This window comes from Streptomyces sp. DvalAA-14 (assembly GCF_900091855.1).
In the GTDB taxonomy this organism is placed as follows: Bacteria; Actinomycetota; Actinomycetes; order Streptomycetales; family Streptomycetaceae; genus Actinacidiphila.
Genome location: NZ_FMCH01000133.1, coordinates 1 through 42,050, shown reverse-complemented (window position 1 = coordinate 42,050; position 42,050 = coordinate 1). Strand labels below are relative to the sequence as shown.

The 42,050-nt window shown below is 72.4% G+C and carries 34 protein-coding genes and 3 pseudogenes; 15 read left to right on the top strand and 22 right to left on the bottom strand.

Going from position 1 to position 42,050, the window contains the following annotated elements; all coding sequences use genetic code 11:
- The 5 genes and pseudogenes from GA0115240_RS06210 to GA0115240_RS06190 form a co-directional block, all read left to right on the top strand.
- Nucleotides 1-2,007 (top strand): annotated as a pseudogene (locus GA0115240_RS06210) (SpoIIE family protein phosphatase); the annotation flags it as partial.
- Nucleotides 2,008-2,180: 173 nt separating this feature from the next.
- Entirely contained in the window at nt 2,181-3,638 is a 1,458-nt protein-coding gene (locus GA0115240_RS06205; RefSeq protein ID WP_093735638.1) for a catalase, read from the top strand.
- A 176-nt stretch (nt 3,639-3,814) separates the two neighbouring features.
- On the top strand, nt 3,815-4,339 hold the full coding sequence (locus GA0115240_RS06200) for a PadR family transcriptional regulator (RefSeq protein WP_093735637.1): 525 nt from the start codon (nt 3,815-3,817) through the stop codon (nt 4,337-4,339).
- Nucleotides 4,336-5,025 carry an ABC transporter ATP-binding protein gene (locus GA0115240_RS06195; protein WP_093735636.1) on the top strand — a complete coding sequence of 230 codons (690 nt, stop codon included), beginning with the start codon at nt 4,336-4,338 and terminating at the stop codon, nt 5,023-5,025. Before GA0115240_RS06200 ends, GA0115240_RS06195 begins: the two co-directional genes overlap by 4 nt.
- Nucleotides 5,022-7,466, top strand: a complete 2,445-nt coding sequence (locus GA0115240_RS06190; protein WP_093735635.1) for an FtsX-like permease family protein — start codon at nt 5,022-5,024, stop codon at nt 7,464-7,466. The genes GA0115240_RS06195 and GA0115240_RS06190 overlap by 4 nt, the downstream gene beginning before the upstream one ends.
- Nucleotides 7,467-7,707: 241 nt before the next feature.
- On the opposite strand, the pseudogene GA0115240_RS06185 reads toward GA0115240_RS06190, so the two are convergent.
- The 4 genes and pseudogenes from GA0115240_RS06185 to GA0115240_RS06170 form a co-directional block, all read right to left on the bottom strand.
- Nucleotides 7,708-9,265, bottom strand: a pseudogene (locus GA0115240_RS06185) (AI-2E family transporter); the annotation flags it as partial.
- A 196-nt stretch (nt 9,266-9,461) separates the two neighbouring features.
- Nucleotides 9,462-10,142, bottom strand: coding sequence for an aggregation-promoting factor C-terminal-like domain-containing protein (locus tag GA0115240_RS06180; protein WP_093735634.1), 681 nt, complete (start codon nt 10,140-10,142; stop codon nt 9,462-9,464).
- A 464-nt stretch (nt 10,143-10,606) separates the two neighbouring features.
- Nucleotides 10,607-11,926: a PhoH family protein gene (locus GA0115240_RS06175; protein ID WP_093735633.1), complete on the bottom strand. Its 1,320-nt coding sequence runs from the start codon at nt 11,924-11,926 to the stop codon at nt 10,607-10,609.
- A 242-nt stretch (nt 11,927-12,168) separates the two neighbouring features.
- Nucleotides 12,169-12,930, bottom strand: a complete 762-nt coding sequence (locus GA0115240_RS06170) for an isoprenyl transferase (RefSeq protein WP_093735632.1) — start codon at nt 12,928-12,930, stop codon at nt 12,169-12,171.
- A 264-nt stretch (nt 12,931-13,194) separates the two neighbouring features.
- Between GA0115240_RS06170 and mgrA the strand changes: the two genes are divergently transcribed.
- The gene (gene mgrA / locus GA0115240_RS06165) at nt 13,195-14,238 is read left to right on the top strand and encodes an L-glyceraldehyde 3-phosphate reductase (protein WP_093735631.1); all 1,044 of its coding nucleotides are present in this window, start codon (nt 13,195-13,197) and stop codon (nt 14,236-14,238) included.
- A gap of 38 nt (nt 14,239-14,276) precedes the next feature.
- Here the strand turns inward: mgrA and GA0115240_RS06160 are convergent, their stop codons facing one another.
- On the bottom strand, nt 14,277-14,990 hold the full coding sequence (locus GA0115240_RS06160; protein ID WP_256069571.1) for a prepilin peptidase: 714 nt from the start codon (nt 14,988-14,990) through the stop codon (nt 14,277-14,279).
- An 82-nt stretch (nt 14,991-15,072) separates the two neighbouring features.
- Between GA0115240_RS06160 and GA0115240_RS06155 the strand changes: the two are divergent.
- A pseudogene (locus GA0115240_RS06155) lies at nt 15,073-15,396 on the top strand (DUF192 domain-containing protein); the annotation flags it as partial.
- A 47-nt stretch (nt 15,397-15,443) separates the two neighbouring features.
- Here GA0115240_RS06155 and GA0115240_RS36665 read toward each other — a convergent pair.
- The 12 genes from GA0115240_RS36665 to GA0115240_RS06100 form a co-directional block, all read right to left on the bottom strand.
- Nucleotides 15,444-15,779, bottom strand: coding sequence for a hypothetical protein (locus GA0115240_RS36665; RefSeq protein ID WP_093735629.1), 336 nt, complete (start codon nt 15,777-15,779; stop codon nt 15,444-15,446).
- A 401-nt stretch (nt 15,780-16,180) separates the two neighbouring features.
- On the bottom strand, nt 16,181-16,852 hold the full coding sequence (locus tag GA0115240_RS06145) for an OmpA family protein (RefSeq protein ID WP_370673286.1): 672 nt from the start codon (nt 16,850-16,852) through the stop codon (nt 16,181-16,183).
- Nucleotides 16,853-16,859: 7 nt separating this feature from the next.
- Complete coding sequence (locus GA0115240_RS06140; protein ID WP_093735628.1) at nt 16,860-17,453, bottom strand: hypothetical protein; 594 nt, start codon at nt 17,451-17,453, stop codon at nt 16,860-16,862.
- Nucleotides 17,454-17,483: 30 nt separating this feature from the next.
- Entirely contained in the window at nt 17,484-18,035 is a 552-nt protein-coding gene (locus tag GA0115240_RS06135) for a pilus assembly protein TadG-related protein (protein ID WP_346267920.1), read from the bottom strand.
- Nucleotides 18,036-18,067: 32 nt separating this feature from the next.
- Nucleotides 18,068-18,271: a hypothetical protein gene (locus GA0115240_RS36075; RefSeq protein ID WP_141708743.1), complete on the bottom strand. Its 204-nt coding sequence runs from the start codon at nt 18,269-18,271 to the stop codon at nt 18,068-18,070.
- A 275-nt stretch (nt 18,272-18,546) separates the two neighbouring features.
- Nucleotides 18,547-19,446, bottom strand: coding sequence for a DUF5936 domain-containing protein (locus tag GA0115240_RS06130; RefSeq protein ID WP_093735627.1), 900 nt, complete (start codon nt 19,444-19,446; stop codon nt 18,547-18,549).
- Between the two features lie 10 nt (nt 19,447-19,456).
- Entirely contained in the window at nt 19,457-20,464 is a 1,008-nt protein-coding gene (locus tag GA0115240_RS06125; protein WP_093735626.1) for a type II secretion system F family protein, read from the bottom strand.
- Nucleotides 20,461-21,795: a CpaF family protein gene (locus GA0115240_RS06120; RefSeq protein WP_093735625.1), complete on the bottom strand. Its 1,335-nt coding sequence runs from the start codon at nt 21,793-21,795 to the stop codon at nt 20,461-20,463. The genes GA0115240_RS06125 and GA0115240_RS06120 overlap by 4 nt, the downstream gene beginning before the upstream one ends.
- The gene (locus tag GA0115240_RS06115) at nt 21,792-22,166 is read right to left on the bottom strand and encodes a TadE/TadG family type IV pilus assembly protein (RefSeq protein ID WP_256069570.1); all 375 of its coding nucleotides are present in this window, start codon (nt 22,164-22,166) and stop codon (nt 21,792-21,794) included. The genes GA0115240_RS06120 and GA0115240_RS06115 overlap by 4 nt, the downstream gene beginning before the upstream one ends.
- Nucleotides 22,163-23,731 (bottom strand): AAA family ATPase, encoded by a 1,569-nt coding sequence (locus GA0115240_RS06110; RefSeq protein ID WP_093735624.1) that lies wholly within the window; start codon nt 23,729-23,731, stop codon nt 22,163-22,165. The genes GA0115240_RS06115 and GA0115240_RS06110 overlap by 4 nt, the downstream gene beginning before the upstream one ends.
- Nucleotides 23,728-24,450 carry a Flp pilus assembly protein CpaB gene (gene cpaB / locus GA0115240_RS06105; protein WP_093735623.1) on the bottom strand — a complete coding sequence of 241 codons (723 nt, stop codon included), beginning with the start codon at nt 24,448-24,450 and terminating at the stop codon, nt 23,728-23,730. Before cpaB ends, GA0115240_RS06110 begins: the two co-directional genes overlap by 4 nt.
- A 12-nt stretch (nt 24,451-24,462) precedes the next feature.
- Nucleotides 24,463-25,317: a hypothetical protein gene (locus GA0115240_RS06100; protein ID WP_176724992.1), complete on the bottom strand. Its 855-nt coding sequence runs from the start codon at nt 25,315-25,317 to the stop codon at nt 24,463-24,465.
- 295 nt (nt 25,318-25,612) lie between these two features.
- Between GA0115240_RS06100 and GA0115240_RS06095 the strand changes: the two genes are divergently transcribed.
- Nucleotides 25,613-27,112: a chitinase gene (locus GA0115240_RS06095; RefSeq protein WP_093735644.1), complete on the top strand. Its 1,500-nt coding sequence runs from the start codon at nt 25,613-25,615 to the stop codon at nt 27,110-27,112.
- A gap of 89 nt (nt 27,113-27,201) precedes the next feature.
- Here the strand turns inward: GA0115240_RS06095 and GA0115240_RS06090 are convergent, their stop codons facing one another.
- From GA0115240_RS06090 to GA0115240_RS06080, 3 genes are read right to left on the bottom strand one after another with little or no spacing between them, the layout of a single operon-like run.
- Entirely contained in the window at nt 27,202-27,612 is a 411-nt protein-coding gene (locus tag GA0115240_RS06090) for a RidA family protein (protein ID WP_093735622.1), read from the bottom strand.
- Nucleotides 27,609-28,421, bottom strand: a complete 813-nt coding sequence (locus tag GA0115240_RS06085) for an IclR family transcriptional regulator (RefSeq protein WP_093735643.1) — start codon at nt 28,419-28,421, stop codon at nt 27,609-27,611. The genes GA0115240_RS06090 and GA0115240_RS06085 overlap by 4 nt, the downstream gene beginning before the upstream one ends.
- A complete protein-coding gene (locus GA0115240_RS06080; protein WP_093735642.1) occupies nt 28,418-29,404 on the bottom strand; it encodes a sugar kinase in 987 nt (328 codons plus the stop codon). The genes GA0115240_RS06085 and GA0115240_RS06080 overlap by 4 nt, the downstream gene beginning before the upstream one ends.
- Before the next feature lie 263 nt (nt 29,405-29,667).
- On the opposite strand from GA0115240_RS06080, the gene GA0115240_RS06075 reads away from it, so the two are divergent.
- From GA0115240_RS06075 to GA0115240_RS06065, 3 genes are all read left to right on the top strand, one after another.
- Nucleotides 29,668-30,951, top strand: a complete 1,284-nt coding sequence (locus GA0115240_RS06075; RefSeq protein WP_093735621.1) for an amino acid deaminase — start codon at nt 29,668-29,670, stop codon at nt 30,949-30,951.
- 61 nt (nt 30,952-31,012) lie between these two features.
- Complete coding sequence (locus GA0115240_RS06070; RefSeq protein WP_093735620.1) at nt 31,013-32,578, top strand: N-acyl-D-amino-acid deacylase family protein; 1,566 nt, start codon at nt 31,013-31,015, stop codon at nt 32,576-32,578.
- 118 nt (nt 32,579-32,696) lie between these two features.
- The gene (locus GA0115240_RS06065) at nt 32,697-33,908 is read left to right on the top strand and encodes a pyridoxal phosphate-dependent aminotransferase (RefSeq protein WP_093735641.1); all 1,212 of its coding nucleotides are present in this window, start codon (nt 32,697-32,699) and stop codon (nt 33,906-33,908) included.
- 97 nt (nt 33,909-34,005) lie between these two features.
- On the opposite strand, the gene GA0115240_RS06060 is transcribed toward GA0115240_RS06065, so the two are convergent.
- A complete protein-coding gene (locus GA0115240_RS06060) occupies nt 34,006-35,919 on the bottom strand; it encodes a phosphoenolpyruvate carboxykinase (GTP) (protein ID WP_093735640.1) in 1,914 nt (637 codons plus the stop codon).
- 238 nt (nt 35,920-36,157) lie between these two features.
- Between GA0115240_RS06060 and GA0115240_RS06055 the strand changes: the two genes are divergently transcribed.
- Nucleotides 36,158-36,856 (top strand): PAQR family membrane homeostasis protein TrhA, encoded by a 699-nt coding sequence (locus GA0115240_RS06055; RefSeq protein ID WP_093735619.1) that lies wholly within the window; start codon nt 36,158-36,160, stop codon nt 36,854-36,856.
- A gap of 54 nt (nt 36,857-36,910) precedes the next feature.
- Here GA0115240_RS06055 and GA0115240_RS06050 read toward each other — a convergent pair whose 3' ends face one another.
- Entirely contained in the window at nt 36,911-38,935 is a 2,025-nt protein-coding gene (locus tag GA0115240_RS06050; protein WP_093735618.1) for a thioredoxin domain-containing protein, read from the bottom strand.
- A 173-nt stretch (nt 38,936-39,108) separates the two neighbouring features.
- On the opposite strand from GA0115240_RS06050, the gene GA0115240_RS06045 reads away from it, so the two are divergent.
- The 3 genes from GA0115240_RS06045 to GA0115240_RS06035 all read left to right on the top strand — a co-directional run bounded on the left by GA0115240_RS06045 (nt 39,109) and on the right by GA0115240_RS06035 (nt 41,867).
- Nucleotides 39,109-39,462, top strand: coding sequence for a YciI family protein (locus GA0115240_RS06045; protein WP_093735617.1), 354 nt, complete (start codon nt 39,109-39,111; stop codon nt 39,460-39,462).
- Nucleotides 39,463-39,677: 215 nt separating this feature from the next.
- Nucleotides 39,678-40,925 (top strand): RNA polymerase sigma factor, encoded by a 1,248-nt coding sequence (locus GA0115240_RS06040; RefSeq protein WP_161302037.1) that lies wholly within the window; start codon nt 39,678-39,680, stop codon nt 40,923-40,925.
- Between the two features lie 456 nt (nt 40,926-41,381).
- Complete coding sequence (locus tag GA0115240_RS06035; protein ID WP_176724990.1) at nt 41,382-41,867, top strand: S26 family signal peptidase; 486 nt, start codon at nt 41,382-41,384, stop codon at nt 41,865-41,867.
- The last annotated feature ends 183 nt before the right edge of the window (nt 41,868-42,050 follow it).

Here is a 42,050-nt window from a genome sequence, read left to right as displayed (position 1 = left end):
CCGGCGGAGTCGGCGACGGACCGTATCCCGGCCCGCCCACCGACCCGCCGGCCGGCCGTCCGCGACCCGGAACCGACCCCGAGGGCGCGGCCGGCGGCGGCGACCCCGTACCGTACGACGGGCCACGTGCCGAGTTGCCGCCGCTGCCGCCGATCCCGGCGCACGGCAGCGGCTGGGCGCCGGCGGCGACGGACGGGAGTGACACGTTGGGCGCGTATCTGAGCACGCCACCGCGCGGCGGCCCGCTGGAGGCGGCAGGGCACCCCGGCGACGACGACTCGGTCGGCATGCGCATCCCCATGCCGGTGCAGAGCGGGCCGGAGGCCGACCGGCTGCGGTACGTCGGGGCCGCGACCCGGCGGATCGCCCGCGGTCTGGACCTGGACGAGATCCTGCTGGGCCTGTGCCGCTCGGCGGTGCCGGCCTTCGCCGACGCGATCATGGTGTATCTGCGCGATCCGCTGCCGGTCGGCGACGAGCGCCCGTCGGGCCCGCTGCGGCTGCGACTGCGCCGCGCGGACGGCGGTCTGGACGGGCCGTCGGAGGACGACGCCCCGGTGGGCGCCGCCCCGTTGCTGCCCGCGCTGGAGCCCGCCTACGGCTCGGAGCCGATCAGCGTCCTGCTGGACGGCCCGCTCGCCGAGGTGCTGCGCGGGGTGCGGCCGGTGTTCGCCGAGTCGATGCGCGCCGCCGACGCGCTGTCCGAGCTGCTCGGCCACCCGGAGACGCCCGCTGCCCACCGGCCGCCGCGCCCTGCTGGCCCCGCTGCGCGGCCGGCGCCGGGTGATCGGCGCCGCGGTGCTGCTGCGCCGCCCCGACCGGCCGCCGTTCGAGGCCGACGACCTGCTGGTGGCCGCCCAGTTGGCCACCCACACCGCGCTCGGCGTCGACAAGGCGGTGCTGTACGGGCGCGAGGCGTACATCGCGGACGCCCTGCAGCGCGAGATGCTGCCGGACTCGCTGCCGCAGCCCACCGGGGTGCAGCTGGCCAGCCGCTATCTGCCGGCCGCCGAGTCGGCGCGGGTCGGTGGCGACTGGTACGACGCGATCCCGCTGCCCGGCAGCCGGGTGGCGCTGGTGGTCGGCGATGTGATGGGCCATTCGATGACGTCGGCGGCGATCATGGGCCAGTTGCGGACCACCGTGCAGACGCTGGCCGGCCTCGACCTGGCGCCGCAGGAGGTGCTCTACCACCTCGACGAGCAGGCCCAGCGGCTCGGCCAGGACCGCATGGCGACCTGCGTCTACGCCGTCTACGACCCGATCGCGCACCGGCTGGTGGTGGCCAACGCGGGCCACCCGCCGCCGGTGCTGCTGCACGCCGACGGCCACGCCGAGGTGCTGCGGGTGCCGCCGGGCGCGCCGATCGGTGTCGGCGGGGTGCCGTTCGAGGCGGTGGAGCTGCCCGCGCCGGCCGGGGCGACCCTGCTGCTCTACACCGACGGCCTGGTGGAGTCCCGCAGCCGGGATGTGTGGGGCGGCATCGAGCTGCTGCGGGAGCGGCTGCGCGACGCCGCCAGCGTGGTCTCCCCTCCCCCGCTGGAACCGCTGTGCGACGAGGTGCTGGAGATCCTCGGCCCGGGCGACCGGGACGACGACATCGCCCTGCTGGCCGCCCGCTTCGACGGCATCTCGCCGAGCGATGTCGCCTACTGGTTCCTGGACCCGCAGGCGCAGACCGCGGGCCGGGCCCGCCGACTGGTGCGGCAGGCGCTGCGCCGCTGGGACCTGGACGACCAGTTGGACGCGGCCGAGCTGCTGGTCAGCGAGATCGTCACCAACGCGGTGCGGTACGCGGAGCGGCCCATCACGCTGCGGCTGCTGCGCACCGACGTGCTGCGGTGCGAGGTCGGCGACGACGCGCCGCTGCTGCCCCGGATGCGGCACGCCGCCCCCGAGGAGGAGGGCGGCCGGGGTCTGTACCTGGTCAACCGGATGGCCCAGCGCTGGGGCGCCACCCGGCTGGGCGCCGGCAAGGTGGTCTGGTTCGAGCTGCCGCTCGGCTAGCGACCCGCCCGGCGGTGGTCTCGCCGGCGGGGTCGGGCGACACCTGGACACGAAGGGTGGTCGCCCGGTCGCGTAACGTGCCGGGATGCACGATCGGTGCGAGTGTGGGCAGGAGCCACGCGACGCGATCCGCGGTGTCCGCCGATGGACACCGGACGGGAGGACTTCCCCCCATGACCACATTCAACGTCCAGCGCACCACCAACAACGCCGGTATCCCGGTGGAGAGCGACGAGCACTCGCTGACGATCGGCCCGGACGGCCCGATCCTCCTTCAGGACCACTATCTGATCGAGAAGATGGCCCAGTTCAACCGGGAACGGGTCCCCGAGCGGGTGGTGCACGCCAAGGGCAGCGGGGCCTACGGCCGGTTCGAGGTGACCAACGACGTCAGCCGCTTCACCAAGGCCGACCTGTTCCAGCCGGACCGGTCCACCCGGATGCTGGCCCGCTTCTCCACCGTCGCCGGCGAGCAGGGCAGCCCGGACACCTGGCGCGATCCGCGCGGCTTCGCGCTGAAGTTCTACACCGAGCACGGCAACTACGACCTGGTGGGCAACAACACCCCGGTGTTCTTCGTCCGGGACACCATCAAGTTCCAGGACTTCATCCGCAGCCAGAAGCGCCGCCCGGACAACGGCCTGCGGGACAACGACATGCAGTGGGACTTCTGGACCCTGTCCCCGGAGTCCGCGCACCAGGTCACCTGGCTGATGGGCGACCGGGGCATCCCCAAGACCTACCGCCACATGAACGGCTACGGCTCGCACACCTTCATGTGGATCAACGCGGCCGGCGAGCAGTTCTGGATCAAGTACCACTTCAAGACCGACCAGGGCATCGAGTTCCTCACCCAGGACGAGGCCGACGCGATGGCCGGGCAGAACGCGGACGCCCACCGGCAGGACCTCTGGGAGGCCATCGAGCGCGGCGACCACCCGTCCTGGACGCTGTATGTGCAAGTCATGCCGTTCGCGGAGGCGGCCGGCTACCGGTTCAACCCCTTCGACCTGACGAAGGTGTGGCCGCATGGCGACTATCCGCTGATCGAGGTCGGCCGGATGACGCTGGACACCAATCCGGAGGACTTCTTCGTCCACATCGAGCAGGCGGCGTTCGAGCCGTCCAACATGGTGCCGGGCATCGCCCCGTCGCCGGACAAGATGCTGCTCGGTCGGCTGTTCTCGTACCCCGACACCCACCGCTACCGGATCGGCCCGAACTACGCCCAGCTGCCGCCGAACCGGCCGCACGTGCCGGTGCACTCCTACGCCAAGGACGGCCCGATGCGCTTCGAGCCGAACCGGGTCGGCGCGCCTTACGCCCCCAACTCCTACGGCGGTCCGGCCGCGTCCCCGGAGGCGTACGGCGACCTGGCCGGCTGGCGGGCCACGGGTGACATGGTCCGGCAGCCCTACACGCCGCACGCCGAGGACGACGACTTCGGGCAGCCCGGCACGATGGTCCGCGAGGTGATGGACGACGCGGCCCGCAGCCGCCTGGTGTCCAATGTGGCCGGCCACCTGAGCGACGGTGTCAGCGCGCCGGTGCTGGAGCGGGCGCTGCGGTATTGGCGCGCCATCGACCAGCAGGTCGGCGACCGGATCGCGGACGCCGTCAAGCGCGCCTGACATCGGGCGCTCGCAGAGCGCAGCCCCGGAGCACGTGATCACTTCCCGTGCTCCGGGGCTGCATTACGTCCGACCTGTAGCGCAACACCGCCTTTGACCTGCGCACACGCTGCGCCGACGGCCTTATGCACCATGGGTATACATACGATGTATACCCATGGTGTAGTCTGCTGCGCATGTCAATCGGCCACACCCTGCTCGGACTTCTGGAGTCCGGGCCGCGCCATGGTTACGACCTCAAGCGCGCCTTCGACGAACGCTTCGGACACGACCGCCCCCTCGCCTACGGGCAGGTCTACTCGACCATGGCCAGGCTGCTGAAGAACGGCCTGGTCGAGGTCGACGGGATAGAGCCGGGCGGTGGCCCCGAGCGCAAGCGCTACGCCATCACCGACGCCGGGGTGACCGATGTGGCGGCCTGGCTCGCCCAGCCGGAGAAGCCCGAGCCGTACCTGCAGACCACCCTCTACACGAAGGTCGTCCTGGCGCTGCTGACCGGCCGCCCCGCCGAGGAACTGCTGGACGCCCAGCGCTCCGAGCACCTGCGGCTGATGCGCGAACTGACCCGGCGCAAGACCGCCGGTGACCTCGCCGACCAGCTGATCTGCGACCACGCCCTGTTCCACCTGGAAGCGGACCTGCGGTGGCTGGAGCTGACCGCGGCCCGACTCGACCAGCTCGCCGCGGAGGTGGCCAAGTGAGTGCCCACAACGAACCCCTGCTCGTCGCCACCGAACTGCGCAAGGCCTACGGGCCGACGCCGGCCCTGGACGGCGCCGACTTCACCATCCGCGCCGGCGAGGTGGTGGCGGTGATGGGCCCGTCCGGATCCGGCAAGTCCACCCTGCTGCACTGCCTGGCCGGCATCGTGAAGGCCGACTCCGGCTCGGTCCGCTACGGCGGCCGCGACCTGACGACGATGTCCGACGGCGAGCGCAGCGCGCTGCGCCGCACCGACTTCGGCTTCGTCTTCCAGTTCGGCCAGCTGGTGCCCGAGCTCACCTGCGTGGAGAACGTGGCGATGCCGCTGCGGCTCGGCGGGGTCAAGCGCCGCGAGGCCGAGGAGCGGGCCGCCGCCTGGCTGGCACGGCTGGAGGTCGCGGACATCGCGGGCAAGCGGCCCGGCGAGGTCTCCGGCGGCCAGGGCCAGCGGGTCGCGGTGGCCCGCGCGCTGGTCAGCCGGCCGCGGGTGGTGTTCGCCGACGAACCGACCGGCGCGCTGGACTCCCTGAACGGCGAGTGGGTGATGCGGCTGCTGACCGACGCGGCACACGACACCGGCGCCGCGGTCGTGCTGGTCACCCACGAGGCACGGGTGGCCGCCTACTCCGACCGGGAGATCGTCGTGCGGGACGGCAAGTCGCGCGACATGGAGCGGACGTCATGAGCGGTTCTCCCGGGCCCCTGGTCGGCTTCGACGCGATCGGCCCCCGCGGGCCGCGCGGCGAGGGGCCGGAGCAGCCCGCATCGGTCCGCGTCTGGCTGCGCGACCTGGTCCTCGGTGTCCGCTTCGCGGCCGGCGGCGGCCGCGAGGGCTGGACCCGGACGGTGCTGACCGCCGTCGGTGTCGGGCTCGGCGTGGCGCTGCTGCTGCTGGCCGCCGCCATCCCGGCCATGATGACCACCCGCGACCACAAGGAAGCGGCCCGCAACGTCTCGCCGGTCACCTTCATAGCCAAGCCCACCGACCGCACCCTGCTGGTCGGAAATGCCCGGACCACCTACCACGGCCAGGACATCACCGGCGTGCTGGTGCGCCCCGAGGGCAGCCGTCCCGCCGTGCCACCGGGCGTCTCCGCACTGCCGCCCGGTGGGCACATGCTGGTCTCCCCCGCGCTGAAGAAGCTGCTGGCGCACGCGCCGCTGCTGCGCGAACGGCTCCCGTACACCGTGGACGGCACCATCGGGCAGGCCGGGCTGCTCGGCCCGGCGGAGCTCTACTACTACGCGGGCAACGACCACCTGACCGCGCGGGACAACGGGAACTACGACAGCGGCACCGCCGACCGGGTGGCCGGCTTCGGCTACCGGAGCGCCTCCGAGCCGATGGGCCCGGTGCTGGACCTGCTGCTGGTGATCGTCCTGGTGGTGCTGCTGCTGCCGGTGGCGGTGTTCATCGGCACGGCGGTGCGCTTCGGCGGCGAGCGCCGCGACCGGCGGCTGGCGGCACTGCGGCTGGTCGGCGCCGACATCCGGATGACCCGCCGGATCGCGGCCGGGGAGGCCCTGTTCGGGGCGGTGTTCGGGCTGGTCTTCGGCTCGCTGGTCTTCCTGCTCGGGCGGCAGCTCGGCTCCAAGATCACCCTCCACGGCATCTCCGCCTTCCCGTCCGACATGACACCCAGTACCTCGCTGACGCTGCTGATCGTGGTGGCGGTGCCGGTGGCGGCGATCGCGGTGACCATGCTGAGCCTGCGCCGTACCGCCATCGAACCGCTGGGCGTGGTCCGGCAGTCGCTCGGCCGGCGGCGCAGGCTGTGGTGGCGGCTGCTGATCCCGGCGGTCGGACTGCTGCTGCTGGCCCCGTTGTTCGGCGCGGTCAAGGGCGACGTCCATATCAACGAGTACCAGGTCGCACTGGGCACCGTGATGCTGCTGATCGGCGTCACCGCGGTGCTGCCGTGGATCGTGGAGACCGCCGTGGGACGGCTGCGCGGCGGCCCGGTGTCCTGGCAGCTGGCGACCCGGCGGCTGCAGTTGAACAGCAGCGCGTCGGCCCGGATGGTCAGCGGCGTCACCGTCGCGGTGGCCGGCGCGATCGCCCTGCAGATGCTGTTCGGCGGGGTCAGCGGCGACTTCTCGAGCAGCACCGGCGCCGATTCGACCCGGGCGCAGGCCCAGGTCTTCGCCCCGATCACCAACGGCGGCCAGACCCAGCAGTACATGCGGAAGATCGCGGCCACCAAGGGCGTGCGGCAGGTCTACGGCTATGTCGACTCCCGAGCCACCCAGCCGGACGCGAGCACCGCGGGCGGAACCGACTTCGCCTATCTGCCGCTGGAGGTCGGCGACTGCCCGACGCTGCGGCAGCTGGCCGTCATCACCTCCTGCGGGCCGGGCAGCGCCTTCCTCGTGCCGCCGGGTCCCGACACCGGCGACGACGGGGCGATGGCCACCTACGCCCAGCCCGGCGCCAAGGTGGACCTGAACGTCCCCGACGGCGAGGCGTACCGCGGCAAGCCCGAGCTGTGGACCATCCCGACCGGTATCCGCCGGGTCACCGCCCGCGTCGACCCGGCGGGCACCATCAACTACGGGATCTTCGTGACCCCCGAGGCGGTGGACGCCACGAAACTGCCCGAGCCGAGCTCGCGGATCATGGTCACCCTCGACCCCAAGCAGCCGGACGCCATCGAGTACCTGCGCAACACCGGTGTGAAACTGGGCCCGAGCGCCTATGTGTCGACCATCACCGACACCACGGAGAAGTCCGGCTTCGTCCAGCTGCGCCGGGGCCTGTTCGCCGGCGCCGCCCTGACCATGGCGCTGATCGGCGCGAGCCTGCTGGTGACGATGCTGGAGCAACTGCGGGACCGCAGGAAGCTGCTGGCGGTGCTGGTGGCCTTCGGCACCAAGCGGGCCGCACTGGCCTGGTCGGTGCTGTGGCAGACCGCGATCCCGGTGGTGCTGGGCCTGGTGCTGGCCGTCGCCGGCGGCATCGGCCTGGGCGCGGCGCTGCTGGCGCTGGTCGGCCGGTCCTTCCGCGCCGACTGGGGCGGTGTCGCCACGATGTCCGCGATCGGCGCCGGGGTGGTGTTCGCGGTGACGCTGCTCAGCCTGCCGCCGCTGTGGCGGCTGATGCGGCCGGACGGACTGCGCACCGAATGAGCCGGTGAGCGGCGGGAGTTGACCGCCTCCGCGAACCCGTTGCCCCGCTGGCCCGACCGGCCCGCGGGGCGACGGGTCGGTGGGGGCGGGTCCGTGGCGGGCCGACCGCTCAGAGGACCGGCGTGCGCATGCCTCCGCCGGCGGTGGAGTCGGTACCACCCGGTGCGTCCGACGGCTCGGACCCGGTACCGGATTCGCTGCCGGCTTCGGCAACCGGTGCGGTCCCGGCTTCGGCATTCGGTGCCTCGCCGGGTTCGGTGCCGGCTTCGGTCCCGGCCTCGGTGCCGGCTTCACCAGCGGATGCCGGCCGGGGCTCCGCCGTGCGTCCCGCCTCGGGCTCCGCGCCCGGCCCGGCCGGGCCCGACTCCCCCTCCGGCACCGGCGGCAGGCCGTCCGCGTCGCGGGCCGCCGCGATCTCCCGGGAGTGCGCGCGCAGGTAGCTGACCACCGTGTTGCCGACCGCGACCAGCGGCACCGCCGCGACCGCGCCGCCGATGCCCGCGACCAGCGAGCCGGCCGCCACCGACAGCACCACGGCGAGCGGGTGCACCCGCACCGCGCGGCCGAGGATGAACGGCTGCAGCACATGGCCCTCGATCTGCTGCACGAGCAGCACCACCGCCAGCACCAGCAGTGCGGTGACCGGCCCCTGGGTGACGAGCGCGACCACCACCGCTATGCCCCGAGGCCACCGCGCCGACCAGCGGTACGAAGGACGCCAGGAAGATGAGCACGGCCAGCGGCACCGCCATCGGTACCTGGAGGCAGAAGATGCCGACGCCGATGAAGATGGCGTCGATCAGCGCGACAAGCACGGTGCCGCGCACATAGAGGGTGAGGGTGTGCCAGGCGCGCGGGCCGGCCCCGGCCAGTCCCTCGCGGGCGGGCTCGGGGAAGAGCCGCAGCACCCATTTCCAGATGTTGGGGCCGTCGTAGAGCAGGAACAGGGTGCTGAACATCGCCAGCAGCATGCCGGTCAGCAACTCGACGATGACGGTGACGCCTTGGAGTCCGGCGTCGGTGAGTGCCTTGGTGTTGGAACCGATGGCGTCGCTGAGGTTCTTGGCGAGCTGGTTGATCTGGTCCTCGGTGACATGGAAGGGGCTGTGGAGCAGCCACTTCTTGCCCTCGGCCACGCCGTCCTGCAGGCTGTGCGACAGATTGTCGATGTTGGCCATCACCTGCCACACCACGAACCAGCCGACCAGGCCCATCACGATGAAGCCGCCGATGAACACCAGCGCGGTGGCCAGGCCGCGCGGCAGACCCATCCGCTTGAGCCGGGCCACGAACGGCTGCAGCAGCGCGGTGATCAACAAGGCGGCCATGAAAGCGAGTACGACCAGCTGGACGGCGCCGATCACCCGCATCAGCACCCAGACGGTGCCGGCCAGCACCAGGAGCCGCCAGCCCACTTCGGCCGCGACACGCATGCTCCAGGGCACCACGGTCACCGGGTCCAGCGGGGGGCGGGACGGTCGCCGGGCGGCCGGGGCCGACGGGGGCTGCGCGGTGGACACCGCCCCGGTCGCGGCCCGGCCGGTCCCACCAGCCCGGGCGGCGGTGCCGGCCCCGGGTATCCCGGCCGGTGCGGGCGTCCCCTTCGGGGGTGCGCCGGCCGGGACCACAACGGCGTCCGCCCCGGCGGTGTCGGCCGGGGCGGTAACGGCTTCGGCGGTCGAGCCGGACTGATGCGCCGCGTCGCGCGCGGACACCTCGGCGTACCGGTCCTCGATCCGGCCGGCCAGTCGGGCCAGCCCGCCGGCGAGGGCAGAACTCCAGTGGCGCTTTTCCGGCATCCCGCATCCCCCTGACCCCTCCGGCCGCCGTCCCCCGGCACCGCCGGCCGACTGTGACCCTGCTGTGGAGACGACGTTACCCGGGCTCAGGGTTGCCCGGTTCAGCGGGAGTCGGGGCCGTCGGACGACCGCGGGTCACGGCACGCCGGCGAACCGGCGTGCTCGCGGCCCCACTCGGAGGGAGCGGCCGGGCGGCTCAGTAGTAGCTGTGCCCCTGCCAGAACTCCCAGGCGCCGCACGGACTTCCGTAGCGGCTGTTCATGTAGTTCAGGCCCCACTTTATCTGCGTGGCCGGATTGGTCCGCCAGTCGGAGGCGACCGAGGCCATCTTCGAGCCCGGGTTGGACTGCACCAGTCCGTAGGCACCGGACGACGCGTTGGTGGCGGTGTAGTCCCAACCACTCTCGCGGGAGACGATGTTGGAGAAACAGGCGTACTGGCCGCTGCCCACGATCGAGCGGGCCATCGCCTGCACGGCGGCGATCGAGTAGGACGACTTCACCGGGAAGGACGCGTTCACGTCGCCCTGGCTGGCCTCCTGCTCCTTCTTCTCCTTGGCGAGCGCCTCCGCCTTGTCCGCGGCCTTCTTCTTGGCCGAGGCGTCCTTGGCCGCTTGCACGCGGGCCGCCTGCTCGGCGTACTGCCTCGCCGTCGCGTCGGCGGCGTCGGACTGAGCCTGGATCTGCTCGGTCAACGAAGCCTGCTGTACTTGCTGCCCATCGGGGATGTCAGCAAGGAGCGTCGTCGTCCCGGCTGCTTCGACGGGCTCGGTGGTGCTGCCCTGTTCTGCGCCTGACGCGACGCCTACGACGGCGCCCACAGTGGTGACGGCGGTGGCGGATGCCACCGCGAGCCCCCGGACCGAGATCCGGCTCACACGGTTTCCTTCCGGAAGCGTCCGCTTGGTGACCGCACGGACGCAATCGTGCCCCTGGCGCTGTCCCCTTGGGTCCGGTCCGCCGTACGGGCCGGTCGGTCACGGGGGTTCTGGCCCGGTGCGAAGTCCCTTGCGGGGTCCGCGTGGTGCTCGGGCGGCTCATGGCGTGCGTTGTGAATTTGTGTGGTTCTGCTGGTCCTACCCCCCGAGAGGTGTAGGAGTGCCATAAGCGGGGCCTGACAGCCTCACACCCTGCCGTACGCAGACGCCGCGCGGCAATTTCCGGTTGAGTGGCAAACTTCACACGCTGCGAACGAAGGTAATTGCTCGCGCCTGTTGCCCGGAAACGCTAAGCTGCTGCGCCCTCCGGGGAGGGCGCAGCAGCCTCAACTCTGATCATTCATAGCCAAATCCGGGCATCGCATCAAACGATCATGCCAGGATCGGATCCGGCCTCGGCACCGTCACGCCCCGCCGTCCTCCAGCATCTCGGTGACGAGCGCCGCGATGGCGGACCGCTCGGAGCGGTTGAGCGTCACATGGGCGAACAGCGGATGGCCCTTCAGCTTCTCCACCACCGCCACCACGCCGTCGTACCGGCCCACCCGGAGGTTGTCCCGCTGCGCCACGTCGTGCGTCAGCACCACCCGCGAGCCGGCCCCTATCCGGGACAGGACGGTCAGCAGCACATTGCGCTCCAGCGACTGCGCCTCGTCCACGATCACGAAGGCGTCGTGCAGCGAGCGCCCCCTGATGTGGGTGAGCGGCAGCACCTCGAGCATGCCGCGGGCCACGACCTCCTCGATGACTTCCTTGCTGGTGACCGCGGACAGGGTGTCGAAGACCGCCTGGGCCCAGGGGCTCATCTTCTCGGCCTCGCTGCCCGGCAGATAGCCGAGCTCCTGGCCGCCGACCGCGTACAGCGGGCGGAAGACCATCACCTTGCGGTGCTGGCGCCGCTCCAGGACCGCCTCCAGGCCCGCGCACAGGGCCAGCGCGGACTTGCCGGTGCCGGCCCGGCCGCCCATCGAGACGATGCCGACCTCCGGGTCCAGCAGCAGATCCAGCGCGATGCGCTGCTCCGCGCTGCGGCCGTGGATGCCGAACGCCTCCCGGTCGCCGCGCACCAGCCGGACCTGGCCCTCGGCCGTGACCCGCCCCAGCGCCTTGCCCCGGTCGGACTGCAGCACCAGCCCGGTGTGCACCGGGAGCGCCGCCGCCTCGGGCAGGGTGATCGTTTCCTGAGCGAAGAGCGCGTCCACGTCCTCCGCCGAGACCAGCAACTCCTCCATTCCGGTCCAGCCCGAGGTGATCGCCAGCTCAGCCCGGTACTCCTCGGCCAGCAGGCCGACCGAGGACGCTTTCACCCGCAGCGGCAGGTCCTTGGAGACGACGGTGACGTCGTACCCCTCGGCCTGCAGATTGCGGGCGACCGCCAGGATGCGCGAGTCGTTGTCACCGAGCCGGAATCCCGCGGGGAGTACCCCGGGGTCCGAGTGGTTGAGCTCGACACGGAGCGTGCCGCCGATGTCACCGATCGGAATCGGTGCGTCGAGCCGGCCGTACCGGATCCGGAACTCGTCCAGCAGGCGCAGGGCCTGCCGGGCGAAGTAGCCGAGCTCCGGGTGGTGGCGCTTGGCCTCCAACTCCGTCACCACGACGACGGGCAGCACGACCTCGTGCTCGTCGAAGCGGGTCAGGGCGTTGGGGTCGGCCAGCAGCACGCTGGTGTCGAGTACGTACGTGCGCCGGTCGTGATCACGGCGATTCTTGCTGGTCACCACGTGTGGACGAACCCCCTCGGGAGAGGTGAGTCTGCGGTCCGACAGCCAAGGTCCGGATGCCGGTCTGCCAGTGATATGCCCTGGAAAGCCCACGCCCATGCGAATGCATATGACAGTCGTCCGACGGTCACCGGCCGTCCATCGGCCGCTCATCCGTACTTCGGCGAACTCCTGAGAACGGTAACTCCGCAGGCAGGCTACCCACTAGCCCTTTTTGTCCGTAGCTGGGCGACGGCGGGCGACTACGATCCGTAGCGGCGGTGCCGGGCCGCGTAGTCCCGCAGGGCCCGCAGGAAGTCGACCTTGCGGAACGCGGGCCAGAAGACCTCGCAGAAGTAGTACTCCGAATGGGCGCTCTGCCACAGCATGAAGCCGGACAGCCGCTGCTCCCCGGAGGTGCGGATCACCAGGTCGGGATCCGGCTGGCCGCGCGTGTAGAGGTGCTCGGCGATGTGTTCGACGTCGAGGATCTCGGCGAGGTTCTCGATGGTGGTGCCGCGCCCGGCGTGCTCGTGCAGCAGCGACCGCACCGCGTCGGCGATCTCCTGGCGGCCGCCGTAGCCCACCGCCACGTTCACCAGGATGCCGGTGGTGCCGTCGGTGGCCTGTTCGGCCTCCTTGAGCACGGACTGGGTGTGCGCGGGCAGCAGATCCATGGTGCCGACGTGGTGGACCCGCCAGCGGCCGTTGGCGGCCAGATCGGTGACGGCGTCCTCGATGATGCCCAGCAGCGGGACGAGCTCCTCGGCCGGCCGGTCCAGATTGTCGGTGGACAGCAGCCACAAGGTGACCACCTCGACACCGGTCTCCTCGCACCAGCCCAGCATCTCGGCGATCTTGTCCGCCCCGGCCCGGTGGCCCTCCTCGGTGGTGCCGCCGGCCGCCTTGGCCCACCGGCGGTTGCCGTCCAGGATCACACCGATGTGCTTGGGGCCCTGCGAGACGTCGAGCCGGCGTTCCACTCGGCGGGAGTACAGCCCGTACACCAGGTCGCGCAATGTCATCGCGTACCAGCCCCTCCTGCACTCCGACGCCCGGCGGCCACACTACTGCGCGAAGTGCCGTACGGACGAACCGGGTCGGCGGCCCACGAGGACGAAGAGGCTGGTGGGGTGACGGTCCGGGCACGCTCCGGCACGGGATCGGGGCCGGGCGCCGGCCGCGCCGGGAGCGCCGCGGAGCCGAGCCGGCGGGGGTGCGCGGAGGGGGTGGCGGGCGCGGCGGTAGCGGGTAGTAAGCGGTTCAACCGCGCGTGATAAGCAAGGTCCGTGGATATCCGAAACCTTTACCGCGCCTCCGACGAGCGCTACGACTCGATGGAGTACCGCCGCACCGGCCGCAGCGGGCTCAAGCTCCCGGCCGTGTCGCTGGGCCTGTGGCACAACTTCGGCGACGACCGCACGCTGGACTCCCAGCGGGCGATCCTGCGCCGCGCCTTCGACCTGGGCATCACGCACTTCGACCTGGCCAACAACTACGGCCCGCCCTACGGCGCCGCCGAGGCCAATTTCGGCACCCTGTTCGCCCAGGACTTCCGTCCCTACCGGGACGAGCTGGTGATCTCCTCCAAGGCGGGCTACGACATGTGGCCCGGCCCGTACGGCGAGTGGGGCTCCCGCAAGTACCTGCTGGCCTCGCTCGACCAGTCGCTGTCCCGGACCGGCCTGGACTACGTCGACATCTTCTACTCCCACCGCTTCGACCCGGACACCCCGCTCGAAGAGACGATGGGCGCGCTGGCCACCGCGGTGCAGCAGGGCAAGGCGCTGTACGTCGGCATATCCTCCTACGGCCCGGACCGCACCCGCGAGGCCGCGCGCATCCTGCGCGAGCTCGGCGTGCCGGCGCTGATCCACCAGCCGTCCTACTCCATGATCAACCGCTGGATCGAGGACGAGGGCCTGCTGGACGTCCTGGAGGAGGAGGGCATGGGCTGCATCGGCTTCGTGCCGCTCGCCCAGGGCCTGCTCACCGACCGCTACCTCGGCGGTATCCCGGAGGACTCCCGGGCCGCCCAGGGCAAGTCCCTCAACCCGGCGCTGGTCAACGACGAGACCGTCGCCCGGCTGCGGGCGCTCAACGACATCGCCGCAGCCCGCGGCCAGTCGCTGGCGCAGCTGGCCCTGAGCTGGGTGCTGCGCGACCCGCGGGTCACCTCGGCCCTCATCGGCGCGTCCTCGGTCGCGCAGCTGGAGGCCAACGTGGCCGCGGTCGGCGCGGCGCCGCTCACGGCGCAGGAGCTGGCGGCGATCGACGAGCACGCGGTGGAGCCGGCCGGGGTCAACCTCTGGTCGGTGAGCAGCGAGTCGTAGCCGGCGCGGTGCCCCGTTTTTAGGACCGGGGGCGGGGCTCAGTACAGGACGCCCGCGAGGGCGCCCAGCAGCATGAAGGGGCCGAACGGGATCGGCGTCCTGCGGTTGGCGCGGCGGGCGGCGATGAGGACCAGGCCGGTCAGGGCGCCCAGCGCGAAACCGGCGAACGTACCGGTGAAGACGGTCGGCCAGCCGTACCAGCCCAGGGCCAGCCCGACCGTGGGCGCGAGTTTGACGTCGCCGAAGCCCATGCCGGCCGGGTTGATGAGGAACAGCACGAGGTAGACGACCCCCACCGCCGCCGCCGCGCACAGCGCCCGCAGCCAGGACCCCTGGTGGGACGGCAGCAGCGCGGCCACCCCCAGGAGCGCCGCCGTACCGCCCAGCGCGGGCAGCGTCAGCACGTCGGGCAGCCGGAAGACCAGCAGGTCCACCCGGGCCAGCACCAGCCCGACCGGCACCAGCAACAGCCAGACCGCCAGCTCCGGGTGCGGCCCGGTGGTCAGCGCCAGCCAGCCGCACACCGCCGCGCTGCCGGCCGCCGCGCCGTAACCCAGGCCGTACCGGCCGGACGGGCAGTCCGGGACCCGGCAGCGGGCCGGCCCGAGCCAGCCGCGCACCGGGTGCCCCGACGGGCAGGCGGCGGCCCAGGGCTCCTCGGCCGGCACCGCCAGCCGGTACGCGGTCCGCGGCGCCAGCAGTCCGGCGGCTGTTCCCCAGACGGCGGCCAGCGCGATCAGATAGACATGCACCGGCCGACCGTACACGCGGACGCGGGCGGTACGGGGGGCGCTTGCCGCCCCTGCTGACGGGCCCGCAGGTGGGAGGGATGTCATGCGCCGACGCTGGCAGGACGGGGACGGGACGCTGCGCGCGCCCGGCGCGGAGGTGCCGCTGCGGATCGCGGCGTCCTACCGCGCCCGGACCCGGGGACTGCTCGGACTCGACGGGATCGAGGGCGCGCTGCTGTTGACCCCGGCGGCCAGCGTGCACACCGTACGGATGCGGTTCGCCATCGACGTCGCCTACCTGGACCGGCGGCTGCGGGTGCTGGCGGTCCGCACGATGCCGCCGGGCCGCGTCGGCCGCCCGCGGCTGCGGGCCCGCCACGTCCTGGAGGCGGAGGCGGGCGCCATGGCGGCGTGGGGGGGTGCGCCGCGGCGCGGTGCTGGAGGCGGTGACCGGGCCCGCGGCCGGGGGCGGCCCTACGGCAGGCGCCCGGTCGTGAACTCGATGCTGTTGACGATCTCCGGCAGCAGCGTCAGGTCGCGGCTCGTACCGTCCACCGACCAGGCCCGGACCAGCAGCGGGCGTCCGTCACGGCCGGTGACGTGCACCTCGACGTAGGCGGCCGGCCGCCCGTCGGGGGCCGGGCGGGCGTAGTTGAAGACCCGGGCGCGGTGGCCGTCCAAGGTCAGCGTGTCCTTGCGGGCGTCGGCGGGGACGGCGGGGGACACCGGCCGGGGGGCCCGCTGCGCCACCCGGGTGATCAGGCGGGTGACCGCCCGGCGGTCCGGCTGCCGGTCCGGCTGCCGGGCCACCTGCCGCCTGCACGGTGAGCACGGCGTTCGTCCGGCCGCTGCGGTCGCGCAGGACGGCTCCGCTGCCCGTCTCCCGCCAGCTCTTCGGGTGCGCCACGGACACCTCGGCCGCGCGGAGATAGCGCCAGCCCTCCGGCGCCCCCCGATCCGACCGAGCACCCCCCCGACAGCCCCCGCCACCAGCGCGGACACCCCGCTCAGCAGCCATGTCTTCCGCATGCGGGCAATCTACGACGCACCGGGGCCGGGTTCGCTGACCGGCGTGCGAGAGGCGCCCGCTTGGCGTGCGGACGGGGAGCGCGGGCGGGAAAAGAAAAACGGGCCGGCTCGCAGGGGGGGAGAGCGAACCGGCCCGAGGGGGGGAGTTACACCGTACCGCGTCCGAGCGCTCGCTCAGCACGTTACGCGGCAGGTGGCGTGAAAGTGATCTCGACTCTTCGATTCTGCTGCCGACCGCTTTCGGTCGAATTGTCGGCAATCGGGTAGTCCTCGCCGTAGCCCCGTACCTGGAAGGTATGGGCGGCATCACCGAGCGTGTCCAGCTCTGTTGCCAGAATTTGGTAAACGGCGTCGGCCCGCGCCTTGGAGAGCACGTCGCCGTGCTCGCTGCTGCCCAGGTTGTCGGTGAAGCCGAAAACACGGATAGGTGAAGAGACGTGTCGCGCCTTGATGTCGCTCGCGATGGCCCGGATCCGCCCGCTCGCGGCCGGCGCCAGCTTCGAGCTGTCCTTCGCGAACAGCACCTCGGCCTGGAGCGCGTAGGTCACCGTCGCGTTCGACGTCTCCTGCCGCTGCTGCGGCTGGCTGGCCGCCACCGAGCTCTCGTCGGTCACCGACACGATGTCCAGCACCTTCGGCGGCGCCAGCGTGGCCCCCTCCGGCAGCTTCAGCCCCGGCGAGGTCGGGTCGATCTGCACGGGCGCGGCCGGCGCGCTGTCCCCGGCACTCGGCGGCGGATTGGTGTCCGCCACGGCCACGGCCCCGTTCACCGTCCCGGCGGCGAACACCAACGCGACCAGGGCCCCCAGGGTCACCGCCACCCCGGCGGGCTTCTTCGCAGCGACAGGCTTCACGGCTGGCTCACCCCTCCGAGATGGTGATCTGGGCGGGGGGCATGGTGGGGAGCTCGAAGTCGACGGAGGTGGTGGTGGGCGGGGGGGCGGGAAATTGGGCGAAGATCGGCCGGCTCTCCTTCGGCTGGACCCCGATCAGGTCCATGGTGCACAGGCAGAGGCCGTCGGTGTCGCGCAGCACGTAATAGCGCTTCTTCCCGGCCTCGTCGACCAGGACGGCTCCGGCGACGGAGGCGCCGGACTTCACCACGGCCGTCTCCTCGCCCCGCCAGGCGACGGCGTTGAACGCCTTCGTGCCGTTGTTGGTGACCGTGCCCTGGATCGTCACATATCCGCCTTGGTCACGGACCGCCGACGTGATGGTGACCACCACGTTGTCGCCGCCCTTGATCTGGGCCAGGATCTGCGTCGGTTCGGTCGATGGCGTCTGGTCGCCACCTGCCGCCCCGGGGGTAGCCGACGTGGCTGCGCCGCCTCCGGGGGACGCCGGTGCGTCGGCCTTGCCGTCGCCGCCACCGCCGCCCCCGCAGCCGGCGAGCAGGAGTGCGAGGACGGCCGTCGCCGCCGCGCCGGCTGTTCTGCGCCCGTGGCCCTTGCTCATTGCGTGGAACTCCTCACTGGTCGGCCGACGTCAGTCACTCAGGTGGACGGTGTAGAAGTCCGACAGGTCCAGGACGAATCCGGTCTGGGTCGGATCGATGTCCAACGGCCCGTTGTCGCAGGTGAAGTCCACCACGGGCTTTTTGGCGTCGTCCAGAGTGCAGCGCGGTTCCACCACCGCGGTGGCATGCGCCGTGGCGTGGATGCTGTCGCTGCCCTTGACCACGGACGGACCGACGGTTCCCAGCATGCGCACGCCGACGGTCCACCCCGGGGGACCGGCCACGGGGACGCAGGAGACGACGTCGGCACGGTTGTCTGCCGCGTAGTCCCCCGCGACCGCGCACGGTGAACCGGGACCGTTCGCGGCTGCCAGCAACTGGCCCAGCACGTCAAGGTTCCCGGACAGCAGCGCCGCCAGGAACGCGTCGTGCACCTCGTCGCGTTGCTCGCGCGCCGCCGCCAGCGCCGCGGCGTCAGCGGCGGTTTGCGCGCCATTTCGGGCTACGGATGCCTGACCCACCGCGAAGTAGGCGAAGGCCAGGAAGAACAGGGCGGCGATGGCGACGATGTAGAGGCCGATCGTCTGGCCCCCGTCCGCGCGCAGGAACCAGCTCAGTCGCCGGCGATTTGCGAGATCTTCGACAGGATCGCGGTGAGGATGGCATTGCCGATGTCCGTAGTCGCCAGCACCCCGATGATCACCGCGATCACCACCGCGATCCCGAGGTACTCGATCCCGGTCTGGCCCCGGTCGCGGCCGAACTCGGCCATCCCTGTACGGATCCGGACGAAGCGCCGGACTAGCCACCTGTTCATGATTGTTCGCCCCATCCTTTGTCACCTGGCTATTGCGTGCGGTGGCCGTGCGCGGCCCGTCAGGGGAGGGGGACACGGCGCACCGCCTCTCGCTGGTCGTGGTGCGGGTTCGCAGTAACTGATTGCAGGTGCAAATATGGTTGCGAATGCAAAGGTACACCCGAGTCCCGCGCATCCGCACCCGGTTGAGCCGTGACCGACCGAAACCCAGCGGTCTCCGCCGGAATCGTGTCTTCCACCAGCATGGCGCGCAAGTGCCCTTCCTGGCATCGGAATCACCCATTTCCGAAGAGATCGCCGAAGTGGATCTGGGAACCGATGATCGTGCCTGTGATCAGCAGGATCATGGTGGCCGGCACCAGCAGAACGGTGATCACGCCGGTCGCTCGCGGGACCATCCGCGCCGCCCTGCGGCGGGCGTTCTGCGCTTCGCTGCGGCGCATGTCCTTGGCGATCTGCAGCAGCGTCCGGGCGATGGGGGCGCCGAGTTCCTCGCCCTGCTGGAGGGCGGACACGAACTGGGCCACCTGCTCACTGCGGTTGCGCTTGCGCAGCTGGTCGAAGGCGTCGCGGCGGCTGACGCCCACGTCCATCTGCCGCAGCGCGATCCGGATCTCGTCCGACCAGGGGCCCTTGTAGACGGAGTTGACGCGTTCCAGCGCCTGCCGAAAGCCGAGTCCCGCGCTGACCACCACGGCCAGTACGTCCAGGAAATCCGGCAGCGTCCGTTCGATGTCGTCGCGGCGGCGGCGGACCGCCACCCACAGGGCGAGGTCGGCCATCCACCAGCCGTAGGCGAGCACCAGCAGCGCCAGCAGCCAGCTGCCGCGGCTGAGCAGTACCAGGCCGCCCAGGCCGCCGAGCCCGCCGTAGACCGCGCGCCGGGCCGCGTAGCGGTCGACAGTCAGGCCGTACGGGTGGCCGGCGTGGTCGATCCTGGCCCGGAGCCGTGAGACCCGGGCCGGGCCCATCATGCGCAGCACCATGGGGGCCCAGCGGATGCCGAGCCGGTCGACGGCGCTGCCGGCGCGGGTGGTGCGGGTGCGGCCGACCTCCAGCGCCAGGGCCAGGTCGTCGGGGAGTTTGACGTCGGCCCGCAGCAGGCCGACCGCGTAGACGAGGCCGACCGCGCAGGCGGCGAGCGCCAGGGCGAGTCCGAGGCCGAGCAGTGTCATAGCCGGCCCCTCACACGTCGATCCGGGACATGCGGCGGATCAGGACGAATCCGACCACGTACATGCCCAGCGCGACCAGTACGCAGATCCGGCCGATGGTGGAGCCGGTCATGGCGCCGAGCGAGCCGGGCATGATGCGGTCGAGCAGGAGCAGGGAACCGATGCCGATCACCGGCACCGCGTAGGCGGTGACCGTGACCTGGGCCATCTGGGTGCGGACCTCCCGGCGGGTCTCCTTGCGCTCCTCCAGGGTGACGGTGAGGTTGCGCAGCGACTCCACGACGGAGCCGCCGGCCCGGCTGGACAGCACCAGGGTGGACACCAGCACGATCAACTCGCGGCTGGGAAGACGCTGTTGCAGCTCGGACAAGGCGTCCTCGACCGAGTTGCCCATCGCCATCGCGTCGGCGACCTGCCGCAACTCCTCGCCGGCCGGGGCCTCCAGCTCGTCCGCCGCCATCCCCACAGCGGTGCGCAGGGCCAGCCCGGCCTGTGTCGCGTTGGCCAGGATGCGGGCCAGGTCCGGGAGTTGGGCGATGAAGCGTTCGGTACGGACCTGGCGGCGCCAGGACAGGAAGGAGTAGGCGACCCAGCCGGCGATCAGGGCCGCGATCGGGCCGAAGAACGGGGCCAGCGCAAGCGCGGCCAGCAGCCAGGCCACCGCGACGAACCCGGCGAAGCCCGCGGTGAACTGGCCGGGCGTCAGATCGGTGCCGGTGGCGGCCAGCCGGCCTTCGAGCCGCTTGCCCCAGGCGTATCCCCGAACCCGCCGGTCGAGCCCGGAGAAGGCGGCGCGGTGCGGACCGCGCCCGGGGTCGCCGGCGAGGCGCTCGACCAGCGCGGCGCGGTCCGCCCGGCCGCCGCGCCAGGCGTGCAGGCCCCACACCCCGAGCACCAGCGCGACCAGGGTGGCCGCGACCACCAGCACGGGGTACGGGCCGGAGGCGAAGGCGGGGGCCGCCAACGCCCCGGCCGGCTGCTGGAGATGACCGGCGCCCGGCGGCGCGAGCCGCGTCATTTCGCCTCCCGGCTGTCGAGTTCCAGCTCACTGGCCCCGATCCCGAACGCGGCCGGCACATGCTCCCCGGCCAGGTAGAGGCGCTCGCCGATCTCCCGCGGCACCGGCCGGTGTTCGTACCAGCCGCGGACGATGCGGTCCACGCCGAGCGGTTCGGCGCGGAAGCGGGTGGCGGCGGAGAGCAGGAAGGTGTTCCGGCCGCGGGAGGACAGCACCGCGATCTCGGCGATGCGGCGGGTGCCGTCGATGTGCCGGTGCAGTTGGACGATCACGTCCACCGCCGAGTTGATCTGGTCGCGCAGCGCCTCGAAGGGGATCTTCACCTCGCTCATCGAGGCCAGCGTCTGGAGCCTGAGCACCGCGTCGTCCGCGGAGTTGGCGTGCACGGTGGCCAGCGAGCCGTCGTGGCCGGTGGACATGGCCTGGAGCATGTCGAGGGTCTCGCCGCCGCGGACCTCGCCGACGATGATCCGGTCGGGGCGCATGCGCAGCGAGTTGCGCACCAGGTCGCGGATGGTGACGTGCCCTTCGCCCTCGACGTTGGGCGGGCGGGACTCCAGCCGGATCACGTGCTCCTGCTGGAGTTGGAGTTCGGCGGCGTCCTCGACGGTGATGATCCGCTCGCCGTCCGGGATCAGTCCGGACAGCGCGTTGAGCAGGGTGGTCTTGCCGGTGCCGGTGCCGCCGCTGACGATGATGTTGCACTTGGCGCGGACGAACGCGGACAGCAGCAGGAGCATGTGCTCGTCCAGCGTGCCCAGCGCGATGAGTTCCTGCAGGGTGTAGGCGCGCGGGAAGCGGCGGATGGTGAGGGTGGGGCCGCTCAGGGCCAGCGGCGGGATGATGACGTTGACGCGCTCGCCGGACGGCAGGCGCGCGTCGACCATCGGATTGGACTCGTCCACCCGGCGGTTGACAGTGGACACGATCCGCTCGATGGTCTGCAGGAGCTGCTCGGCGGAGGAGAAGCGGGCGGCGACCTGCTCGACGCGGCCGCCGCGTTCGACGTAGATCTTGTCCGGGCCGTTGACCATGATCTCGGTGACGGACGGGTCTTCGAGCAGCGGTTCCAGGATGCCGAGTCCGAGGGCCTCGTCCACCACCCGGCGGATCAGGGCGGCGCGTTCGGCGGTGGACAGTACCGGGCCCTCGCGGCTGATGATGTGCCCGAGGACGCGTTCGAGCCGCGCGCGGCGCTCGGCGGCGGCCAGCGCGGACATCTCGGCGAGGTCGATCTCCTGGAGCAGCTTGGCCCGGTAGACGGCCACCAGGTGGCTTTCCTGGGTCTGCGGGGCGGCCTCTTCGACAGCGAGGCGGGCGCGGAGGCTCATGGGGTGTCGTCCTCCTTGGGCATCGTCGCGGACCGGGTGATGGGGCCGATGAAGCTCAGCCCGGGCAGCACCGACGGGACTTGCACCCGCGCGGTGGCCGTGACGCTGCTGCTGCCGGGGTCCACCCCGATGGCCGGGTTGACCCACCCGCTGGTGGCGTTGTCCCCGGCCGTCTGCGGGTCGGTCTCGGGATGCGCCTCGGCGGCGGTCCGCGCGGCGGTGCGGGCCGCCGTCCCGGCCTGCTCCCCGCAGTAGGCGGCTATGCCGAGCTGGATCCCGGCGAGCGCGATGAGCAGCAGGATCGGCAGCATCCCGAGGTATTCGAGCGATGCGACACCGCGGTCGCGCGGCCGGCGCGGGGTGCCGGTCACCGGTCGGGCTCCTCGTCCGGGGTGCTGGCGTGGCCGTGGACGGTCAGCGGGAAGTCGATGGCGCCGGGGAAGAGGACGGGGACCTTGATCCCGACGGTGACCGAGACCTGGCCGCCGGCGATGTCGGGGCCGCTGACCTGGGCGCCGGCCGCCCACGCGCTGGGCAGATCGCTCTTCGCCGCGGTGGCCGCGTCCTGTCCCACCGCCGCGGCCCGCGCCGCCTGGTCCGCCGCGTTGCCGGCCAGGGTGAAGGTGTAGCCGGCCAGCACCGCCTGCCAGACCAGGATCAGGGTGATGAGGATGATGGGTGTCATCCCCAGGGTTTCCAGGGTGACTTGGCCGCGGTCGCCGCGCCGCTGCTTGCGGCCGCGGGCGGGCGGCGCCGCCGTGGCCCCGGTGACCAGGCCCACTTCCCCGGCCAGCGCCCAGATCCCGGCTTTGACGGTGGAGCGGTTGTCCAGGTCCTGCAGGCGTCCGGCGTCGATGACGGACTGCAACTCCTTGAAGGCGGCCGGGATCACGGACGCGGCGACCTTCGTACCGGTGATCCGGCCGATCAGCGAGGGCTGGATCTCACTGGTGCGGGTGTAGCGGTTGACGACGGTGGTGGTGTCCTGCGGCTTGCGGATCTGCAGCCGGTCCCACATCCGGACCATCCGCTTGGCCGCGCGGACCGCGATGACGTCGGGGGTGGTGACCAGGACGGCCGCGTCGGCGGTTTCCACGGCGACCGCGTTCGCGCTGGTCACCTGGGTGCCGCAGTCGACGACCACGACTTCGTAGCGCTGCCGGAGCGCGGCCAGCACCAGCCGGGCGGCGCGGTCGGTGACGTCCTCGCCGCGTTCGCCCTCGGCGGGCGCGAGCAGCAGCGCGGGGCCGGACTCGTGCACGTACATCGCGTCGTTGAGTACGCGTGAGGAGACGTCGGCGATGTCGGCGAGGTCGGCCACCGAGCGGCGGAACTGGACGTCGAGGTAGGAGGCGATGTCGCCGCCCTGCAGGTCGAGGTCGACCAGGGCGGTGGAACGGCCGGAGGCCTGGGCGGCCAGGGCGAGTTGGACGGCGGTGACGGTGGCGCCGACACCGCCCTTGGCGCCGGCCACCGCGACGAGGATGCCGCCGGCCACCGCGGGCAGCGCGACCCGGCCCGGGCCCAGGTGGCGCCGGACGCCGGCCGCCCAGGCCGCGGCGGCCTCGACGCGTGCCCCCAAGTCGTCGTAGGACAGGGGCAGTCCGATGACGCCGCGGGCGCCGGAGTTCATCGCGGCGGCCAGCATGCCGGGGCTGGGGTCGGCGGTCAGCAGCACCACGCCGACCGAGGGGAAGCGCAGGGCGACCTCGCGGACCAGGTCGAGCGCGGGCATCGGCCCGATCGCGTCGTGCAGGACGACGACCTCGGGCAGTTCGTCGAGGCCCGTCTCGGCGGCCCGGGTCAGGGCGTCGGCCAGGGCGGTGGAGTCGCCGACCGCGGGGGCCGGTTCGGCGCCGGGCAGTTGCGCCAGCAGGCCGAGCAGGGCCCTGGCCGCGTCGGGGTCGCCGGTGGCGGCGAGGATGCGTACGCTCACTGCGCGCTCCCGGTGTCCTTGTCCCCGCCCAGCGTGTACGTACGGTCGCCCAGCGGCGGTGTTCCGGTGTCACTGGGCGCGACCAGGGCGAGCCGGACGTGCACCGCGAACGACTCGGAGTAGGCGATGCGCTGGGCGTCCCGCTCGTCGAGGGCGAAGGTGATGGGCACCCCCTGCGCCGATTGCCGCTGCGCGTCCGTGCTCGGGTCGAACGCCTTGATCTCGCCGACGTCGATGACCTGGGCGTCGGCCACCATCAGCTTGGAGATGTCCGGGTCGCTGCTCTGCTTGCCCTTGAAGGTGGCGAAGATGTTGACCCGCGCTCCCGGCGTGATCTTGCCGGCCACGCCGGTCTCCGCGTCGATCATGATCGCGATCTCCATCTGCCCGGGTTGGAGCTGGGGCTGGTCGGCCACCATGTCGGACTGGAGCAGCGTGCCCTTCTTCAGCGGCACCGCGGCGATCTTCCCCTGCAGTTCACCGAGATCACGGACCGCGGTGTCGGGCAGCCAGCGCTTCGGCATCGATATCCGGTGCACCTTGGAGGCGCTGAGCGCGGTGTACGCCGGTACGTCCGCGGTCAGTTCGTACGCGGTGACCTTCGATCCGACCTGCGAGCGCGCGTTGGCGACGACCGCCACCACCCCGGCGAAGGCGGCCACCGCGCACAGCACGGAGATCACCAGGAGGACGACACCACGGCGCTGACGTGAATTCATGTGCGGGCGGGCCTATCGCTTGTGGGGTTCGAGTTGCGGGCGGCGCGGGGTCTCGACCGCGCGTCCCCGGCCGGCGGGTACGGCGGCGTGTTTCGGCGGGGTGGCGCGCTCGCCGAGCCGGGTTCCGCAGAACAGGCACTGGTCGCCGATGACTTCGAGCCCGCACCAGGTGCAGGTGTCGCGCCGTACCGAGGTGACCAGTTGGTAGAGCATGCCGACGTCCGCGATGTAGGCGGTGAACTCGACCAGCTTCGAGGTGCCCCACCAGGCGGCGGAGTCGGTGGGCAGCGGCACTTCGCGCAGGTGCTGGGTGTGCCAGGCGGCGGCGAGCGGTCCGGTGATCCAGCCGGTGTCCACGCCGGCGCCGGCCAGGGCCAGTTGCGTCTGGTAGCCGGGGCCGGGCGGCAGTTGATCGGGGCCGGCTTCGGCGAGGTAGGGCTCGGGGTGGGCCAGGACGGCGAAGTTCCGGCCCGGGACGAGGGACTTGACGTGGCTGCCGACGCCGACCGGCACCCGGTCCAGCTTGGCGACCGAGCCGAGCAGCGCGCCGGAGTGCAGGTAGTAGGAGAGCAGCCGGGCGGCGCCGGCGAGCACGCCGGGGCCGAGGTCGGTGCCGGCCAACTGCCGCAGCTGCTCGCCGAGAAGGGTGGCGGCCAGGGGCGGCAGGGTGAGCGGCACGATGGCGATCCGGTCGGCCTCCAGGGCGGACCGTACGGTGTGCATCCGGCGGCGGGCCGGATCGGCCGGATCGGCCGGGGCCAGCGCCACGATGTGGCCGTGCGCGTCCAGGGCGGCCGATGTGCGCATCACCTGGTCTTCCAGCGGGAGCGCGAGGTCGTCCGTCGTGACCGTGATGACGCTCGGCATACGGAACCTCCTCTTCTCCGCCTTACCTGGCAATTCGCGGTCGTCAGCTTATCGATGTGTAGCGGGATGGGTGCGGAAAGTTGCGGATCGGGATCGGTGAACGACAGGTGACCACCGGAGGTCTTGACAACCAGATTGGTCTGGACCAACTTTCTCCCTAATAGGTGTCACCTGTGTTCTCCGTCACCCGCACTCCCACCACCCCCCAACTCCTTGCCCCCAGGAGGCAGTCGTGGAACGTGCATCGCACGCGAATCAGAATCTTGCGAGCCGTGCCCAGCACAGATCAACCGTCCTGCGGCGGACCATCGCCGGCCTGAGCGCCGCCGCGGTGATCGGCACCGGCGTCGCCCTGGTGAACGTCGGCGACGCCAGCGCGGCGACCACCAATCTGATCGCCAACCCCGGCTTCGAGAGCGGTCTTTCCAACTGGAGCTGCACCGCCGGCAGCGGTTCCGCGGTCAGCAGCCCGGTGCATTCCGGCACCTCCGCGCTGAAGGCCGTCCCGTCGGCCAGCGACACCGGCCAGTGCAGCCAGACGGTCAGCGTGCAGCCCAACTCGGCCTACACGCTGAGCGCGTGGGTGCAGGGCTCGTACGTCTACATCGGCGCGACCGGCACCGGCGGCACCGACCCGTCCACCTGGACCCCGGGCACCAGCGGCTTCCAGCAGCTCAGCGTCGGCTTCACCACCGGTGCGAGCACGCACTCGGTGACGGTCTACACGCACGGCTGGTACGGCCAGCCCACCTACTACGCGGACGACCTGTCGCTGTCTGGCCCGGCCGGCAACCCCACCACCCCGCCGCCCACGACCACCCCGCCGACGACGCCGCCCACCACGCCGCCCACCACGCCGCCGACCACACCCCCCACCACCCCGCCGACCACTCCGGTCACCCCGCCGCCCGGCAACCTGCCCAAGCACGTGGTGACCGGCTACTGGCAGGACTTCAACAACGGCGCGCAGGTGCAGACCATCGCCCAGGTGCAGAACCAGTACGACATCATCGCCGTCGCCTTCGCGGACGCGACCAGCACACCCGGCGCGATCTCCTTCACCCTGGACCCGTCGCTCGGCTACAGCGTGGCGCAGTTCAAGGCGGACATCGCGGCCAAGCAGGCAGCCGGCAAGAAGGTCATCATCTCGGTCGGCGGCCAGAACGGCACCATCTCGGTCCGGGACTCCGCCTCGGCGACCAACTTCGCCAACAGCGTCTACTCGCTGATGCAGACCTACGGCTTCAACGGGGTGGACATCGACCTGGAAAACGGCATCGACACCACCTACATGCCGCAGGCGCTGCGGGCGCTGAGCGCCAAGGCCGGCTCGTCGCTGATCATCACGATGGCCCCGCAGACCATCGACATGCTCACCGCGGGCAGCGACTACCTGGCCACCGCGCTGAAGATCAAGGACATCCTGACCGTCGTCAACACCCAGTACTACAACAGCGGTTCGATGAACGGCTGTGACGGCGGGGTCTACAGCCAGGGCACGGTGGACTTCATCACCACGATGGCCTGCACCGCGATCCAGGCCGGTCTGTCCCCGGCCCAGGTCGGCATCGGCACCCCGGCGTCCACCAGCGCGGCCGGCTCCGGCTACGTCAGCCCGACCGTCGTCAACAACGCCCTGGACTGCCTCGCCAAGGGAACCGGCTGCGGCACCTTCAAGCCCAGCACGACCTGGCCCACGATCCGCGGCGCCATGACCTGGTCCACGAACTGGGACGCGAGCGCGGGCAACACCTGGTCCAACGCGGTGGGCGCGCACGTCCACGCGATGCCGTAACCAGGTCCGCACGGCGCGGACGGCCTCGCGCCCCGGTGGGCACCCCGCTCCGGCGGGGTGCCCCGAAGGGGCGCGAGGCCGAAGCGCGCTCAGCCCAGGACGGCCAGCGCGTCGATCTCGACCAGCAGCCCGGCCGGCAGGCCGACGTAGACCGTGGTCCGCGCGGCCGGCGCCTCCTTCAGATCGGCGAAGAAGCCGTTGTAGATCTCGTTGAACTCGGCGAAGTGGCCGGTGTCGGTGAGGTAGACGCGGATCATCACCGCGTCCTCCCAGCTCGCGCCGCCGGCTTCCAGTACGGACTGCACATTGGCCAGCGTCTGCAGGGTCTGCTCGCGCAGAGTCGGCCCGGCCGGGGTGGGCGGCTGTCCCGCCACGGCCGGCAGGAAGCCGACCTGGCCGGCCACTTGGAGGATGTTGCCCTTGCGCACGCCGTGCGAGAACTTCGCCGGCGGGGCGGTGTGGGTGGGCGGAGTGACGGCGGTCTTGGACAACTCGCTCATGCGGGGGCTTCCTTGGGCTCGTGGGTGGGCACCGGACCGTTCGGTCCGGGTGTCGCCGCGGATCCGGGCGCGGCCCCGGACAGCTCGGCGCTGATCGCCGCCGCGGTCCGCAGCACTTGCGGCCGCAGCCGCAGCAACTCCTCGGCGGTCACGACGACGTTGGGCGCCGAGACCGACATGGCCGCGCACACCCGGCCGTCCGGACCGCGCAGCGGGGCGCCGAGGCAGTTGATGGACTCCTCGTGGCCGCCCAGGTCGGCGGCCCAGCCCTGCTCGCGGACCCGGGCCAGTTCGATGAGGAAGGCGGCGGCGTCCGGCGTGGACCGGGCGGTGTACCGCGGATACTCCAGGCTCTCGGCGACCGCCCGCCGCTCCGGCTCCGCCAGGTCGGCCAGCAGCAGCTTGGCGACGGCGGCGACCGTGATGGCGACCGGGCGGCCGATCCGGGAGTACATCCGCACCGGGTAGCGGCTGTCCACCTTGTCGATGTAGACGACCTCGCCCTGCTCGTACACCGCCAAGTGCACGGTGTGCCCGGTGCGTTCGTTGAGCGCGGCCAGGTGCGGGTGGGCGATGCCGCGGATGTCCAGTGCCTCCATCGCCTGCTGGGCGAGCGCGAACAGCCGGGCGCCGAGCCGGTAGCGCTGGTCCTGCTGGCGGTAGACCAGGCCGTGCTCGTGCAGCGTCCGCAGCAGCCGGAGCGCGGTCGACTTGTGCACGTCCAGCCGGGTGGCCACCTGCTCCAGGCCGGCGGGACCTTCGGCGAGCAGCGGCAGGATGCTCAGCGCCCGGTCGACGGTCTGGCTCACCGCTGCCCCCCGCCCTGCGGCGCCTGCCGCGTCCATCCGGGGCCGAGCCGCAGGCTTCCCCACGCCCGGTCGTCCAGCGCGACCAGCGCGTCGGCGTGCTCCCTGCGGGGCGGTACGGCCAGGTCGTCGTGGACGGTGAGGGCGGCGGCCGCCAGCAAGTGGCCGTGCCGCAGCCGGTCGGGCAGCGGCAGGCCGCGCAGGGTGGCGGACAGGAAGCCGGCCGCGAAGGCGTCGCCGGCGCCCACATGGGAAACGACGTCCACCAGCGGTGCCGGCAGGTGCAGGCGGCCGGCCGCGGTGAACGCGGTGGCCCCGGCGGCGCCCTGTTTGACGACCAGCACGGCCGGTTCGGGCAGCGCGGCCCGGATCGCGTCGGCGTCGGGGAGTCCCCAGGCCGCCGCTGCCTCGTCCTCGCCGACGAACACCAGGTCGCAGCCGCGGGCGAGTTCGGCCAGCCGCCACGGGTCGGCGTCGTGCCACAGGGCCGGCCGGTGGTTGACGTCGTAGGAGATCAGCGGGCGGCCGGGCTCGCGCCGGGTGAGCCGCCGCATCAGCGCGTGGCAGGTCGCGGAGAGCGCGGCGGTGATGCCGGTCAGGTGCAGCACCCGGCCGGCCCACGCGTCGCGGCGCCGTACCAGCGCGGGCGACAGCGCGGAGGCGGCCGAGCCTTTGCGGTAGTAGACGACCTCGGCTTTTCCCGGCTCGGCGCCCAGGGTGGTGGCGCGCTCCCCCGCGGTGCGGAAGTAGACCCCGGTGGGGCGGCGCGGGTCGCGCTGGACGGCGCCCACCTCCACGCCGGCCGCGGCGATCGTCTCGACCAGGTGGTCGCCGAAGCCGTCCGCACCGACCCGGCTGAGCCAGCGCACCCGGTGGCCGGCCCGGGCCAGCGTGCAGGCGACGTTGGACTCGGCGCCGCCGATGGCCCGGTGGAAGTCGGGCACGTCGGCGAGGCGACCGGGCCGCGACGGCACGAAGGTGACCATGGACTCCCCGAGGCACACCACGTCGAAGTCGGCGGTCACCTGGGCCCTCGCTTCCCTCGGGGCCGGACGTTGACCCGGCGCAGGCGTGGATGTTAGACAGCACGGAACACCCTACGCAATGGCTGTTGCACATGGTGCAACGCGGTCGTGTCCCGCCCGGATACGGTTGCGGCTGGGGGTGCGGGTTCAGCCCGGGCTCGCTCGGGTTCGCTCGGGCTCGGTTCAGTTCGGTTCGGTTTCGGGGACGCGGGAGGGTGCGGGACATGGGCATCGACGAGAAGGTGGCGGCGCTGGACCGGGAGCGGATCGACCACCGCTTCAAGGGGCTGCCGCCGGACGCCGACGGGCTGACCTTCGGCGAACTCGCCGCCCAGCGCCGCAACCTCTTCGACGGCGGCTTCACCACCCCCGTCCTCGCCTTGTCCGAGGAGGCGCTGGACCACAATCTGGGCCTGCTGGAGCGCTACACCGCCGAGCACGGCCTCGCCTTCGCCCCGCACGGCAAGACCTCCATGGCCCCGCAGCTGTTCGCCCGGCAACTCGCGCACGGCGCCTGGGGCATCACGGTTGCCGCCCCCCACCAGGCCAGGGTGGCCCGCGCGTTCGGCGTCCGGCGGATCTTCGTGGCCAACGAGGTGGTCGACGCGGCCGGTCTGCGCTGGATCGGCGGCCAACTCGACGCCGACCCGGACGTCTCCTTCGTCTGCTACGTGGACTCGGTCCGGGGCGTCGAACTGATGGACGCGGCGCTGCGGGCGGCCGGCACCCGCCGTCCGCTGGACGTCGTCGTCGAACTCGGCGCCGGCGAAGGGGCGCGTACCGGTGTCCGGACCGAGGCCGAGGGCACGGCGGTCGCCGAAGCGGTCACCGCCGTCCCCACCCTGCGCCTGGTGGGCGTCGCGGGCTACGAGGGCGAGGTGCCGGACCCCGGCCCCGCGTCGGTACGGGCCTGGCTGCGGCGGCTGGTGGGCTTCGCGGCGGACCTCGACAAGGCCGGGCACTTCGCGGACGCCGCCGAGATCGTGGTCAGCGCGGGCGGCTCCGCCTGGTTCGACGCGGTCGCCGACGTCTTCGCGGAGATTCCCGAACTCAGCTCCCCGGCGTTGAAGTTGCTGCGCTCCGGCGCCTACCTCACGCACGACGACGACCACTACCGCCGGCTCACCCCCTTCAACCGGGTGCCCGCCGAGGGCCGGTTGGAGCCCGCGTTCCGCCTGTGGGCCCAGGTGCTGTCCCGCCCCACCCCGACCCAGGCATTCCTCAACGCGGGCAAGCGGGACGCCCCTTACGACCTCGGCCTCCCGCACCCGGTCGCCGTCCGCTCGGCCCGGGACGGCGCCGTCCGCGATCTTGAGGACGGCGTCGCCGTCGCCAAGCTCTCCGACCAGCACACTTGGTTGAGCCTGCCCGCCTCCGAGCCGCTCGAAGTGGGCGACTGGGTGGCCCTCGGCCTGTCCCACCCGTGCACCACCTTCGACAAGTGGCGCCTGATCCCGGTCGTCCGCGAGGACGGCACCGCGACGGGGTACGTCCACACGTTCTTCTGATCCACCCGCCGCCCCGCCCGGTCCGCCGCCGGGCGGGCGGCCCGAGGGAGGATGGCTGGCCATGGACCTGGTGATACGCGGCGCTCGGGTGGCGGACGGCACCGGCGCGCACTCGTACACCGCCGATGTCGGGCTGCGGGCCGGCCGCATCGCGGAGATCCGGACGGGCGGGCCGCGGCTGTCCGGGCGGCGGACGCTGGACGCCGGCGGGCTGGTGCTGGCGCCCGGCTTCATCGACATGCACGCGCACAGCGATCTGGCGCTGCTCACCGACCCGGGACACGAGGCGAAGGCCGCCCAGGGCGTGACACTGGAGGTGCTCGGACAGGACGGGCTGTCGTACGCGCCCATCGACGACGCGACGCTGGGCGAGCTGCGCACCCAGCTCGCGGGGTGGAACGGCGACGGGCGGGACACGGACATCGACTGGCGGAGCGTCGGCGAGTACCTGGACCGGCTGGACCGGGGCGTCGCGGTGAACGCCGCCTACCTGGTGCCGCAGGGCACCGTGCGGGCCCTGGCCATGGGCTGGCAGGACCGGCCGGCCACCGCGGCCGAACTGGTCCGGATGAAGGAACTGGTGGCCCGGGGGCTGGCGGAAGGGGCCGTCGGGATGTCGTCCGGGCTGACGTACACCCCGGGGATGTACGCCTCGGACGCGGAGCTGACCGAGCTGTGCCGGGTGGTGGCCGCCCACGGCGGGTACTTCTGCCCCCACCACCGGTCGTACGGGGCCGGCGCGCTGGAGGCGTACCAGGAGGTGCTGGCACTGGCGGCGGAGGCGGGCTGCGCGCTGCACCTGGCGCACGCGACCATGAACTTCGGCGTCAACGAGGGCCGCGCGCCCGAGTTGCTGGCCCTGCTGGACCGGGCCATCGCCGCGGGGGCGGACGTCAGCCTGGACACCTACCCCTACACGCCCGGTTGTACGACGCTGCTCGCGCTGATGCCCAGCTGGGCGGCGGCGGGCGGGCCGGAGGCGACGCTGGAGCGGCTGCGGGACGAGGCGACCGCCGAGCGGATCCGGTACGCGCTGGAGGTCGAGGGCTCGGACGGCAGCCACGGGGTGCCGATGGACTGGTCCACCATCGAGATCTCCGGGGTCGGTGACCCGGCGCTCGCCGCGCACATCGGCGCCCGGCTGGACGGCTGGCCGACCGCCCGCCGCCTGCTGCTGGCCGACCGGCTCGGCACCACCATCCTCCAGCATGTGGGCCATGAGTCGAACGTTCGTACGATCATGCGCCACCGGGCCCACACCGGCGGCTCCGACGGCATCCTGCACGGCGCCAAGCCGCACCCGCGCGCGTACGGCACCTTTCCGCACTACCTCGGGCGCTACGTACGGGAGCTGGGCGTGCTGGGCCTGGAGGAGTGCGTGGCCCATCTCAGCGGCCGGCCGGCGGCCAGGCTCCGGCTGCCCGACCGCGGCCTGATCCGCCCCGGATACCGCGCTGACCTGGTGCTCTTCGACCCGGACACGGTTGCCGCCGGCGCCGACTACGACCGCCCGCGCACCCTGCCGACCGGCATTCCGTATGTGCTCGTCGACGGCCGTTTCGTCATGGCCGAGGGGCGGCGCACCGGCGAACTGGCCGGCCGCTCGGTGCGGCGGACCGCGGTGTGAGGGCCGCCCGGCCGCCGCCGGGGGGCCGCTCCGCCGGGCCGCCGCGCCGGATCGGAGTTGTCCACAGGTGGCGGAAAACACCGCGCGGCGCGCGTTACCTGGCCGTAAGGTGACCGGCATGCAGGTGATCCAGTCCACAAAACTCGCCAACGTCTGCTACGACATCCGCGGCCCGGTGCTCGAAGAGGCCATGCGGCTCCAGGCGGCGGGCCACCGCGTCCTGGAACTGAACACCGGCAATCCGGCGCCCTTCGGCTTCGAATGCCCGCCGGAGATCCTGGAGGACATGCTCAGATCACTGGGCAGCGCCCACGGCTACGTGAGCTCCAAGGGCATCCTCCCCGCGCGCCGGGCGGTCGTGCAGCACTACCAGACGCGGGGCATCGAGCTGGAGGTCGAGGACATCTACCTCGGCAACGGCGTCTCCGAGCTGATCCAGATGTCCATGCAGGCGCTGCTGGACGACGGCGACGAGGTCCTGGTCCCCGCGCCGGACTACCCGCTGTGGACGGCGGCGGTCTCCCTGTCCGGCGGCACCGCGGTGCACTACCGCTGCGACGAGCAGGCCGACTGGTACCCGGACCTGACCGACATCGAGCGCAGGATCACCGACCGCACCAAGGCGATCGTGCTGATCAACCCGAACAACCCCACCGGCGCCGTGTACGACGACGAACTGCTGCGCGGCTTCGCGGACATCGCCCGCCGGCACCAGCTGATCGTCTGCGCCGACGAGATCTACGACAAGATCCTCTACGACGACGTGACGCACACCCCGTTCGCCGCGATCGCCCCGGACCTGCTGACCCTCACCTTCAACGGCCTGTCGAAGGCCTACCGGGTGGCCGGCTACCGCAGCGGCTGGCTCGCGGTGTGCGGGCCCAAGGAGCACGCCACCAGCTATATAGAGGGTCTGACGATCCTGTCGAACATGCGGCTGTGCGCGAATGTGCCCGCGCAGCACGCCATCGCCACCGCGCTGGGCGGCCGGCAGTCCATCAAGGACCTGGTGCTGCCCGGCGGCCGGCTCACCGAGCAGCGGGACGCGGCCTACGAGGCGCTGACCGCGATCCCCGGGGTCACCTGCGTGAAGCCGCGCGGCGCGCTGTACGCCTTCCCCCGGCTCGATCCGAAGGTCTACAAGATCAAGGACGACCAGCAGCTGGTGCTCGACCTGCTGCGGGCCGAGCGGATCCTGGTCGTCCAGGGCACCGGCTTCAACTGGCCCGAGCCGGACCACCTCCGCCTGGTGACCCTGCCGGCCAAGGAGGACCTGACGGACGCGGTGACCCGGATAGGGCGCTTCCTGGACGGCTACAGCCAGCCGTAACGCTCACGCCGGGCGGCCCGCCGTGCGCCGGGCGGGCACCCAACAGGGGCGCTGGGGGGTGCCGCCCTCCGCGGGAGACCGCGGAGGGCGCCCGAGGTCAGCCCAGTCGCGCGACCAGCGCCTCGTACTCGGCCCACAGTTCGCGCGGGGTGTGCTCCCCGTACGTCTCCAGGTGTTCCGGGATCAGCGCGGCCTCCTGGCGCCAGACCTCCCGGTCGACGGTGAGGAGCAGGTCGAGGTCGGCCGGGGAGAGGCCGAGGCCGTCGGTGTCCAGGGCGCCGCGGGCGGGGAGGACGCCGATCGGGGTCTCGACGCCCTGGGCGTCCCCGCTGAGCCGCTCCACGATCCACTTCAGCACGCGGCTGTTCTCGCCGAAGCCGGGCCACACGAAGCGGCCGCCGGCGTCCTTGCGGAACCAGTTGACGTAGTAGATCTTCGGCAGTTTGTCCTGGGCGCCCTTGCGCTCGGCGTCCTTGCCGAGCGCGACCCAGTGGCCGAAGTAGTCGCCCATGTTGTAGCCGCAGAAGGGCAGCATGGCGAACGGGTCGCGCCGCAGTTCGCCCACCTTGCCCTCGGCGGCGGCGGTCTTCTCGCTGGCGATGTTGGCGCCGAGGAAGACGCCGTGCTGCCAGTCGAAGGACTCGGTGACCAGCGGCACGGCCGAGGCGCGCCTGCCGCCGAAGAGGATCGCCGAGATCGGCACGCCCCGCGGGTCCTCCCACTCCGGGGCGATGATCGGGCACTGGGCGGCCGGCACGGTGAAGCGGGCGTTGGGGTGGGCCGCCGGCGTGCCGCTGTCGGGTGTCCAGTCGTTGCCCCGCCAGTCCGTCAGATGGGCCGGGGGTTCGTCGGTCATCCCCTCCCACCACACGTCGCCGTCGTCGGTGAGGGCGACATTGGTGAAGACCGAGTTGCCGTACATGGTCTTCATCGCGTTGGCGTTGGTGTGCTCGCCGGTGCCCGGCGCGACGCCGAAGAAGCCGGCCTCAGGGTTGATCGCGTAGAGCCGGCCGTCCTCGCCGAACCGCATCCAGGCGATGTCGTCGCCGATGGTCTCCACCGACCAGCCGGAGATGGTCGGTTCCAGCATCGCGAGGTTGGTCTTGCCGCAGGCCGACGGGAAGGCGGCGGCGACGTACTTGCTCTCGCCGCGGGGCGGGGTCAGCTTGAGGATGAGCATGTGCTCGGCCAGCCAGCCCTCGTCGCGGGCCATCACGGAGGCGATGCGCAGCGCGTAGCACTTCTTGCCGAGCAGGGCGTTGCCGCCGTAGCCGGAGCCGTAGGACCAGATCTCGCGGGTCTCGGGGAAGTGCGAGATGTACTTGGTGCTGTTGCACGGCCAGGGCACGTCGGCCTGGCCCTCGGCGAGCGGGGCGCCCAGGGTGTGCACGGCCTTGACGAAGGCGCCGTCGGTGCCGAGTTCGTCCAGCACCGCGCGGCCCATCCGCGTCATGGTGCGCATCGACACGGCGACGTACGCGGAGTCGGTGATCTCCACGCCCATCGCGGACAGCGGTGAGCCGAGCGGGCCCATGCAGAACGGGACCACGTACATGGTCCGGCCGCGCATCGAGCCGCGGAACAGGCCGCGCTCACTCTCCTGGCCGGTGGGGCTGTCTTCCGTTCCGGTGGATTTCCCGGCGGACTTTCCGGCGGGCTTTCCGGCGGGCTTGCCGGCCGGGTCCCCGGTGAAGATCGCCCGCATCTCGGCGGGCGCCTTCCAGTGGTTGGTGGGACCGGCGTCGGCCTCGCGCTGGGAGCAGATGAAGGTCCGGTCCTCGACGCGCGCCACGTCCGAGGGGTCGGAGGCGGCGTAGTACGAGTTGGGGCGCAAGGTGGGGTCGAGTCGGGTGAAGGTGCCCTTGGCGACGAGTTGCTCGGCCAGGCGGTGGTACTCCGCCTCCGAACCGTCGCACCACACGATCTCGTCGGGCTGGGTGAGTTCGGCGATGTCGCCGACCCATTCGATCAGTTCCTGATGCTCGGTGGGAGCCGCAAAGCCGCGCGCCACGATCTCTCCGTCCCGCCGGGTCCGCACAGACCGGCGTCACACATTGAGGGTTGGGTTCGGCCCCTTGGGGGCTGCGGCCCGGACGCTTGCAGGGCGCTCATCCGGTGCCGACCGCACTCATATGAGTGTGGGCCTCGACAAATGATTCTGTCCAGAGCACGTTCGGCGGCCGACACCCGCGACACCACCAACCCTCCTACTAACGGGTAACTTACGAGTCCGTAGATAGGATTGACACATGAGCGCTCTGGACGAACCCGGCGAGGTGCCCTCCGCCGTCGATGAGATCGACCTGCCCGAGTTGGTAAAACCCAAGCTCAGGGGCTGGTTGCATGCGGGGATGTTCCCGGCGGTGCTCATTTCGGGCGTCGTCCTGACGGCCTTCGCGGAGAGCACCCGAGGTCGCATCGCGTGCGGGATCTTCACCCTCACGGCGTGCGCCCTGTTCGGGGTGAGCGCGCTCTACCACCGCGGAAACTGGGGGGCCACCGCCTCAGGAATTTTGCGACGACTTGACCATGCGAACATCTTCTTGATCATCGCCGGCACCTACACACCGCTGGCGATCCTGCTGCTGCCCGGCGGCACGTCCGAGTTCCTGCTGTGGATGGTGTGGGCCGGCGCGCTGGCCGGTATCGCGTTCCGGGTCTTCTGGGTCGGCGCTCCCCGCTGGCTCTACACGCCCTGCTACATCGCGCTGGGCTGGGTCGCGGTCTTCTTCCTGCCGGACTTCCTGCGCACGGGCGGGGTCGCGGTGATGGTGTGCGTGGTCGTCGGCGGACTGCTCTACAGCGTCGGCGCGGCGATCTACGGCTTCAAGAGGCCGAACCCGTCGCCGCGGTGGTTCGGCTTCCACGAACTCTTCCACTCGTTCACGCTGGCGGCGTTCGTCGTGCACTACGTGGGCATCTCGCTGGTGGCCTACCAGCACGCCTAGGCCGAGCCGGGGCCGGCCGGACAGGCCCCGCGGCCCGGCCGGCCCCGGCTCAGGTCAGGTCAGTTGCGACCGCAAGGTGGCCGGGTCCGAGGTGGGCGCGTCGCAGACAAAGCGCCGGCAGACGTAGGCCGCGGGGCGCCCGGCGCGGGTCGGCCGGTCGAGCAGCAGCGGGAAGTCGGCCGCGCCCTCCTCGCCGACGGCGACCACCGCGCCCGCGGCGGTCGCGAGCAGGGCGGTGCGGTGCAGTTCCGCGGTGAGCGGATCGGCGATCGCCCCGACGACCGCCACCTCGCGGGGCCCGTCCAGTGCGGCCTCGGCGACCGCGAGTCCCCAGCCGATGAACCGGGGCGCCCGGGCCGCCAGCGCGCCCACCACGGCCAGCGCCCGTTCGGCGGCGTCGCGGTGGGCCTCGGAGCCGGTGTGCGCGGCGTAGGACAGCAGGGCGCCGGCCGCCGCCGTCCATCCCGACGGGGTGGCGTTGTCCGTGGGGTCCTGCGGGCGGCGGATCAGCGTCTCGGCGTCGTCGGCGGTGTCGTAGAGGGTGCCGTCGTCCGCGGTGAAGTGGCGCAGGACCGCGTCGAGCAGCAGCCCGGCGAGGTCCAGCCAGACGCCCTCGCCGGTGACCGCGGCAAGGGCGAGGAAGCCCTCGGCGACATCGCCGTAGTCCTCCAGGACGCCGGAATTGACGCCCGCGACGCCGTCCCGGGAGGTGCGGAAGAGCCGGCCGCGGTCGTCCAGGTGCACCCGGACCAGCAGGTCGGCGGCGTCCACCGCGGCCTGCACCAGGTCCGGCCGGTCGAAGTACGCGCCGGTCTCGGCCAGCGCGGCGATGGCCAGGCCGTTCCAGGCCGCCACCACCTTGTCGTCCCGGCCGGGCCGGGGGCGGCGGGCCCGGGCGGCGAGCAGCCGGTCGCGGACGGCGGCCACCCGGTCGGCGTCCACCACCCCGTTGCCCTGCTGGAGCTGGAGGACGGAGGCACCCTCCTCGAAGGTGCCCTCCGGGGTGACGCCGAAGTAGCCGGCCGCGAACGCGCCGTCGTCCGGGCCGAGTTCCTCGACGAGCTGGGCGGGAGTCCAGACGTAGTAGGCGCCTTCGACGTGCCGGCCGGCGCCGTCCTCACTGTCGGCGTCGAGCGCGGAGGCGAAGCCGCCCTCCGCGGTGCCGAGTTCGGCGATCAGGAAGTCGGCGGTCTCCAGCGCGACCCGCCGGGCCAGGTCGGAGCCGGTGGCCCGCCACAGGTGGGCGTACACCCGGGTGAGCAGCGCGTTGTCGTAGAGCATCTTCTCGAAGTGCGGCACGGTCCAGGTGCGGTCGACGCTGTACCGGGCGAAGCCGCCGGCCAGCTGGTCGTAGATGCCGCCGCGGGCCATCGACTCGCAGGTGTCGCGGGCCATCCGCAGCGCGCTGTCGTCGCCGGTACGGGCGTGGTGCCGCAACAGGAACTCCAGTGCCATGGACGGCGGGAACTTCGGCGCCCCGCCGAATCCGCCCTGCTCCTCGTCGTAGCCGCGGGCCAGCCCGGCCAGCGCCTCGCCCAGCTCGCTCTCCCCCGCCGACGCCGCCGGATCGCCGTAGGCGCCGGTCCGCTCGGACAGGTCCCGGGTGATCCGCGCCGCGACCTCCCCGACCTCCTCGCGCCGGTCGCGCCAGGCCGCGACCACGCCCTGCAGCACGTCCATGAAACCGGGCAGTCCGTGTTTCTGCCGCGGCGGGAAGTAGGTGCCGAAGTAGAACGGCTCCCCGTCGGGGGTCAGGATCACCGTCATCGGCCAGCCGCCCTGGCCGGTGGCCGCCTGCACCGCCTCCATGTACACCGCGTCCACGTCCGGCCGCTCCTCGCGGTCCACCTTCACCGCGACGAAGTGCTCGTTCAGGTAAGCGGCGGTGGTCTCGTCCTCGAAGGACTCGTGGGCCATCACATGGCACCAGTGGCAGCTGCTGTACCCGACGCTCAGCAGCACCGGCACCTCGCGCTCGCGCGCCGCGGCGAAGGCGTCCTGCCCCCACGGCCACCAATCCACCGGGTTGTTGGCGTGCTGGAGCAGATAGGGCGAGGTGGCGTCACCGAGTCGGTTCACGCGGTTACTTTCTCACGGCCCCAGGGACTCCCGGGAGCGCGGAAAAACTTTCTTCGGCGGGGTGTCGATTTCCCCGGGTCCCGCTCGACGCGTGAAGTGAGGCGGGCGAAACGGCCCGCCCGGAGCGGCGGCGCCGACTGCCGTTCGAACCGGTGATGTGAGAGGACGACACGATGCGTTACATGATGCTGCTCAAGCTGGACCCCTCCGCCCATGCCTCGGAGCCGAGCCCGGAGCTGATGGAGGAGATGGGGAAGCTGCTGGAGGAGATGACCCGGGCCGGCGTGCTGCTGGACACCGGGGGGCTGCGTCCGCTGGAGGAGTCGACGGTGCTGCGGCTGTCCGGCGGCAAGCAGACCGTGGTGGACGGCCCGTACGCGGAGGCCAAGGAGGTCGTGGGCGGCTACCTCATGGTGCAGGCGAAGTCGCAGGAGGAGGCCGTGGAGTGGGCCTCGCGTTTCCTGGCGGTCCACGGCGACACCTGGGAGCTGAACGCGGAGGTCCGGCAGGTCGTGGAGCCCGCGTAGGCGGCGCGCCGCGCCCGGGGCGTCCGCTTGGCGCGGGCGCCCCGGGGCTGCTGTGATGGGTGGTCGTGACAGCAGCAGGCGACGACAGGCCGACGTCCGGTCCGCACTCCCCACCGGGACCAGGAGGGGGAGCGGGGCCGGCACCATGGCTTGGAGCGGGAGCGGGAGCCGGAGCGGGAGCCGGATCCGGACCGGGCGGGGCCGTGGGCCGGACCGTGGACACCGTGTGGCGGATCGAGTCGCCGCGGCTGATCGCCGGGCTGATCCGGATCGTGCACGACATGGATGTGGCGGAGGAACTGGCCCAGGACGCGCTGGTCGCCGCGCTGGAGCAGTGGCCGCGCGACGGCGTGCCGCGCAACCCCGGAGCGTGGCTGATGACCACCGCCAAGCGGCGCGCCATCGACCGGATCCGGCGGAACGAGACCTTCGCCCGCAAGCTGCGGCTGATCGGCCACGAACTCGAACTCGACCAGGACGCCGAGACGTTCGGCGGCCCCAAGGAGCCCGCCGACCCGGCGGAGATCCAGGACGACCTGCTGCGGCTGGTGTTCACGGCCTGCCACCCGGTGCTGTCCCGCGAGGCCCGGGTCGCCCTGACACTGCGGCTGCTCGGCGGCCTGACCACCGATGAGATCGCCCGCGCCTTCCTGGTCGCCGAGCCCACGGTGGCGCAGCGGATCGTGCGGGCCAAGCGGACCCTGGCCCGGGAGCGGGTGCCGTTCGAGGTGCCGTACGGTCCCGCGCTGACCGAACGGCTGGCGTCCGTACTGGAGGTCGTCTACCTGATCTTCAACGAGGGCTACGCGGCGACCGCGGGGGACGACTGGATGCGGCCCGCGCTGTGCGAGGACGCGTTGCGGCTGGCCCGGGTGCTGGCGGGTCTGCTGCCGCAGGAGCCGGAGGTGCACGGGCTGGCGGCGCTGCTGGAGATCCAGGCGTCGCGGGCGGCGGCCCGTTCGGGACCGGTGCCGGTGCCGCTGCCGGCCCAGGACCGCAGCCGGTGGGACATGCTGCTGATCCGGCGCGGGTTCGCCGCGCTGGCCCGGGCCGATGCCGCCGCCCGGGCCCGGGGCGAGGCACCCGGCCCGTACGCCCTGCAAGCGGCGATCGCGGCCGGCCATGCCCGGGCGCCGACCGCCGAGGAGACCGACTGGGCGGCGATCGCCGCTCTCTACGACGCGCTGGCCGCCCGCGCCCCCTCCCCGGTGGTCGAGTTGAACCGCGCGGTCGCCGTCGGCATGGCCCACGGCCCGGCGGCCGGCCTGGCTCTGGTGGACGCGCTGGCCGCCAGCGCCACCCTGGACGCCTACCACCTGCTGCCGAGCGTTCGCGGCGACCTGCTGGCCCGCCTGGGCCGTACCGCGGAGGCCCGGGCCGAGTTCGAACGGGCGGCCGGCCTGACCCGCAACAACGCCGAACGGGCCTTCCTGCTGGAGCGGGCGGCGGCTTGCGGGGCATGAAGGAGGCAGGAGGCATCGGGTTGCGCGGCCCCGAAGAGAGGAAACGTTCCACCGCGCCCCGTTGACGTGACGTGGTCGGCGTGGCAAGGTCACGAAGCTGCCGCAAGAAGCCGCCTGTTGACGGCAATTGGCGGGCGTAGAAGAGCAATTTTGCGATGGGCTTGCTCGGTGTGCGCGACGGGCTCGGTGGGCCCGATGCGCGCGACGGCGATGAGCGACGGCGACGGGCGCCGACGCGGTGGACCTCGGGGGTGGCGCGATGCTCCGCATGGTGGGGACGCGGCCGCGTCGCGGCGGCGGCGGACGGGGGGCGGCCTCGGAGGAAGCGGCGGGCGAAACGGCGCGAGAAACAGCAGCGCCGTACGGGCCGCCGGCCATGCCCGGGCCCGGAGCATTGGCCACGGCGGCCGCCGAACCGTTCACCCCGCAGCCGGACGCCGCCCGCCCGTGATCGCGATGGCCCTCATGCTGCTCGCCGCGGGGTTGCTCCTGCTGCTCGGATACGGCGCCGCCCGCGCCCTGCTGCTGGTGGTGAACGTCACCGGCCGGAGCATGCTGCCGACCCTCCGCCCCGGGCGCCGACTCGTCGTGCTGCGGACGCCGCCCGGCCGGCCCCGGGCCGGCGCGGTGGTGGTCTTCCGCCTGCCGCGCACCGAACCGGTCGCGGAAACCGTGCCGCCCAAGCCGCTGCTGATCAAACGCGTGGCCGCCCGCGGCGGCGACCCCGTCCCCGCGGCGGTGCTGCGCACGGTGGGCGCCCGCCCGGGCGACCGGGTGCCCGAGGGCAGCCTCGTCCTGCTCGGCGACAACGGCGACACCACCGTGGCCGGTGGCGACTCACGGGCCTGGGGCTACGTACCCCAGGGCGCCCTGGTCGGGGTCGTCGTCGGCTGCGCGGGCCGCGGACCGCGCCGGCGGCCCGGGACCACCGCCCGTATCTAAGTCCCGTCGGACACCACGCACTGGCACGCCGAGCCGGGCGCGGCTCAGGCAGGCCGGAACCGGCGCAAGTCCAGCGGGCGCCGCCCCTACGCGGCCGCCTCCGCTCCGGCGGCCGAAAGGCCGGAACCCGCGCTCCCGTGATCCCCGGGCCGCGCAGGCCGGCAGCGCGCAGCGTCTCGAGCC

Coding starts and splice junctions, on each gene's coding strand:
- GA0115240_RS06205 (WP_093735638.1), top strand. CDS start 2,181: ATGACCACATTCAACGTCCAGCGCACCACCAACAACGCCGGTATCCCG.
- GA0115240_RS06200 (WP_093735637.1), top strand. CDS start 3,815: ATGTCAATCGGCCACACCCTGCTCGGACTTCTGGAGTCCGGGCCGCGC.
- GA0115240_RS06190 (WP_093735635.1), top strand. CDS start 5,022: ATGAGCGGTTCTCCCGGGCCCCTGGTCGGCTTCGACGCGATCGGCCCC.
- GA0115240_RS06170 (WP_093735632.1), bottom strand. CDS start 12,930: ATGACATTGCGCGACCTGGTGTACGGGCTGTACTCCCGCCGAGTGGAA.
- GA0115240_RS06140 (WP_093735628.1), bottom strand. CDS start 17,453: ATGAGCAAGGGCCACGGGCGCAGAACAGCCGGCGCGGCGGCGACGGCC.
- GA0115240_RS36075 (WP_141708743.1), bottom strand. CDS start 18,271: ATGAACAGGTGGCTAGTCCGGCGCTTCGTCCGGATCCGTACAGGGATG.
- GA0115240_RS06130 (WP_093735627.1), bottom strand. CDS start 19,446: ATGACACTGCTCGGCCTCGGACTCGCCCTGGCGCTCGCCGCCTGCGCG.
- GA0115240_RS06125 (WP_093735626.1), bottom strand. CDS start 20,464: ATGACGCGGCTCGCGCCGCCGGGCGCCGGTCATCTCCAGCAGCCGGCC.
- GA0115240_RS06120 (WP_093735625.1), bottom strand. CDS start 21,795: ATGAGCCTCCGCGCCCGCCTCGCTGTCGAAGAGGCCGCCCCGCAGACC.
- cpaB (WP_093735623.1), bottom strand. CDS start 24,450: ATGAATTCACGTCAGCGCCGTGGTGTCGTCCTCCTGGTGATCTCCGTG.
- GA0115240_RS06100 (WP_176724992.1), bottom strand. CDS start 25,317: ATGCCGAGCGTCATCACGGTCACGACGGACGACCTCGCGCTCCCGCTG.
- GA0115240_RS06090 (WP_093735622.1), bottom strand. CDS start 27,612: ATGAGCGAGTTGTCCAAGACCGCCGTCACTCCGCCCACCCACACCGCC.
- GA0115240_RS06080 (WP_093735642.1), bottom strand. CDS start 29,404: ATGGTCACCTTCGTGCCGTCGCGGCCCGGTCGCCTCGCCGACGTGCCC.
- GA0115240_RS06075 (WP_093735621.1), top strand. CDS start 29,668: ATGGGCATCGACGAGAAGGTGGCGGCGCTGGACCGGGAGCGGATCGAC.
- GA0115240_RS06070 (WP_093735620.1), top strand. CDS start 31,013: ATGGACCTGGTGATACGCGGCGCTCGGGTGGCGGACGGCACCGGCGCG.
- GA0115240_RS06065 (WP_093735641.1), top strand. CDS start 32,697: ATGCAGGTGATCCAGTCCACAAAACTCGCCAACGTCTGCTACGACATC.
- GA0115240_RS06055 (WP_093735619.1), top strand. CDS start 36,158: ATGAGCGCTCTGGACGAACCCGGCGAGGTGCCCTCCGCCGTCGATGAG.
- GA0115240_RS06045 (WP_093735617.1), top strand. CDS start 39,109: ATGCGTTACATGATGCTGCTCAAGCTGGACCCCTCCGCCCATGCCTCG.
- GA0115240_RS06035 (WP_176724990.1), top strand. CDS start 41,382: ATGGCCCTCATGCTGCTCGCCGCGGGGTTGCTCCTGCTGCTCGGATAC.